This window comes from Streptomyces sp. NPDC048191, assembly GCF_040652655.1.
Taxonomy (GTDB): domain Bacteria; phylum Actinomycetota; class Actinomycetes; order Streptomycetales; family Streptomycetaceae; genus Streptomyces.
Genome location: NZ_JBEZMO010000005.1, coordinates 282,833 through 340,162, shown reverse-complemented (window position 1 = coordinate 340,162; position 57,330 = coordinate 282,833). Strand labels below are relative to the sequence as shown.

The 57,330-nt window shown below is 72.5% G+C and carries 48 protein-coding genes and 1 pseudogene (2 of these 49 only partly in view); 31 read left to right on the top strand and 18 right to left on the bottom strand.

The window, feature by feature from the left end; translation table 11 throughout:
* Positions 1-635, bottom strand: the 5' end (the start) of a protein-coding gene (locus tag AB0D93_RS12035; protein WP_362117133.1) for a glycoside hydrolase family 3 N-terminal domain-containing protein. Its footprint begins 1,675 nt before the window's first position; 635 of the gene's 2,310 nt are visible here — the first part of the coding sequence; the start codon lies at positions 633-635; the stop codon falls past the left edge of the window.
* A 120-nt stretch (positions 636-755) separates the two neighbouring features.
* Here AB0D93_RS12035 and AB0D93_RS12030 point away from each other — a divergent pair, with 120 nt between their 5' ends.
* From AB0D93_RS12030 to AB0D93_RS12015, 4 genes are all read left to right on the top strand, one after another.
* Positions 756-1,787: a LacI family DNA-binding transcriptional regulator gene (locus tag AB0D93_RS12030; protein ID WP_362117129.1), complete on the top strand. Its 1,032-nt coding sequence runs from the start codon at positions 756-758 to the stop codon at positions 1,785-1,787.
* Between the two features lie 175 nt (positions 1,788-1,962).
* The gene (locus AB0D93_RS12025) at positions 1,963-3,018 is read left to right on the top strand and encodes an LCP family protein (RefSeq protein WP_362117269.1); all 1,056 of its coding nucleotides are present in this window, start codon (positions 1,963-1,965) and stop codon (positions 3,016-3,018) included.
* A 491-nt stretch (positions 3,019-3,509) separates the two neighbouring features.
* Positions 3,510-3,866 carry a YciI family protein gene (locus AB0D93_RS12020; RefSeq protein WP_362117126.1) on the top strand — a complete coding sequence of 119 codons (357 nt, stop codon included), beginning with the start codon at positions 3,510-3,512 and terminating at the stop codon, positions 3,864-3,866.
* Positions 3,867-3,909: 43 nt separating this feature from the next.
* Positions 3,910-5,181: a sigma-70 family RNA polymerase sigma factor gene (locus AB0D93_RS12015; protein ID WP_362117123.1), complete on the top strand. Its 1,272-nt coding sequence runs from the start codon at positions 3,910-3,912 to the stop codon at positions 5,179-5,181.
* Here the strand turns inward: AB0D93_RS12015 and AB0D93_RS12010 are convergent.
* A complete protein-coding gene (locus tag AB0D93_RS12010) occupies positions 5,178-6,347 on the bottom strand; it encodes a class I SAM-dependent methyltransferase (RefSeq protein WP_362117120.1) in 1,170 nt (389 codons plus the stop codon). The genes AB0D93_RS12015 and AB0D93_RS12010 overlap by 4 nt on opposite strands.
* Positions 6,348-6,437: 90 nt before the next feature.
* Between AB0D93_RS12010 and AB0D93_RS12005 the strand changes: the two genes are divergently transcribed.
* From AB0D93_RS12005 to groL, 4 genes are all read left to right on the top strand, one after another.
* A complete protein-coding gene (locus tag AB0D93_RS12005; RefSeq protein ID WP_362117117.1) occupies positions 6,438-7,346 on the top strand; it encodes a polysaccharide deacetylase family protein in 909 nt (302 codons plus the stop codon).
* Positions 7,343-8,203 carry a polysaccharide deacetylase family protein gene (locus tag AB0D93_RS12000; RefSeq protein WP_362117114.1) on the top strand — a complete coding sequence of 287 codons (861 nt, stop codon included), beginning with the start codon at positions 7,343-7,345 and terminating at the stop codon, positions 8,201-8,203. Before AB0D93_RS12005 ends, AB0D93_RS12000 begins: the two co-directional genes overlap by 4 nt.
* Positions 8,204-8,548: 345 nt before the next feature.
* Positions 8,549-8,857, top strand: a complete 309-nt coding sequence (groES, locus tag AB0D93_RS11995; RefSeq protein ID WP_020132158.1) for a co-chaperone GroES — start codon at positions 8,549-8,551, stop codon at positions 8,855-8,857.
* A 120-nt stretch (positions 8,858-8,977) separates the two neighbouring features.
* The gene (groL, locus tag AB0D93_RS11990) at positions 8,978-10,603 is read left to right on the top strand and encodes a chaperonin GroEL (RefSeq protein ID WP_362117111.1); all 1,626 of its coding nucleotides are present in this window, start codon (positions 8,978-8,980) and stop codon (positions 10,601-10,603) included.
* Between the two features lie 54 nt (positions 10,604-10,657).
* On the opposite strand, the gene AB0D93_RS11985 is transcribed toward groL, so the two are convergent.
* The 3 genes from AB0D93_RS11985 to AB0D93_RS11975 all read right to left on the bottom strand — a co-directional run bounded on the left by AB0D93_RS11985 (position 10,658) and on the right by AB0D93_RS11975 (position 13,016).
* On the bottom strand, positions 10,658-11,365 hold the full coding sequence (locus tag AB0D93_RS11985) for an ester cyclase (RefSeq protein ID WP_362117108.1): 708 nt from the start codon (positions 11,363-11,365) through the stop codon (positions 10,658-10,660).
* 76 nt (positions 11,366-11,441) lie between these two features.
* Entirely contained in the window at positions 11,442-12,215 is a 774-nt protein-coding gene (locus AB0D93_RS11980) for an SDR family oxidoreductase (RefSeq protein ID WP_362117105.1), read from the bottom strand.
* 132 nt (positions 12,216-12,347) lie between these two features.
* Entirely contained in the window at positions 12,348-13,016 is a 669-nt protein-coding gene (locus tag AB0D93_RS11975; RefSeq protein WP_362117102.1) for an MOSC domain-containing protein, read from the bottom strand.
* A 79-nt stretch (positions 13,017-13,095) separates the two neighbouring features.
* On the opposite strand from AB0D93_RS11975, the gene AB0D93_RS11970 reads away from it, so the two are divergent.
* Positions 13,096-13,995 (top strand): LysR family transcriptional regulator, encoded by a 900-nt coding sequence (locus AB0D93_RS11970; protein WP_362117099.1) that lies wholly within the window; start codon positions 13,096-13,098, stop codon positions 13,993-13,995.
* A gap of 131 nt (positions 13,996-14,126) precedes the next feature.
* On the opposite strand, the gene AB0D93_RS11965 is transcribed toward AB0D93_RS11970, so the two are convergent.
* Complete coding sequence (locus AB0D93_RS11965; RefSeq protein WP_153539204.1) at positions 14,127-14,456, bottom strand: WhiB family transcriptional regulator; 330 nt, start codon at positions 14,454-14,456, stop codon at positions 14,127-14,129.
* A gap of 380 nt (positions 14,457-14,836) precedes the next feature.
* Here AB0D93_RS11965 and AB0D93_RS11960 point away from each other — a divergent pair, with 380 nt between their 5' ends.
* From AB0D93_RS11960 to AB0D93_RS11945, 4 genes are all read left to right on the top strand, one after another.
* Positions 14,837-15,448, top strand: a complete 612-nt coding sequence (locus AB0D93_RS11960; RefSeq protein ID WP_003948568.1) for a response regulator transcription factor — start codon at positions 14,837-14,839, stop codon at positions 15,446-15,448.
* An 836-nt stretch (positions 15,449-16,284) separates the two neighbouring features.
* A complete protein-coding gene (locus AB0D93_RS11955; RefSeq protein ID WP_228621181.1) occupies positions 16,285-16,872 on the top strand; it encodes a sigma-70 family RNA polymerase sigma factor in 588 nt (195 codons plus the stop codon).
* A gap of 164 nt (positions 16,873-17,036) precedes the next feature.
* On the top strand, positions 17,037-18,539 hold the full coding sequence (gene guaB, locus AB0D93_RS11950) for an IMP dehydrogenase (protein ID WP_362117093.1): 1,503 nt from the start codon (positions 17,037-17,039) through the stop codon (positions 18,537-18,539).
* Positions 18,540-18,643: 104 nt separating this feature from the next.
* Complete coding sequence (locus AB0D93_RS11945) at positions 18,644-19,768, top strand: GuaB3 family IMP dehydrogenase-related protein (RefSeq protein ID WP_362117090.1); 1,125 nt, start codon at positions 18,644-18,646, stop codon at positions 19,766-19,768.
* A 65-nt stretch (positions 19,769-19,833) separates the two neighbouring features.
* Here the strand turns inward: AB0D93_RS11945 and AB0D93_RS11940 are convergent, their stop codons facing one another.
* Together AB0D93_RS11940 and AB0D93_RS11935 are read right to left on the bottom strand one after the other, a co-directional pair.
* Positions 19,834-20,397 carry a hypothetical protein gene (locus tag AB0D93_RS11940; protein WP_362117087.1) on the bottom strand — a complete coding sequence of 188 codons (564 nt, stop codon included), beginning with the start codon at positions 20,395-20,397 and terminating at the stop codon, positions 19,834-19,836.
* A gap of 136 nt (positions 20,398-20,533) precedes the next feature.
* On the bottom strand, positions 20,534-21,742 hold the full coding sequence (locus AB0D93_RS11935) for a nucleotide sugar dehydrogenase (RefSeq protein WP_362117084.1): 1,209 nt from the start codon (positions 21,740-21,742) through the stop codon (positions 20,534-20,536).
* A 282-nt stretch (positions 21,743-22,024) separates the two neighbouring features.
* Between AB0D93_RS11935 and AB0D93_RS11930 the strand changes: the two genes are divergently transcribed.
* The 4 genes from AB0D93_RS11930 to AB0D93_RS11915 all read left to right on the top strand — a co-directional run bounded on the left by AB0D93_RS11930 (position 22,025) and on the right by AB0D93_RS11915 (position 31,126).
* On the top strand, positions 22,025-23,734 hold the full coding sequence (locus AB0D93_RS11930; protein ID WP_362117081.1) for a glycerol-3-phosphate dehydrogenase/oxidase: 1,710 nt from the start codon (positions 22,025-22,027) through the stop codon (positions 23,732-23,734).
* 225 nt (positions 23,735-23,959) lie between these two features.
* Entirely contained in the window at positions 23,960-26,038 is a 2,079-nt protein-coding gene (locus AB0D93_RS11925; protein ID WP_362117077.1) for a serine/threonine-protein kinase, read from the top strand.
* A 163-nt stretch (positions 26,039-26,201) separates the two neighbouring features.
* The gene (locus AB0D93_RS11920; RefSeq protein WP_362117074.1) at positions 26,202-29,297 is read left to right on the top strand and encodes a protein kinase; all 3,096 of its coding nucleotides are present in this window, start codon (positions 26,202-26,204) and stop codon (positions 29,295-29,297) included.
* Positions 29,298-29,446: 149 nt separating this feature from the next.
* Positions 29,447-31,126, top strand: coding sequence for a protein kinase (locus AB0D93_RS11915; RefSeq protein WP_362117070.1), 1,680 nt, complete (start codon positions 29,447-29,449; stop codon positions 31,124-31,126).
* A gap of 98 nt (positions 31,127-31,224) precedes the next feature.
* On the opposite strand, the gene AB0D93_RS11910 is transcribed toward AB0D93_RS11915, so the two are convergent.
* Positions 31,225-31,638 (bottom strand): hypothetical protein, encoded by a 414-nt coding sequence (locus tag AB0D93_RS11910; RefSeq protein ID WP_362117062.1) that lies wholly within the window; start codon positions 31,636-31,638, stop codon positions 31,225-31,227.
* Positions 31,639-31,877: 239 nt separating this feature from the next.
* Between AB0D93_RS11910 and AB0D93_RS11905 the strand changes: the two genes are divergently transcribed.
* Entirely contained in the window at positions 31,878-33,569 is a 1,692-nt protein-coding gene (locus AB0D93_RS11905) for a serine/threonine-protein kinase (RefSeq protein WP_362117059.1), read from the top strand.
* Positions 33,570-33,622: 53 nt separating this feature from the next.
* Entirely contained in the window at positions 33,623-35,338 is a 1,716-nt protein-coding gene (locus tag AB0D93_RS11900; protein WP_362117056.1) for a serine/threonine-protein kinase, read from the top strand.
* On the opposite strand, the gene AB0D93_RS11895 is transcribed toward AB0D93_RS11900, so the two are convergent.
* Positions 35,325-36,251 carry an AraC family transcriptional regulator gene (locus AB0D93_RS11895; protein WP_362117053.1) on the bottom strand — a complete coding sequence of 309 codons (927 nt, stop codon included), beginning with the start codon at positions 36,249-36,251 and terminating at the stop codon, positions 35,325-35,327. The genes AB0D93_RS11900 and AB0D93_RS11895 overlap by 14 nt on opposite strands.
* A 71-nt stretch (positions 36,252-36,322) precedes the next feature.
* Here AB0D93_RS11895 and AB0D93_RS11890 point away from each other — a divergent pair, with 71 nt between their 5' ends.
* From AB0D93_RS11890 to AB0D93_RS11870, 5 genes and pseudogenes are all read left to right on the top strand, one after another.
* Positions 36,323-37,222, top strand: a complete 900-nt coding sequence (locus tag AB0D93_RS11890) for an MBL fold metallo-hydrolase (protein ID WP_362117050.1) — start codon at positions 36,323-36,325, stop codon at positions 37,220-37,222.
* 32 nt (positions 37,223-37,254) lie between these two features.
* A pseudogene (locus AB0D93_RS11885) lies at positions 37,255-37,497 on the top strand (MBL fold metallo-hydrolase); the annotation flags it as partial.
* A gap of 79 nt (positions 37,498-37,576) precedes the next feature.
* Entirely contained in the window at positions 37,577-38,482 is a 906-nt protein-coding gene (locus tag AB0D93_RS11880) for a serine/threonine-protein kinase (RefSeq protein ID WP_362117047.1), read from the top strand.
* A gap of 136 nt (positions 38,483-38,618) precedes the next feature.
* Positions 38,619-40,232: a succinic semialdehyde dehydrogenase gene (locus AB0D93_RS11875; protein ID WP_362117044.1), complete on the top strand. Its 1,614-nt coding sequence runs from the start codon at positions 38,619-38,621 to the stop codon at positions 40,230-40,232.
* A gap of 51 nt (positions 40,233-40,283) precedes the next feature.
* Entirely contained in the window at positions 40,284-42,089 is a 1,806-nt protein-coding gene (locus AB0D93_RS11870) for a GMC family oxidoreductase (RefSeq protein ID WP_362117041.1), read from the top strand.
* A 64-nt stretch (positions 42,090-42,153) separates the two neighbouring features.
* Here the strand turns inward: AB0D93_RS11870 and AB0D93_RS11865 are convergent, their stop codons facing one another.
* Both AB0D93_RS11865 and AB0D93_RS11860 read right to left on the bottom strand, forming a co-directional pair.
* Positions 42,154-43,206: an LAETG motif-containing sortase-dependent surface protein gene (locus AB0D93_RS11865; protein WP_362117038.1), complete on the bottom strand. Its 1,053-nt coding sequence runs from the start codon at positions 43,204-43,206 to the stop codon at positions 42,154-42,156.
* Positions 43,207-43,906: 700 nt separating this feature from the next.
* The gene (locus AB0D93_RS11860) at positions 43,907-44,164 is read right to left on the bottom strand and encodes a chorismate mutase (RefSeq protein WP_362117035.1); all 258 of its coding nucleotides are present in this window, start codon (positions 44,162-44,164) and stop codon (positions 43,907-43,909) included.
* A 284-nt stretch (positions 44,165-44,448) separates the two neighbouring features.
* Here AB0D93_RS11860 and guaA point away from each other — a divergent pair, with 284 nt between their 5' ends.
* On the top strand, positions 44,449-46,029 hold the full coding sequence (guaA, locus tag AB0D93_RS11855) for a glutamine-hydrolyzing GMP synthase (RefSeq protein ID WP_362117032.1): 1,581 nt from the start codon (positions 44,449-44,451) through the stop codon (positions 46,027-46,029).
* Between the two features lie 10 nt (positions 46,030-46,039).
* Here guaA and AB0D93_RS11850 read toward each other — a convergent pair whose 3' ends face one another.
* A complete protein-coding gene (locus tag AB0D93_RS11850) occupies positions 46,040-46,516 on the bottom strand; it encodes a pyridoxamine 5'-phosphate oxidase family protein (protein ID WP_362117029.1) in 477 nt (158 codons plus the stop codon).
* A 140-nt stretch (positions 46,517-46,656) separates the two neighbouring features.
* Here AB0D93_RS11850 and AB0D93_RS11845 point away from each other — a divergent pair, with 140 nt between their 5' ends.
* Positions 46,657-47,451, top strand: coding sequence for a class II aldolase/adducin family protein (locus AB0D93_RS11845; protein ID WP_362117026.1), 795 nt, complete (start codon positions 46,657-46,659; stop codon positions 47,449-47,451).
* Between the two features lie 28 nt (positions 47,452-47,479).
* On the opposite strand, the gene AB0D93_RS11840 is transcribed toward AB0D93_RS11845, so the two are convergent.
* Positions 47,480-48,367, bottom strand: a complete 888-nt coding sequence (locus AB0D93_RS11840) for a DUF4429 domain-containing protein (RefSeq protein ID WP_362117023.1) — start codon at positions 48,365-48,367, stop codon at positions 47,480-47,482.
* 194 nt (positions 48,368-48,561) lie between these two features.
* Here AB0D93_RS11840 and AB0D93_RS11835 point away from each other — a divergent pair, with 194 nt between their 5' ends.
* Both AB0D93_RS11835 and AB0D93_RS11830 read left to right on the top strand, forming a co-directional pair.
* Positions 48,562-49,842 carry a hypothetical protein gene (locus AB0D93_RS11835; RefSeq protein WP_362117020.1) on the top strand — a complete coding sequence of 427 codons (1,281 nt, stop codon included), beginning with the start codon at positions 48,562-48,564 and terminating at the stop codon, positions 49,840-49,842.
* A 184-nt stretch (positions 49,843-50,026) separates the two neighbouring features.
* Positions 50,027-50,557, top strand: coding sequence for a DoxX family membrane protein (locus AB0D93_RS11830; protein WP_362117017.1), 531 nt, complete (start codon positions 50,027-50,029; stop codon positions 50,555-50,557).
* A gap of 131 nt (positions 50,558-50,688) precedes the next feature.
* Here the strand turns inward: AB0D93_RS11830 and AB0D93_RS11825 are convergent, their stop codons facing one another.
* Together AB0D93_RS11825 and AB0D93_RS11820 are read right to left on the bottom strand one after the other, a co-directional pair.
* Positions 50,689-50,907 (bottom strand): hypothetical protein, encoded by a 219-nt coding sequence (locus AB0D93_RS11825; RefSeq protein WP_362117014.1) that lies wholly within the window; start codon positions 50,905-50,907, stop codon positions 50,689-50,691.
* Positions 50,894-52,342, bottom strand: coding sequence for a PspC domain-containing protein (locus AB0D93_RS11820; protein ID WP_362117011.1), 1,449 nt, complete (start codon positions 52,340-52,342; stop codon positions 50,894-50,896). The genes AB0D93_RS11825 and AB0D93_RS11820 overlap by 14 nt, the downstream gene beginning before the upstream one ends.
* A gap of 211 nt (positions 52,343-52,553) precedes the next feature.
* Here AB0D93_RS11820 and AB0D93_RS11815 point away from each other — a divergent pair, with 211 nt between their 5' ends.
* Positions 52,554-53,840: a PspC domain-containing protein gene (locus AB0D93_RS11815; protein WP_362117003.1), complete on the top strand. Its 1,287-nt coding sequence runs from the start codon at positions 52,554-52,556 to the stop codon at positions 53,838-53,840.
* Positions 53,837-54,580 (top strand): response regulator transcription factor, encoded by a 744-nt coding sequence (locus AB0D93_RS11810; protein ID WP_362117000.1) that lies wholly within the window; start codon positions 53,837-53,839, stop codon positions 54,578-54,580. Before AB0D93_RS11815 ends, AB0D93_RS11810 begins: the two co-directional genes overlap by 4 nt.
* 16 nt (positions 54,581-54,596) lie before the next feature.
* Here AB0D93_RS11810 and AB0D93_RS11805 read toward each other — a convergent pair whose 3' ends face one another.
* Positions 54,597-55,658: an NlpC/P60 family protein gene (locus AB0D93_RS11805; protein ID WP_362117266.1), complete on the bottom strand. Its 1,062-nt coding sequence runs from the start codon at positions 55,656-55,658 to the stop codon at positions 54,597-54,599.
* Between the two features lie 457 nt (positions 55,659-56,115).
* Between AB0D93_RS11805 and AB0D93_RS11800 the strand changes: the two genes are divergently transcribed.
* On the top strand, positions 56,116-56,469 hold the full coding sequence (locus AB0D93_RS11800) for a hypothetical protein (RefSeq protein WP_362116997.1): 354 nt from the start codon (positions 56,116-56,118) through the stop codon (positions 56,467-56,469).
* A 3-nt stretch (positions 56,470-56,472) separates the two neighbouring features.
* On the opposite strand, the gene AB0D93_RS11795 is transcribed toward AB0D93_RS11800, so the two are convergent.
* Positions 56,473-57,330, bottom strand: partial view of a tellurite resistance/C4-dicarboxylate transporter family protein gene (locus AB0D93_RS11795; protein WP_362116994.1) — the 3' portion only. Its footprint extends 108 nt past the window's final position; only the last 858 of its 966 coding nucleotides appear in the window; the start codon falls outside the window, past its right edge; it ends in the stop codon at positions 56,473-56,475.

Sequence of the window (57,330 nt, the reverse complement as noted above, 5' to 3'; positions counted from 1 at the left end):
GCGTACCCGGCGAAGTGCTTGAGGGTGGCGACGACCCCGGCCGCCTCCAAGCCGCGGACGTAGGCCGTGCCGATGGTGCCGACCAGGTACGGGTCCTCGCCGATCGTCTCCTCGACCCGTCCCCAGCGCGGGTCGCGGACCACGTCCAGGACGGGGGCGAGGCCCTGGTGGACGCCGCAGGCGCGCAGGTCGTGGCCGATCCGCCGGCCCATCTCCGCCACCAGCGCCGGGTCGAAGGACGCGCCCCAGGCGAGCGGCACCGGATACGCCGTCGCCCGCCAGGCGGTGAAGCCGGCCAGGCACTCCTCGTGGGCGACGGCCGGGATGCCGAAGCGGCCGGCCGCGGCGATCCGGCGCTGCGCGCGGGCGAGGGCCCGCGCGCCGAGCGCCGGATCCACGGGTGCGGTGCCGAAGGAGCGGGTCAGCTGGCCGAGGCCGAGGGCGATCAGTTCGTCCCAGTCGAAGTCGGCGGTCATCTCGCGCTGCAGGGGGGCGACGCCGTCGCCGTCCGTGGCGGCGCCCACCCACACGCCGTACAGCTGGGCGGCCTTCTCCTCCAGGGTCATCCGGGAGAGCAGGTCGGCCACGCGGGCGTCGGCGGGCAGGGCGGGGTCGCGCCAAGGAGCGGTGGTCATGGAACTCCCGTCACTCTGACTGTCGCTCACGAATGTTTCGGAGAAAATACCGAATGTTCCGGGAACCTATGGCGCGCGAAGGCCTTCGTCAAGGGGTCCGGCGGGGATACGATCGCGGGCATGAAGCCTTCGAAGCCCGCAGAAACGCAGACGGCGACCCTCGCCGAAATCGCCCGTGAGGCCGGGGTGTCGGCTCCGACTGTTTCGAAGGTGCTCAACGGCCGCGCCGATGTCGCCCCCGCGACCCGCCACCGCGTGGAGGAACTGCTGCGCGCCTACGGCTACCGGCGCCGGCGCGCCGAGGCCTCCCGTTCCCCGCTGATCGACCTGGTCTTCCACGAGCTGGAGAGTGCCTGGGCGCTGGAGGTCATCCGGGGTGTGGAGAACGTGGCCCGCGACGCCGGGCTGAGCGTGGTGCTGTCGGAGTCGGCCGGCCGTCTCACCCCGGGCCGGTCCTGGGCCGACCAGGTGGCCGCGCGCCGTCCGCACGGCGTGGTGCTGGTGCTGTCCGGGCTCGACGAGTCCCAGCGGGCGCTGCTGACCAGCCGTTCCATCCCGTTCGTGGTGATGGACCCGGCCGGCGACCCGGGTCCGGACGTGCCCTCCATCGGCGCCACCAACTGGCAGGGCGGGCTCGCCGCCACCCGTCATCTGGTGGAACTCGGCCACACCCGGATCGGTGCGATCAGCGGCCCGTCCCGGATGATGTGCAGCCGGGCCCGCGTCGACGGTTACCGGGCCGCGCTGGAGACGGCCGGGCTGCCCGTCGACCCCTCGCTGATCGTGGCCGGCGACTTCCACCACGACTCCGGTTACCGCCTGGGCCTGGAGCTGCTGCGCCGCCCCGACCGGCCGACGGCCGTCTTCGCGGGCAACGACCTGCAGGCCCTCGGCCTGTACGAGGCCGCCCGTGAGCTGGGCCTGCGCGTCCCGGAGGACCTGAGCGTGGTCGGCTTCGACGATCTGCCGGTGGCCCGCTGGGTCGGCCCGCCGCTGACGACCGTGCGCCAGCCGCTGACCGAGATGGCCGAGGCGGCGGCCCGGCTGGTGCTGGAACTGGGCCGCGAGCGGGAGGAGCGGGCGGCGACCCGGGTGGAGCTGGCGACCAGCCTGGTCGTCCGCAGCAGCACGGCGGCGCCCGGGCCCGTGTGACGCGGCGGCGGCCCCATGCGCCCGAAGTCAATCGGCCAGCCGATCGAAACTTTCGGTGGGCGCCGCCGTGCACACGAGCCGGCGGATGAGAATTCCTGAAGAAAACCGAATCTCACCGCTTGCGCTAACAGTCCCCTAATAATTCGGACTTACGTTCCTGCCCGTGACGCGACACATGGAGCAGCAAGAGGAGCAGGGCGAAGCGGGCGGAAGAGCGGGCCGGCGGTCGGGAGCGCTGAGGATCGTCGGCCTCACCCTGGCAGGTGCCCTGGTGCTGGGCGCGGCCGCCGTGGGCTGGGCGTACTGGCATCTGGACCACAACATCAAGAGTGTCGACATCGACACCGCGCTCGGCGACGACCGGCCCGCCCCGGCGCGCAGCACCCCCTCCACGACCGCCTCGGCCGCCGCCTCCCCGCTGCCGACCGGCTCCCTGAACATCCTGGTCCTCGGCTCGGACTCGCGCAGCGGCAAGGCCAACAAGGAGCTCGGCGGCGGCGACAGCACCGGCGTACGCTCGGACACGGAGATGGTCGTGCACATCGACGCGGGCCGCACGAAGGCCACGGTCGTCAGCATCCCGCGCGACACCCTCCTCACCCGCCCCTCCTGCCCGCTGTCCTCGGGCGGCTCGACGGCGGTCGCCCACAACGTGATGGTCAACACCGCCTACGAACTGGGCGGGCCGGTGTGCGCGGTGAAGACCGTCGAGTCCCTCACGCACGTCCGCATGGACCACTACATCGAGATCGACTTCTCCGGCTTCGCCGGACTCGTCGACGCGCTCGGCGGGGTCGACGTCACCACCACGCAGACCATCGACGACGACAAGAGCCATCTGCACCTCAAGGCCGGCCCCCACCACCTCGACGGCAAGCAGGCCCTGGCGCTCGCCCGCACCCGGCACGGCATAGGCGACGGCAGCGACCTCGGCCGCATAGGTCTGCAACAGCAGCTGGTGAAGGCGCTGTTGGAGCAGATGTCCGGCACGAAGCTGCTCGCCGACCCGGCCAGGCTGTACCGGGTCGCCGACACGGTCACGGCCGGCCTCACCACCGACACCGGCCTGGACTCCCTGAGCGAGCTGATGCGGCTCGGCCAGAGCCTGAAGGGCCTGACCTCCGACCAAGTGAAGACGGTGATGATGCCAAACGTCCAGGCGCCCTCCGACCACAACCGGGTGATCGCGAAGGAGCCGGCGGCGAGCGAACTGTGGGCGTCCCTGCGCTGACCCGGTACAACCGTGCCGACGGCCGGCCAGCCTGACGACTGGCTGGTGCGGTGACGAAGCCGCTGTACCACAGGGAGCCTTCCGGCGTTCTCCTTGCGCTCGCACGCCCGTTGGCCGCTGCCGCTGGGCCTCAGCGCCCTCGGGCTCGCCGCGCCGCCGGCGTCCGCGTCGCGGACCGCCGCCCCGCTCCGCGACGACTTCGACGGCGACGGGTGCGCGGACCTGGCCGCCTCGGTCATCGGCGGGGACGGCGGCGACGGCGCGGTCCGGTGCTGTGCTGACGCCCGTCGGGCCTGGTCACGGACGCCGCCCCGGTCTTCGGCGGGAGGGCGGTCGGGGCGCCGTACACGAAGGCGGGATTCGGGTTCGAGCTGAAGTGATGCGGGACACCGGAAAGAATCTTCGGTGAGCGTGTCGATCCGGGGCCCCTCCCGTTCGACGCATGGGTGAGCGGCGAGGACAGGCCCCGCCGCCCGACCGAAGGAGTCACCATGCCCCGCTACCTGTCGATCGTGCGTGTCGACGAGTCCACCGCACCGGCCGAGGGCCCCAGCCCCGAGCTGATGGAGCGCATGGGCGCGCTGATCGAGGAGATCACCAAGGCCGGCGTCATGCTCGACACCGCCGGACTCACCCCGCACGGCCAGGGCCGGCGGGTGCGCTGGGAGGGCGGCGACATCACCGTCACGGACGGTCCGTTCACCGAGTCGAAGGAGGTCATCGGCGGCTACGCCCTCATGCAGTGCAAGGACATGGAGGAGGCCCTGGAGTGGACCAAGCGCTTCCTGAAGACCCACGAGGAGTACTGGACCGTGACCTGTGAGGTGCGGGAGATCGCCGAGGCCTGAGGCGCCTGGCGCTGTGGCGTACGGGGGTGTTGCATGGTGGGCTGTGGAACCACAGCCCACCGCGGCGCAGCCCGCCGCCCACGCGATCGAGACCGTCTTCCGCCTGGAGTCGCCCCGTGTGATCGCCGGCGTCGCCCGGATCGTCCGGGACGTCGGCATCGCCGAGGAACTCGCGCAGGACGCGCTGGTCGCCGCCCTGGAACGGTGGCCCCGCGACGGCGTGCCCGACAACCCCGGCGCCTGGCTCATGGCCACCGCCCGGCACCGCGCCGTCGACCTGGTCCGGCGCCGCGAGACCTACGCCCGCAAGCTCGCCGAGATCGGCCGGGACCTTCAGAGCGCGCCGCCCGCGTACGACGAGCCCGCCGACCCGGACGACATCGACGACGACCTGCTCCGGCTCGTGTTCACCGCCTGCCACCCGGTGCTGTCGCGTGAGGCCCGCACCGCGCTCACCCTGCGCCTGCTCGGCGGCCTGACCACGGCCGAGATCGCCCGCGCCTTCCTGGCGCCCGAGCCGACGATCGCCCAGCGCATCGTCCGCGCCAAACGCACCCTGGCGAAGCGGAACGTCGCCTTCGAGGTGCCTTACGGCCCCGACCGCGAGGCCCGTCTCGGCTCCGTCCTGGACGTCATCTACCTGATCTTCAACGAGGGGTACGCGGCGACCGCCGGCGACGACCTGCTGCGCCCCGGCCTGTGCGAGGACGCCCTGCGCCTGGCCCGCGTCCTGTGCGCGCTGATGCCCAAGGAGCCGGAGGTGCACGGCCTGACCGCGCTCCTGGAGTTCCAGGCCTCCCGCACCGCCGCCCGCACCGCTCCCGACGGCACCCCCGTCCTCCTGAAGGACCAGAACCGCCGCCGCTGGAACCGCATGCTCATCGCACGCGGCATCCGCGCCCTCGACCGCGCCGACGCCACAGCCGCGGGCGCCCCGGGCCGGTACGCCATCGAGGCGGCCATCGCCGCCTGCCACGCGCACGCGTACACGTACGAGGAGACGGACTGGCGCGCCATCGCCACCCTGTACGGCCTGCTGGCCGCCCGTGCCCCGTCCCCGGTGGTCGAACTGAACCGAGCCGTCGCCGTGTCCATGGCCGACGGCCCGGCCGAGGCCCTGGAACTGGTCGACGCCCTGGCCGCCGAGCCCGCCCTGCGCGACTACCACCTGCTGCCCAGCGTCCGCGGCGATCTGCTGGCCCGGCTCGGACGTACGGCGGAGGCCCGCACGGAGTTCGAGCGGGCGGCCGCCCTCGCCCGCAACGAGAAGGAACGGGAACTGCTGCTGCGCCGGGCGGCGGAGCAGCCGACCTAAGCGGGCCGCCCCACGAGCATCGTCGGTGCCCCGGCGACCCGGGTGAGGAACACGGTCGCCGCGTTCGGCCCCTGCGGCTTCACCTTCTTGCGCAGCTCCTCCGGTTCCACGGCCGACCCGCGCTTCTTCACGGTCAGCGTGCCGACCTCCCGCTCCCGCAGCAGGGCCTTCAACTTCTTGACGTTGAAGGGGAGTTGGTCGGTGATCTCGTAGGCGGAGGCGTACGGCGTCGGGTGCAGCTCGTCGGCGGTGACGTAGGCGATGGTCGGGTCGATCAGCCCGCCGTCCAGCCGCCGCGCCGCCTCGGCGACCAGGTGGGCGCGGATGACGGCGCCGTCGGGCTCGTACAGGTAGCGCCCCACCGGACGCACCCGGGGGTCGGGCAGTCCCTCGCCGAGGAGGGTGCGCGGGCCGGGCAGCAGGGTGGCCCGCACGGCGCCCGGCGCCCCGGTGCCGAACCAGACCACCGCCTCCTTCACGTCCCCGCCGTCCGAGATCCACTCGGCCTCGGCGTCGGCGGGCACGGCCTCGTGCGGGATGCCGGGCGCGACCTTCAGCGCCGCGCGGGGCGCCGCGCGGGCGGCCTCGATCGCCCAGGACAGGGGCGGGGAGTAGGCCTCGGGGTCGAAAATCCGCCCGCCCGACCGACCGCCCCGCCGGGCAGGGTCGACGAACACGGCGTCGTACCCGCCCGTGTCCACCTCGGTGACGTCCGCCTCCCGCACCTCGATCAGCTCGTCCAGCCCCAGCGCCCCGGCGTTCGCCCGGGCCACGGCGGCCGTCACCGGGTCCCGGTCCACCGCGAGCACCCGGATCCCCGCCCGGGCGAACGCGATCGCGTCCCCGCCGATCCCGCAGCACAGGTCGGCCACGCAGGTCACGCCGAGGTCCTTCAGGCGCTGTGCGCGGTACGTCGCCACGCTGGTCCGGGTCGACTGCTCGACGCCGTTCGGGGTGAAGAACATCCGCCCCGCGTCCGCCGGCCCGAACTTGGCCGCCGCGCGCTGCCGCAGCCGGGCCTGGCCGAGCGCCGCCGACACCAGCCCGGCGGGGTGGTCGCGGCGCAGCCGGGTGGCGACGGCGAGTTCGTCGGCCGGGGCGGTGTCGCGGACCTCGTCGAGGAGGGCCCGGCCTTCGGGGGTGAGGAGGAGAGCGAGGTCGTTCACCGGGTCATTGTGGGCCAGTCGGTGGATCGTGCGCCCCCGGCGGCGGTGTCGGCCGGGGCTCCGGGTACCGGCCTGGAAGGATCCGGCACCATGCGAGCGGTCGTACAAAACGATAAAAAACGGGCCCGCTGTGGGCGCGCGGTCCTGGCCTGCGCCGCCGCCGCGCTGACCTGCGCCCCCCTTCTCTCCGGTTGCGTGGCCCCCGAGGAGACCCGTCCCGCACCCGCTCACGGCGGCGCGGAGATCCTGAGTCCCCACTCCCGCCAGGCCGCCGAACACGCCCGACTGGTCGCCGCCGCCAGGCGCTGGGGGCTCGACGGGGTCCCGCTGACCCCACCCGCGCCGCCCAGGACGAAGCCGGAGATCACCGCCCGGCCCGGCTTCGAGGTGAGCCACCAGGAGGACTGGGACCTGCCCCCGGTCTTCACCACGATCCCCACCAAGCAGAAGATCGTCTTCCTCACCATCGACGACGGCTCGGAGAAGGACCCCAGGTTCCTGCGGATGATGCAGGACCTGAAGGTCCCGTACACCGCCTTCCTCAGCAACTACCTGGTCAAGGACGACTACGGGTACTTCCGGAAGATGCAGTCCTACGGCCACACCCTCAACAACCACACCCTGCACCACCCCTACCTGCCGGGCCTGTCCTACGCGGACCAGAAGGCCGAGATCTGCGGCATGCAGGACATCATGGAGAAGCAGTTCGGCAGGCGCCCGACGGTCTTCCGCCCGCCGTACGGCAACTACAACCGGGACACCCTCCGCGCCGCCAAGTCCTGCGGCATCAAGTACGCGCCGATCTGGAACGAGGAGGTCTACGTCGACCACTGGGAGTACCGCGAGGACGACCAGAGGATGCGCCGCGGCGACATCGTCCTCACCCACTTCCGCGGCCGCTCCGACTGGAACGGCACGATGGTCGACGACATGCGCCGCTTCCTGAACAGGATCACCCGCGAGGGTTACGCCGTGGCCCGCCTGGAGGACTACCTGTGAGGCGGGGGGCGGGGCGCGGCGGAGCGGGCTCCGGACGGCGCCCGGGCCGGTATGTCGCCGCGCTCCTCGTCCCGGCCCTCCTCCTCGGCGGCTGCGCCCAGTCCGTCCGCCCCATCGAACGCCTCGGCAAGAAGGCCGCCGAGGGGGTGCGCCCGCACGGCGCCGCCCACGACCAGGCCTACCGCCGCTGGGGACTGACCGAGCCCCTCGCCCGCCCCCCGCAGCCCGCCGCCCGCGCGCTCGTCCTCACCCCGCCGGACGCGGTCCACCGCCCCCTGCCCCTCCCCGTGGACCACGTCGCCACCCGCGACCGGGTGGTCTTCCTCACCTACGACGACGGCGCCGACAAGGACCCCCGCTTCGTGGACATGGTCCGCGAACTCCGGCTGCCGGTCAGCATGTTCCTCACCGACAGCATCGCCGGCCCCGGATACGGCCACTTCGCCCGCCTGCACCGGCAGGGCGCCGGCATCGAGAACCACGCCCTCGAGCACCACGCGCTGCCCGCACTGCCGTACGCCGGTCAGCGCGCCGAGATCTGCGGCCAGCAGGACAGGCTCAGGTCCCGCCTCGGCCTGCGTGCCCGCCTCTTCCGCCCGCCGTACGGCGCGTACGACACCACGACCCTGCGCGCGGCGGCCGACTGCGGCATCTCCGCGGTCGTCCTCTGGCGCGCCGCGATGACCCCGGACGGCCTCGTCTACACCCACGGCGAACACCACCTCCGCCCCGGCGACATCATCCTGGTCGGCCCGGACGGGGCGACGGGCCGGACCCTGCGGGAGCGCACGGCACGGGTGCTGCGCAGGGCGCAGCAGAGGGGGCTGACGGCGGGGCGGCTGGAGGACTACCTGTAGCGCGCTCTTCCGGTGCCGGTTTGCGGACATCGGCCTGTCCGGCGTCGGAGGACGAGGGCCGAAGGCCGGCAGCGGGGGTCTGGGGCGGCAGCCCCCGGGGGCGGCGGGGCCGACACCGGCCCGCAGAACAACCCGGCGCCGACCCGTCCGCAGCCGACGCGCGGCACGGCAATTGGCACTCCGCTTGACCGAGTGCTAATCCCGGTCATAGTCTCGGCTCTGGCACTCCCCACTGGAGAGTGCCAACAAAGCGACGGGCAGGTCCGGCACCCGCGACGACGGATCCACCTGGTCGCCACCTCAGACAGTTAACCCCGTGAGATCTCCGAAGGGGGAGGTCGGATCGTGACGACCACCAGCTCCAAGGTTGCCATCAAGCCGCTCGAGGACCGCATTGTGGTCCAGCCGCTGGATGCGGAGCAGACCACCGCCTCTGGCCTGGTCATCCCGGACACCGCGAAGGAGAAGCCCCAGGAGGGCGCCGTCCTCGCCGTGGGCCCGGGCCGCTTCGAGAACGGCGAGCGCCTTCCGCTCGACGTCAAGGTCGGCGACGTCGTCCTCTACAGCAAGTACGGCGGCACCGAGGTGAAGTACAACGGCGAGGAGTACCTCGTCCTCTCGGCCCGCGACGTGCTCGCGATCATCGAGAAGTAATCACCTCGAGCAAACCTTTGCTCTTGAGCTGCGCCCCTGGCCCCCGCGACCGATAACGAAGCCGGGCGCCCGGGGCGCAGTTGTCTTCACACCCTAGATTTCGAGAGGGCTCCCGCTGTCATGGCGAAGATCCTGAAGTTCGACGAGGACGCCCGTCGCGCCCTCGAGCGCGGCGTCAACAAGCTGGCCGACACGGTGAAGGTGACGATCGGCCCCCGGGGCCGCAACGTCGTCATCGACAAGAAGTTCGGCGCCCCCACCATCACCAACGACGGTGTCACCATCGCCCGTGAGGTCGAGATCGAGGACCCGTACGAGAACCTCGGCGCGCAGCTGGTGAAGGAGGTGGCGACCAAGACCAACGACATCGCGGGTGACGGCACCACCACCGCCACCGTGCTGGCCCAGGCGCTGGTGCGCGAGGGCCTGAAGAACGTCGCCGCCGGCGCCTCCCCGGCCGCCCTGAAGAAGGGCATCGACGCCGCCGTCAAGGCCGTCTCCGACGAGCTGCTCGCGTCGGCCCGCCCGATCGACGAGAAGTCCGACATCGCCGCCGTCGCCGCGCTGTCCGCCCAGGACCAGCAGGTCGGCGAGCTCATCGCCGAGGCGATGGACAAGGTCGGCAAGGACGGTGTCATCACCGTCGAGGAGTCCAACACCTTCGGTCTGGAGCTGGACTTCACCGAGGGCATGGCCTTCGACAAGGGCTACCTGTCGCCGTACTTCGTGACGGACCAGGAGCGCATGGAGGCCGTCCTCGACGACCCGTACATCCTCATCAACCAGGGCAAGATCAGCTCCATCCAGGACCTGCTGCCGCTGCTGGAGAAGGTCATCCAGGCCGGCGCCTCCAAGCCGCTGCTGATCATCGCCGAGGACGTCGAGGGCGAGGCCCTGTCGACCCTGGTCGTCAACAAGATCCGCGGCACCTTCAACGCCGTCGCGGTGAAGGCCCCCGGCTTCGGCGACCGCCGCAAGGCGATGCTGCAGGACATGGCCATCCTCACCGGTGCCACCGTCATCTCCGAGGAGGTCGGCCTCAAGCTCGACCAGGCCGGCCTGGACGTGCTGGGCTCCGCCCGCCGCGTGACGGTCACCAAGGACGACACCACGATCGTCGACGGCGCCGGCAAGTCCGAGGACGTGCACGGCCGCGTCGCGCAGATCAAGGCCGAGATCGAGAACACCGACTCCGACTGGGACCGCGAGAAGCTCCAGGAGCGCCTCGCGAAGCTGGCCGGCGGCGTGTGCGTGATCAAGGTCGGCGCCGCCACCGAGGTGGAGCTCAAGGAGAAGAAGCACCGCCTGGAGGACGCCATCTCCGCGACCCGCGCCGCGGTCGAGGAGGGCATCGTCTCCGGTGGTGGCTCCGCCCTGGTCCACGCCTCCAAGGTCCTCGAGGGCAACCTCGACAAGTCCGGCGACGAGGCCACCGGTGTCGCGGTCGTCCGCAACGCGGTCGTCGAGCCGCTGCGCTGGATCGGCGAGAACGCCGGCCAGGAGGGCTACGTCATCGTCTCCAAGGTCAAGGACCTGGAGAAGGGGCAGGGCTACAACGCCGCCACCGGCGAGTACGGCGACCTGGTCAAGGCCGGCGTCATCGACCCGGTGAAGGTCACCCGCTCCGCCCTGGAGAACGCCGCCTCCATCGCCTCCCTGCTGCTCACGACCGAGACCCTGGTCGTCGAGAAGAAGGAAGAGGAAGAGCCGGCCGCCGCGGGCCACGGCCACGGCCACGCGCACTGACGTACGTCGGTACCGAAGGCCCGGCACCACCACGGTGCCGGGCCTTCGCCCTGTCTACTGCTCCAACTCGTCCAGCGCCCCCAGCTGTTGCATCAGCCCCAACTGGTCGTCCTGCCACCACAGCTCGGCGATCTTGCCGTCGTCCGTGAACCGGAACAGCGTCATCCCGGTCATGCTCACCCGCCTCCCGGTCGGCTCGATACCGAGGAAGTCGCCGTGGTGCGTGGCGTTCCACGTCCACCGTGCGCAGGCCCGGTCGCCGTGGGTGAGGACGTCCTCGACCGTGATCGTGAAGTCGAAACCCCGGCGCCACATCCGGTAGTCGCTGCGGGCGTTGTCCAGCCCGATGGTGTCCTGGGGGTTCACCGGATCGTGGCTGTGGATGTCCTCGTCCAGCAGGTCGTTGAGCGGCGGCAGTTCGCCGGGGGTTTCCAGCGCCTCGAAGAACCGCCGTACGGTGTTCTCGGCCATCCGCTCGTCCCGCACGACGTCCAGATCGGTGAACGTCGGCGTCTCGTCGCACAGGGCGACCATCCGCTGGAAGATCTTGTCGGTCTCCGGGAGGTTCGAGTTCCGCATCGCCTCCTCGTACGACGCGAACTCCACCACTTCGACGAGGTGCGACGCGTCCGAGCGGTCCTTGCCGACCAGCGTGTGCGTCGCGGTCCGCTTTCCCCTGGTCTGCTCGACCCAGTCGTCCATGAGCCGGTTCATCTCGTCCAGCCGGCTCGTCCTGCACTCGATGAGCTGTACGAAGGTCATGACGCCGCCTCCCGGCCCCCCTGACCCGGTAGTGTCACGCTCATTTTCGCACCGGGACGGCAGCGCCACCCGTCCGCTACTGCGGCCCGTACTTGCGCCCGGTCCGTGAGGAGATGCCGCCCAGCAGCCCGCGCGGGGTGACCTTCGCTAGGCCCGTCAGGGCCTTGTAGCGGGGGTCGGGGATCGACAGGGACTTGCCGCGGGCCAGGTCGGCCAGGGCCGTCGCGACCAGTTTGTCGGCGTCCAGCCACATCCAGCCCGGGATGTTGTCCGTGCCCATCCCGGCCCGCTCGTGGAACTCGGTGCGCACGAAGCCCGGGCACAGGGCCATCAGGCGGACGCCGGTGCCGGCCAGGTCCCTGGCCGCGCCCTGGGTGAACTGAACGACCCACGCCTTGGAGGCGCCGTATGTGCCGCGCGGCACGAAGGCGGCCACGGAGGCCACGTTGACGACTCCGCCCCGCCCGCGCTCGCGCATCGCCTCGGAGGCCGCCGAGGTCAGCCGGAGCACCGCCTCGCAGTGCACCTTGAGCATCTTCAGCTCGTCGGCCATGGGGACGTCGAGATAGCGGCCCTTGTTGCCGAAGCCGGCGTTGTTGATCAGCAGGTCGACCGGGTTCTTCCGGTCGCCGAGGCGGTCGGCCACCGCCTCGATGCCCTTGTCCTCGGACAGGTCGGCGGTCAGCACCTCCACCTCGATGCCGTGCCGGTCGTGCAGTTCGGTCGCCTGTTCGCGCAGCCGTCTGGTTTCCCGGGCCACCAGGACCAGGTCGTGCCCGTCAGCCGCCAGCCGCCGCGTGAACGCGGCGCCGATCCCCGCGGTCGATCCCGTAATCAGAGCCGTTGTCATGGCCCAAGCGTAGTGACCCGGCGATGGCCCGGGAGCGAGCGCGGCCACTGCCGCGCGGGTCCGGACGGCGGTCGTCCCCACCTCGCGCGGGACCTCACGGGACGGCCGGCGCCCCCCTTGGCCGACGGCCGCTCAGCCCGCCTGCTCGGCCAGGTACTTGCGCGCCTTCTCCAGCGACTCCGGGTGCAGTGCCCCGCCCGCCGCGAGCAGCCGCGGCAGCAGCTGCCGCTCGGTGGTGACCGCGCGGAACTGCAGCGCCGCCGTCACCCCGTGGTCCGGCCGGTGCACGACCTCGATCGGATCGCCCGCCCGTATCTCGCCCGGTTCGATCACCCGGAGGTAGGCACCCGTTGCGCCCTTCCGTGTGAATCTCCTGACCCAGCCGCCTTCGCCCAGATGGCCCTGGAACGTACGACACGGGATCCTGCCCGAGGTCACTTCCAGCACCACCTCGGAACCGATCCGCCAGCGCTCGCCGATCAGCGCCTCGGAGACCTCCAGGCCGCCGGTCGTCAGGTTCTCTCCGAAGCAACCATTGGCCAACGGTCGGCCGAGTTCGCGCTCCCAGTCGTCGAGGTCCTCGCGCGCGTAGGCGTACACCGCCTGGTCGTCCCCGCCGTGGTGGCGCAGCTCGCACACCGCGTCACCGGCCAGGCCGCTCGCGCCGACGCCCTTGGGCCCCGGCGCCGCCACCCGCACCGGCCCGTCGGCCGGCTTCTTGTCGATGCCCGTGACACCGTCCGCCTGGTCCGTGTACGGCACCGGCCGCGGGCGGCCCAGATTGACCGAGAGAAGCTCCATGCCCTCACGGTACGGGCCGCACCTCAAAGCGTCGAGCGAATATCACGCACCACCCCCAAGCTGCCCTTATGCTCTAAGGGTGATCGAGGCCCGTCATCTCCGTGTCCTGCGCGCCGTCGCCACCACCGGATCATTCTCGGCGGCGGGGCGCGAACTGGGCTGCACCCAGCCCGCCGTCAGCCAGCAGATGAAGGCCCTGGAGTCCTCGGTCGGCACCCCGCTGCTGGTCCGCAGCGGCCGCGAGATGCGGCTCACGCAGGCCGGGGAAGCCCTGGTCAGGCACGCCTCCGGCATCCTCGCCGGGCTCACCGCCGCCGAGGAGGAGGTCGCCGCCATCGCGGGCCTGCGCGCGGGCCGGGTCCGGCTGGTCTCGTTCCCCAGTGGCAGCTCCACCCTGGTCCCCACCGCCCTGGCCGCCCTGCGCGCCGCCCACCCCGGCACCCGCGTCTCCCTGGAGGAGGCCGAGCCCCCGAGGTCGGTGGAGCTGCTCCGCGAGGGCGACTGCGACCTCGCGCTGGCCTTCCGCTACGAAGGGGCGGCGGTCGCCGAGGACTGGGACGACCTCGTCGTACGGCGCCTGCTGACGGACCGGCTGGTGGCGCTGGTGCCCGAGCGGCACCGGCTCGCGCGCGCGGAGAGCGTCGCCATCGGTGAGCTGGCCCAGGAGCCCTGGATCGCGGGCTGCCCGCGCTGCCGGGGCCAGCTGGTCGAGGTGTGCGAGGGGGCCGGCTTCACCCCGCGCATCGACTTCGCCACGGACGACTACCCGGCGGTGGTCGGCCTGGTCGGCGCGGGTCTGGGGGTCGCCGTGCTGCCCCAGCTGGCGGTGGAGTCGGTACGGCCCAGGGGTGTGCGCACGGTACGGCTGGAACCGGCGGTACGGCGCGAGATCGTCGCCCTCACCCTTCCCGACCTGGCACAGGTGCCGGCCGTGGCGGCGACGCTGGAGCAACTGGCCCGCGTGGCCGGGCGCGCCTAGCGGTACGGCCGGGGGCCGGGCGCCCGCGGGAGGGGCGGCGGCAGAATCATGGGCACGCGCGCGGCGACGTGGCGTGCCCAGGTGGAGAGGGATGAGTGCACCCGGTGGTCTGTGGGTGCAGAAACGTTCCTTCAATGGTTGGGTGCGGTGTCCGCGCCGGTGGCCGAGGCCGTCACCAGGCGGTTGCGCGCGCGCCCCATCAACTCCTCACGCTCGTCCTCGGTCAGGCCGCCCCACACGCCGTACGGCTCGCGCACCGCCAGTGCGTGCGCCGCGCACTCCGCGCGCACAGGGCACCTCATGCAGACTTCCTTGGCCGAGTTCTCGCGAGCGCTCCGAGCCGCCCCGCGCTCGCCCTCAGGGTGAAAGAAGAGCGAGCTGTCCACGCCGCGGCAGGCAGCCAGCAGCTGCCAGTCCCACAGGTCCGCGTTCGGTCCGGGAAGGCGGGAGAAATCTGCCATTACGTGACCCCTTGTAGCCGTTCTGAGCGGATACGGTGCCATCGACCGTACATCTCCGGTCTAAGGAGATGAAAATATGACTCATTGCGAATCTAGCCTCGGACACCGTGAAACGGGAAGAAAAGCGGCCAAATGGGGCATAGTTGTGATGAAAAGTTGAGGGTCTGAGGTCCATGTCTGCACCGTGTCGAGCCCCTCACGTAGAGTGCCGAAGACGGCATGTAGCCCCGTAACTCTTTCGAGTGACCGTCGTTGAGAGTGCGGAGGCGGTTGAGAACACAAGCGCTCGGGCAGGCGTCCGAGGCGGTCGACCGCACAGGTGACGATTCCGTACCAGCCTGGAGGCTCAAGGTGACGCGCATCAGCTGCGGAGGGCGGTCATGACTTCCGTCCTCGTCTGCGACGACTCCCCGCTTGCCCGAGAGGCGCTCCGCCGCGCGGTCGCGACCGTGCCCGGTGTCGAGCGCGTGACGACGGCGGCCAACGGCGAGGAAGTCCTCCGCCGCTGGGGCGCCGACCGCTCCGACCTCATCCTGATGGACGTGCGCATGCCCGGCCTGGGCGGCGTGGAAACCGTGCGCCGCCTGCTGTCCGCGGACCCCGGCGCGCGCATCATCATGCTCACCGTCGCCGAGGACCTCGACGGCGTGGCCCTCGCGGTCGCCGCCGGCGCCCGGGGCTACCTGCACAAGGACGCCTCGCGCGCCGAACTGCGGGCCACCGTGACCCAGGCCCTCGCCGACCCGACGTGGCGCCTCGCCCCCCGCCGGCTGCGCTCGGCCGAGATGGGCGCCGCGCCCACGCTCACCGCGCGCGAGATCCAGGTGCTGGAGGGCATGAGCCACGGCCGGTCCAACGCCGAGATCGGCCGCGAGCTGTTCCTCTCCGAGGACACCGTCAAGACGCACGCGCGGCGCCTGTTCAAGAAGCTCGGCGCGTCGGACCGGGCCCACGCCGTGGCGCTCGGCTTCCGCTGGGGACTGGTCCGGTAGGCGGTGCCCCAGCCCTGCGGGGCAGCCGGGGCCGACCGGCACCGGGCGCCCCTCCGGGAGCCCGCGGCGGATCCGCCCGGCCCCGCAGCGCCGTGCCCCCGGTCGCGTACGGTGCTGCACGAGCGCGTGTTCCGGTGCCCATGCCGGGGCGCCGGCATCCTTCGGCTGCGGGGGTGTGCCGCGCGTCCAGGTGGTGTGGGGGACGGTCGGTCGCGTCCCTCCCCGCTCCCCGGTCTCGGCGTGGACCGCTTTCCGGCTTCCGGGCCATGGGGCGTACCGCCGTCCCCGGGCCGTCGCGAGGCCGGGCGCGGGTGCCCTTCGGCGGCACCCCCGGCCGCGACGCCGTACCGCCGGGTCCCGGTGTGTCGCCGGGGCGGTGGACGAGCGGGTCGTTCCCTGACGGGGGTCCGCGGTGCCGGCGGAAGCGGCTGTGACGTGTCTTCGAGGGGTGGACCCGGTCACACCGAAGGAGCCGTGCGGCGGACCGCCGTGCGGGTGGACCGTGGTGCGCGGGAACGGAGATCCACTTCGGCAACACCCGTGGTCGACGCGGCCCGGTGGGCCCCGACGCGCACGCGGGAGGGGAGTTCGCGCCCCCGGCGTACGACTCCGCCGGACGTCTCGGCGGGCGCGGTGCAAGGCGGCCCGCCGGACGCGCGCTGCTCGTTTCGGCGCGGATGCCGCATCCTTGAGATGTGGAGTCTCTCGGGGACAAGTCGGTCGAGGTGAAGGGGAGGGCGCAGGGGATGAGTGCCGGCGCACCTGCTCATAACGCTTCGGTGCACAACCACGAGCACAATGCGACGGACCGGACGGCCGCAAGGCACGATGGACCGATGCGCGACGACGAGGCGGGCACGGCCCACGGGGCGATCGGTGCGCTCGTCCACCGCGCCGTCGACGGGGACCAGCAGGCCACGCACGATCTGCTCGCGCACGTCCACCCGCTGGCGCTGCGCTACTGCCGCACCCGGCTGTCCCGGCTCCCCGGCGACGCGCGTCACTTCGTCGAGGACCTCGCCCAGGAGGTCTGCGTCGCGGTCCTGCTCGCGCTGCCCCGCTATCGCGACACCGGCCGCCCCTTCGAGGCGTTCGTCTTCGCCATCGCCTCCCACAAGGTCGCCGACCTGCAGCGCGCCGCCATGCGCCACCCGGGTTCCACGGCGGTGCCCTCCGACGAGATGCCGGAACGGCCCGACGACTCCCTCGGCCCCGAGGAGCGCGCCCTGCTCAGCAGCGACGCCGAGTGGGCCAAGAAACTGCTGGCCAACCTCCCCGAGAACCAGCGCGAGCTGCTCCTGCTGCGCATCGCCGTGGGCTTGACCGCGGAGGAGACCGGGCAGATGTTGGGAATGTCACCCGGCGCGGTCCGGGTCGCCCAGCACCGGGCACTGAGCCGCCTCAGGGCGCTCGCCGAGCAGTAACACCCTTGAGCGGAGCCTTCGAAGCTCCGTCTGGTGAACAGGCGCGTATCCGTTTCCGTACGAACATACGAACCCTGGCGTCACCCCGTACCGTGGAATTTGCTAGCGATGCTTCCCGTTAGCATGGACATCCGCACCGATCAAGGCCATTTGGGGAAGGTGTCATGACTGCCAACGTCGACGGAGTGCCCGGTAAATTCGCGACACTCGGGCTGACCTACGACGACGTGCTGTTGCTGCCGGGCGCATCCGAGGTGCTGCCCAACGCGGTCGACACCTCGTCCCGCATCTCCCGCAACGTCCGGGTCAACATCCCGCTGCTGTCGGCGGCGATGGACAAGGTGACCGAGTCCCGCATGGCGATCGCGATGGCCCGGCTGGGCGGCGTCGGCGTGCTGCACCGCAACCTCTCCGTCGAGGACCAGGTCAACCAGGTCGACCTGGTGAAGCGGTCCGAGTCCGGCATGGTCACCGACCCGATCACGGTGCACCCGGAGGCGACCCTCGCCGAGGCCGACTCGCTGTGCGCCAAGTTCCGCATCAGCGGCGTGCCCGTCACCGACCCGGCCGGCAAGCTGCTCGGCATCGTCACCAACCGTGACATGGCCTTCGAGTCCGACCGCAGCCGCCAGGTGCGCGAGGTCATGACCCCCATGCCGCTGGTCACGGGCAAGGTCGGCATCTCCGGGCCCGAGGCCATGGAGCTGCTGCGCAAGCACAAGATCGAGAAGCTTCCACTGGTCGACGACGAGGGCGTCCTCAAGGGCCTGATCACGGTCAAGGACTTCGTCAAGGCCGAGAAGTACCCCAACGCCGCCAAGGACGCCGAGGGCCGCCTGCTCGTCGGTGCCGCCGTCGGCGCCAGCCCCGAGGCGCTGGAGCGCGCCCAGGCCCTCGCCGAGGCCGGTGTGGACTTCCTGGTCGTGGACACCTCGCACGGCCACAACAGCAACGCCCTCAGCTGGATGTCGAAGATCAAGTCCAGCGTGAACGTCGACGTGATCGGCGGCAACGTCGCCACCCGCGACGGCGCCCAGGCGCTCATCGACGCCGGTGTCGACGGCATCAAGGTGGGTGTCGGCCCGGGTTCGATCTGCACCACCCGCGTGGTGGCCGGCATCGGCGTCCCGCAGGTCACCGCCATCTACGAGGCCTCCCTTGCCGCCCGCCCGGCGGGCATCCCGCTGATCGGCGACGGCGGTCTGCAGTACTCCGGCGACATCGGCAAGGCGCTCGCCGCGGGTGCGGACACGGTCATGCTGGGCAGCCTCCTCGCCGGCTGCGAGGAGTCGCCGGGCGAGCTGCTGTTCATCAACGGCAAGCAGTTCAAGTCGTACCGCGGCATGGGCTCGCTGGGCGCCATGCAGTCCCGCGGCCAGGGCAGGTCGTACTCGAAGGACCGCTACTTCCAGGCCGAGGTGGCGTCCGACGACAAGCTCGTGCCCGAGGGCGTCGAGGGCCAGGTGCCCTACCGCGGCCCGCTGTCCAACGTGCTGCACCAGCTCGTCGGCGGTCTGCGCCAGACCATGGGGTACGTGGGCGCGGCCAGCATCGACGAGATGGAGTCCAAGGGCCGCTTCGTGCGGATCACCTCCGCGGGCCTCAAGGAGAGCCACCCGCACGACATCCAGATGACGGTCGAGGCGCCGAACTACAGCCGTAAGTAGTCGCCGCGGTCTTTCCAGGGCGGTCCCGGGTGCACCGGGGCCGCCCTTGTCGTGCCCGTCGGCGATACTGGAAGACGCTGAACGCATCAGGGAAAGGCCAAGACGTGACTGAGATCGAGATCGGGCGCGGCAAGCGCGGCCGCCGGGCGTACGCCTTCGACGACATCGCCGTCGTCCCCAGCCGCCGTACGCGGGACCCGAAGGAGGTCTCGATCGCCTGGCAGATCGACGCCTACCGCTTCGAGCTGCCCTTCCTGGCCGCTCCCATGGACTCGGTCGTCTCCCCGGCCACCGCGATCCGCATCGGTGAGCTGGGCGGCCTCGGCGTGCTCAACCTCGAGGGCCTGTGGACGCGGTACGAGGACCCGCAGCCGCTGCTGGACGAGATCGCCGAGCTGCCGGCCGAGCAGGCGACCCGCCGTCTCCAGGAGATCTACGCGGCGCCGATCAAGGAGGAGCTGATCGGCGCCCGGATCAAGGAGGTGCGCGACTCCGGCGTGGTCACGGCGGCCGCGCTCTCCCCGCAGCGCACCGCCCAGTTCTCCAAGGCGGTCGTGGACGCGGGCGTGGACATCTTCGTCATCCGCGGTACGACGGTCTCCGCGGAGCACGTCTCGTCCGCGCACGAGCCGCTGAACCTGAAGCAGTTCATCTACGAACTGGACGTCCCGGTGATCGTCGGCGGCTGTGCCACCTACACCGCCGCGCTGCACCTGATGCGCACCGGCGCGGCCGGCGTCCTGGTCGGCTTCGGCGGCGGCGCTGCCCACACCACGCGCAACGTGCTGGGCATCCAGGTCCCGATGGCCACGGCCGTCGCCGACGTGGCCGCGGCCCGCCGTGACTACATGGACGAGTCCGGCGGCCGGTACGTGCACGTGATCGCGGACGGCGGGGTCGGCTGGTCCGGCGACCTGCCCAAGGCGATCGCCTGCGGCGCCGACGCGGTGATGATGGGCTCTCCGCTGGCCCGCGGCACGGACGCGCCCGGCAAGGGCCACCACTGGGGCATGGAGGCGGTCAACGAGGAGCTGCCCCGCGGCAAGAAGGTCGACCTCGGCACGGTCGGCACGGTCGAGGAGATCCTCACCGGCCCGTCCCACACGCCGGACGGCTCGATGAACTTCTTCGGCGCCCTGCGCCGCGCGATGGCCACGACCGGCTACAGCGAGCTGAAGGAGTTCCAGCGGGTCGAGGTGACCGTCGCGGACAGCCAGCACAAGCGCTGACGCCTACGACGCGAAGGGCCCGGCCACCGACGAGGTGGCCGGGCCCTTCGGCGTGCGGGCAGGCGTTACGCGGCGGCCTTCTTGGCGCCGGAGAACGCGGCGAACGCGGCGATGGCGAAGAAGAGGAAGGTCAGCGGGTCGGCGTCTTCCTTCCACACCTTCTGGACGACGTCGAGGTGCTGGAAGAACAGTTCGTTGAAGCTCACGTGCAGCTGGTCGGCGCCGATCATGGCCTCGCCCACCAGCTGGCCGACGTAGACCGAGCCGAGCGCGAGGATCGCGCTCACGACGGGCAGGGCCGGGTTGCGGCCGCCCGCCTTGCCGGCGGCGAGACCGACGACGAAGCCGACGCCGACGGCGGCGTAGCCGATCTCGTGCTTGGTGGCGCCGATGACGAAGCCGTAGAGCGCGGCGGCGGCCACGGCGGCGACGACGGCGGCGACGATGCCGAGGACGACGTTGTTCCGGCCCGGCGCGGGCGGCGCCGGCGGGGCGAAGGCGCCCGGCTGGCCGACGGGGGCGCCCGGCTGCGGCGGGTACGGCGCGTCGGCCGGGCCCTGCTGCGCGTACGGGTTGGCCCCGACGGGACCGGGCTGCGGCGGCTGCGGCGGCGGAGCTGACTGGCTCATGACAGGAATCCCCCCGATATGGAGCACGACTGAAGGACGGAAACGGAAAACCCCCGCACGCGTGTGCGGCGAGTCCGGGGGAGATTAACAGCCGGGGACGACAACACCCCCGGCCGTTTTCCGTTCGTGACCGGGCTCAGAGCCGGTCGGCCGCCCCCGTGGGGGTGGCCCCGCGCGTGTCCAGCAGCAGTTGTGCCTTCACCGACAGCCCCTGCAGGTCGTACGTGCGGTGCTGCTGGAGCAGGATCGTCAGGTCGGCCTCCGCGGCGGTCTCGTAGAGCGAGTCCGCGCGCGGGACCGGGCGGTCCAGCACGTTCCAGGAGGCCACGAGGGGGTCGTGGAAGCTCACCGAGGCGCCGAGCTCCATCAGCCGGATCGCGATCTCCTGTGCCGGCGTGCCCTGCAGGTCGCCGAGGTCGGCCTTGTAGGTGACGCCGAGCAGCAGCACCCGCGCGCCACGGGCGGACTTGCCGTGCTCGTTGAGCAGGGCGGCGGCGCGCTGGACGACGTACCGGGGCATCCGGCTGTTGACCTGCTGGGCCAGCTCCACCATCCGCAGGGTGCGGGTGGCGTGGCCGGTCAGGTCCTGCGCAGCGGCGTGACCGCCGACGCCCGGGCCGGGCCGGAACGCCTGGAAGCCGAAGGGCTTGGTCTCGGCGCACCGGATCACGTCCCACAGATCGACGCCCAGCTCATGGCACAGGACCGCCATCTCGTTGACGAGCGCGATGTTGACGTGCCGGAAGTTGGTCTCCAGCAGCTGCACCGTCTCCGCCTCGCGCAGCCCGCGCGCGCGTACCACCTTGTCGGTGAGCCGGCCGTAGAAGGCGGCGGCCGACTCGGTGCAGGCGGGGGTGAGGCCGCCGATGACCTTGGGCGTGTTGGCGGGGGTGTGGTCACGGTTGCCGGGGTCGACGCGGCTGGGCGAGTAGGCGAGGTGGAAGTCGCGGCCGGCGCGCAGCCCCGAGCCCTTCTCCAGCAGGGGCCGCAGGAATTCCTCGGTCGTGCCGGGGAGCACCGGCGACTCCAGGATGACGGTGGTGTGCGGGCGCAGTCGCTCGGCGAGGGTACGGGTGGCCGCCTCCACCTGGGCGAGGTCGAGTCCGCCGTCGGCGCCGCGCGGGGTCGGCGCGCAGATCACCGCCGTGCGGACCCGGCCGAGCTGGGCCGGGTCGGTGCCGGGCCGGAAGCCGGCCGCGTGCATCCGGCGAAGCTCGGCGGCGCTGAGTGAGCCCGCCTCCGGACCGGTGGCGTATCCGATGGTGGGGATGCCTGCGGCGACGGCGGCCTGGGCGAGCGGCAAGCCGTAGGGGCCGAGTCCGATGACGGCGAGGTCTGCGGGCATGGCGTGGGCCGTCCTTCCCAGTAGCCGAAACGGAACAGGTGCGCAACCGCTGTGGACAGCGTGAGCAAGCGCGATGTCAGGCTAGATACATATATGACTGTTATGCGTGATTGTGTTCGTGTGTCTTCCAACGGTTGTGCGCAAGTTGTCCACAGCTTGGGAGCCCGTGGTGGCTGAAGTCGGGCAAGCCGGTCAGAATTTGGGCATGAGGAGGGGATGAAACCGGGCTTCGCCCACCGGGTGTGGCCGACGCGAGCGAGTCAGCGACAGCGGGAGGCAACGGTGAGGACAGCGACTCTGGGGCCGGCGCAGCGCGCCGAGGCACTGGCGGCGATGGCGGAGCGGGAGCTGGACGTGCTGGTGATCGGCGGCGGGGTCGTCGGCGCGGGCACCGCGCTGGACGCCGTCACGCGCGGTCTGTCCACCGGCCTGGTCGAGGCCCGCGACTGGGCTTCGGGCACCTCCAGCCGGTCCAGCAAGCTGATCCACGGCGGTCTGCGCTATCTGGAGATGCTCGACTTCGCCCTGGTGCGGGAAGCGCTGAAGGAGCGCGGGCTGCTGCTGGAGCGGCTCGCCCCGCACCTGGTCAAGCCGGTGCCGTTCCTGTACCCGCTGCAGCACAAGGGCTGGGAGCGGCTGTACGCGGGCTCGGGCGTGGCCCTGTACGACGCGATGTCCATGGCGCGCGGCCACGGCCGGGGCCTGCCCCTGCACCGCCACCTGAGCCACCGTCATGCCCTGCGCGTCGCCCCCTGTCTGAAGAAGGACGCCCTGGTCGGCGCCCTGCAGTACTACGACGCCCAGATGGACGACGCCCGTTTCGTGGCCACGCTGGTGCGCACGGCGGTGTCCTACGGCGCGAAGGCGGCCAACCGTGCGCGTGTGACCGGCTTCCTGCGCGAGGGCGAGCGGGTGGTCGGCGCCCGGGTGCAGGACGTGGAGGGCGGCGGGGAGTACGAGATCCGCGCCAAGCAGATCGTCAACGCCACTGGCGTGTGGACCGACGACACACAGGCGATGGTGGGGGAGCGCGGCCAGTTCCACGTCCGCGCGTCCAAGGGGATCCACCTGGTGGTGCCCAAGGACCGCATCCACTCCACGACCGGCCTGATCCTGCGCACCGAGAAGTCCGTCCTCTTCGTCATCCCCTGGGGCCGGCACTGGATCATCGGGACCACCGACACCGACTGGAACCTCGACAAGGCCCATCCGGCCGCGTCCAGCGCCGACATCGACTACCTGCTGGAGCACGTCAACTCGGTGCTGGCGGTGCCGCTCGGCCGGGACGACGTACAGGGTGTGTACGCCGGTCTGCGCCCGCTGCTCGCCGGCGAGTCCGACGCCACCAGCAAGCTGTCCCGCGAGCACACGGTGGCCCATCCGGCGCCGGGGCTCGTGGTCGTGGCGGGCGGCAAGTACACCACCTACCGGGTGATGGCGAAGGACGCGGTCGACGAGGCGGTGCACGGCCTGGACATGCGGGTCGCCGAGTGCGTGACGGAGGAGACCCCGCTGCTGGGCGCGGAGGGATACCAGGCGCTGTGGAACGCGCGCGCCCGGATCGCCGCCCGCACCGGACTGCACGTGGCCCGCGTGGAGCACCTGCTCAACCGGTACGGCTCCATGGCCGAGGAGCTTCTGGACCTCGTCACCGCCGACCCCGCCCTGGGCGAACCGCTGCAGGCCGCCGACGACTACCTGCGCGCCGAGGTGGTCTACGCCGCCTCCCACGAGGGTGCCCGGCACCTGGACGACGTCCTCACCCGGCGCACCCGCATCTCCATCGAGACCTTCGACCGGGGCACCCGCAGCGCCCGCGCGGCGGCCGAGCTGATGGCGCCGGTCCTCGGCTGGGACAAGGACCAGATAGAGCGCGAGGTCGAGCACTACGAGAAACGGGTGGAGGCCGAGCGGGAGTCCCAGCTCCAGCCCGACGACCTGACCGCGGACGCGGCGAGGCTGGGGGCGCCGGACATCGTGCCGCTCAGCTGAGGGGGGGGCGGCACAGGGGGAGGTGCGGCCGGTGCCTTCCGCGGAGGTCGGGCCGTGCGCGACCGTCGGCAGCCGAACGGCCGTCACCCCCGTGCGAAAACCGTGCACTTCGCCCGTCTTCCGGCATGTCGGCTCCGCCGGAGGCCATGGGCACCCTGGGCGCTCGGCACTTGTCGGGTGAGAGACAATGGAGGCTCTGTCAGGGCGGGTTGTATGAGGGGACGCATGTCGGAGGCGGAGCGGGCGGGTACATCTCGTCAGGGGACTCGTCAGGACAAGAGCGAGCGTCGTCTCCTCGCCGGGCGGTACCGGCTGGGAGACGTGCTGGGCCGGGGCGGTATGGGCACGGTCTGGCGCGCCGAGGACGAGACCCTGGGCCGGACGGTCGCCGTCAAGGAGCTGCGGTTCCCGTCGAACATCGACGAGGAGGAGAAGCGGCGCCTGATCACGCGCACCCTGCGTGAGGCCAAGGCGATCGCCCGGATCCGCAACAAGAGCGCGGTGACGGTCTTCGACGTGGTCGACGAGGACGACCGGCCGTGGATCGTGATGGAGTTGGTGGAGGGCAAGTCCCTCGCCGAGGTCATCCGCGAGGACGGCCTGCTGGAGCCGAAGCGTGCCGCCGAGGTGGGTCTCGCCGTCCTCGACGTGCTGCGCTCCGCGCACCGCGAGGGCATCCTGCACCGGGACGTGAAGCCGTCCAACGTGCTCATCGCCGAGGACGGCCGGGTCGTGCTCACCGACTTCGGCATCGCGCAGGTCGAGGGCGACCCGTCCATCACCTCCACCGGCATGCTCGTCGGCGCCCCGTCCTACATCTCCCCCGAGCGCGCCCGCGGCCACAAGCCGGGACCGGCGGCCGACCTGTGGTCGCTCGGCGGCCTGCTGTACGCGGCGGTCGAGGGGGTGCCGCCGTACGACAAGGGGTCGGCGATCGCCACGCTCACCGCGGTGATGACCGAGCCCCTGGAGGAGCCCAAGAACGCGGGCCCGCTCAGGGACGTCATCCACGGCCTGCTCAACAAGGATCCGGCCAAGCGGCTCGACGACGGCGGCGCCCGGGCCATGCTCGACGCGGTGATCCACCCGCCCGAGCCGGAGCCGTTGGACGCCACGCGGGTGGTTCCGCTGCCGCCGCAGCCCGGGTCGTCCGGGGGCAGGCGGGGCGAGGAGGCCGGGGAGAAGCTGCGCGGCGCGCTGCGTTCGGTCCGCAAGGCGGCCGGGTCGGCCACCGCCGCGGCCTCGGCGCGGACGAAGGGCGGCGGCGACACGGCCGCTCCGAGCGCCGGCCGGGCGGCGGGCGCGAGCGGTGCCGCCCCTGGTGGGACACGCCCGGCCACCCAGGGCCCCGGTCGGCCCGCCTCCTCCGGTGCGGCGGGCTCCGCGGCCGCGCAGGGCCCGGGCGCCGGGACCACCGGCAGACAGGCCGGTGCCGCCTCCGGTGCCGCGGGCGGGCCGAACTCCAGCGCCAACAAGCCGAGTTCGGGCTGGCCGGTGATGCCGCCACCGGACCTGGACCTGCCGCCGCGGCCCGTGCCGAGGGCACCGCTGACCGATGTGGTGCCCAAGCGCACGCTGATGATCATCGCGGTGCTGGTCGTCCTCGCCGTGCTCGGCACCATCCTGGCCATCGTCCTGAACGGCGACGACAAGGACAGCAGGAGCAGCGGCGCCAAGGCCGCGGCGAGTGCCAGTGCGTCCACCAAGCAGGACAAGGGCGGCAAGGGCACGGGCAGCGGGGCGGCGGACGGCACGAGCTCGTCGTCGGCCGGTGCCGGTTCCGCGTCGGGCGCCGCGGTCGACGCCGACGCCACCGCCGGCTCCGGGGCAGCCGGCTCGTCCGGCAAGTCCGGGGCGAAGGGCGGCGGGAGCGCGCCGGTGGTGTCGACCCACAAGGGCGGGCAGGGGTACTCGATCGGGCTGCCCAAGGGCTGGTCGTACAAGTCCACCGACAGCGCGGGCGACCGCTACGCCGGTCCCGACGGGCAGAAGCTGCTCATCGGCTGGACCGGCAGCCCCAAGGACGACCCGGTGGCGGACTGGGAGAACCAGGAGCACGCCATGGTGCGTGCCCAGTACCAGCGGATCCACATCGAGAAGGTGAACTACCGCGGTTGGAACACGGCCGACTGGGAGTTCACCTATGTCGACGGCGCCAAGTACCACACCATCGACCGCGGGTTCGTGGTCAACGGCCATCTCGGTTACGGCCTGATGTACACCGCCGAGGCCGCGAAATGGGACAGCGAGCTGTGCAAGGACACGTGGAAGACGCTCACGGCCTCCTTCGAGCCCAAGTCGTAGGCTTCAGGCGCCGGTTTGGCGCGTGAGAATCCGTCATCCACTCCGTGCGGGTTGCCTCCGGCACGTATCGTGAATGGTTGCGGACCGTACGCAGCCGGAAGTGTGTGCGAAACGGGTCGCGAGGCGAACGGATGTGACCGACCGGGCGGCCGGGGGAGGCAACGTGGACGACTACGCGGGTCGGGTGCTCGCCGACCGCTACCGCCTGCCGTTGCCGCCCTCCGACGAGTACGAACTCACCGAGTCCCGCGCCTTCGACACCTACAGCGGCCAGGAAGTCCTCGTCCGGCAGGTGCCGTTGCCGGAGGTCGTCGAGGCCGAGGTGCTCGACGCGGAGGGGCTGCCGGAGGGGTTCACCGCTCGGGAGCGGGGGGCCCGCCGGACGGCGGACGCGCGGACCGCCACCCGGCGGCCCGCGGACCCCGCGGTGCGGCGTGCCGTCGAGGCCGCGCAGGCGGCGGCTCGCATCCCCGATCATCCCCGCCTCGACCAGGTCTTCGACGTGTTCGCCGAGGGCGGGTCGCTGTGGGTGGTCAGCGAGTTGGTGGCCGCGCGTCCGCTGGCCGCGCTGCTCGCCGAGCAGCCGCTGTCGCCGTACCGGGCGGCGGAGGTGGCCGCCGACGTGGTCATGGCGCTCCGGGTGCTGCACGCGCACGGCTGGGTGCACCGCAACATCACCGCCCGCACGGTGCTGGTCTGCGACGACGGCCGTGTGATGCTGACCGGCCTCGCCGTCGGCGCCGCGGAGGAGGCGTTGTGCGGGTACGACCCGGTGCCGGTCCAGGAGGGCACGGAGGAGGGGGGCCCGGGAGCGGGAGCGACTCCGTTCACCGGGGGCCGGGGGGATCCCCCGGGTTCCGGTGGCCGCCCGGCTGACGGGTCCGGAGCGGGCGGAGTCCTGTCCGCCGAAGTCGATCCCGAGACCGCGCGCCGGGCCGCGATCCAGGCACGGGCGGCCGGAGGGCTGCCGGTGCCCGGGGCGAACGGGGCGTCCGGCGGGGGCGGGGTGCCCGGTCCGGCGGGGCAACGGCCCCTGGACACGGGCGCGGACATCCGCGCCGCCCGCGCCGGCGCCATCGCCGCGTACCGCGCGGGTGCCCGTGCCGCCGCCCGGGTGCAGGAGGCCCGGCAGACCGGGCGCGCCGCGCTGCCCGGGGCCCGGCCGCCCGCCGAGGCCGGCACCGGCGCCGACCGCGCCGACGGTACGGCGCGGTTGCCGTACCAGGGCGGGCCGGGCGGTACGACGCCGTCCGGCCGCATCGCCGACCCCTACGGAGTGCGGGGCGCCCCCTGGCACGGCGCCGAACCGCGCCCCGGCACCACCGCAGCGAGCGGCGGCCCCCAACGCCCCGGCCTCCCCGCGCCGACCCCCACCCCCACCGACGGCGACCCGGACCTGCTTCCGTACGGCACCGATCCGACCCACGGCGGCACGGACCTGCCCTGGGACGGTCGCGTCCCGGCCCCCGCCGACCCGGACCTGTCTCCGTACGGCCGCGCCCCGTCCGGCGCCGGCCCGGACCTGCCGTCCTACGGCACCGATCCCGTCCACGGCGGCACGGACCTGCCCTCGGACGGCCGCGTCCCGGCCCACGGCGGCACGGACCTGTCCCCGTACGGCCGCGCCCCGGCCGGCGCCGGCCCGGACCTGCCGTCCTACGGCACCGATCCGACCCACGGCGGCACGGACCTGCCCTCGGACGGTCGCGCTCCGGCCCCCGCCGACCCGGACCTGCCTCCCTACGGCACCGCCCCCGCCGTGTCCTACGGCACCGACCCCGTCCGCCAACGCCCCGCCCTGCCCTCCGCCCCAGGCCCAGCCGGTCGTGGTCCGGAGCTGCCGGCCCAGTCCACCGCTCCCGGCGACCGCGCCACGGACCCCGGCCTTCCCGCCGTCGGCGGCCCTCACCACGCTCCCGGCCCCACCCGTCGGCTCCTCCCCCCGCAAGACCCCGCCGGGCCCTGCTGGGACGACGGTCGTGTGGTGGGTGGTAGTCGGCGGGGGCCGGGGAACGCGCTGGCGGCCGAGCGGGCGCGGCAGGTGCGGATGACCGTCGTGGGGCCGGTGACCGAGCGCTGGGCGCCGGAGCAGGCCGGCCCCGTGCACGAGAACTGGCAGCTGGCGGCGCCGATCGGGCCCGCGACCGACCTGTGGGCCCTCGGGGCACTGCTGTTCCGGGCCGTGCAGGGACACGCGCCGTACCCGGAGGAGTCGACGGCCGAGCTGGTGCAGCTGGTGTGCGCGGAGCCGCCCGCCTTCGCCGAGGAGTGCGGTCCGCTCCGGCCGGTCGTGGAGTCGCTGCTGCGTCAGGACCCCACCGAGCGCCTGGACTTCGAGGAGCTGAGCGGCTGGCTGCGGTCGCTGGTGCGTTCCGCGCCCGAGCCCGACGCCGGCACCCATGTCGTACCGGTGCCGCCCGCCGACCCCAGCCGGCTGCCGGTCGTCCGGCGTCGCGGCGAGCTGGTGCGGCTGCGGCGGCGGCGCGCCGGGCTGTCCGAGGTCCACCCCCACGGTCGCCACAAGCGGGCCAGGGCCGCCCAGGAGCAGGCCCGTTCGCCGCGCAGACTCGGCCGGACCCTGCTTCTGCTGATCCTGCTCCTGCTGGCCGGCGCGATCGCGTACGCGATGCTGTTCATGCCGAAGCAGGGCGGGAGCGGGGCCGCGGGCAGCCCGGACCGCACGGGCAGCGCCGGTGAGGCGAGCCCGGCGCCCACGCACACCCGGCAGCAGCCGTCCCCCGGACAGGGCACCCCGCAGAGCAGCGCGCCCGCCACCGAGACCCAGACCGGCGGCGACCCGTCCGTCGCCGACGGCTTCACCCTGCGTAAGGACCCGGAAGGCTTCCAGGTCGCCGTGGCCAAGGGCTGGGACCGCACCCCGAAGAACGGCAGCGGCCAGGTCGTCTACACGCACGGGAACTTCGAGCTGATCGTCGTACCGGGCAGGGACAGCGCATCGGCGTACGGCAGTGACCCGATGGCCTACCAACGGGACAAGGAGAGCGAACTCCAGCCGTATCGCGACTCCAGCTGGGCCACGGCCACCGGACTGAGAACCATCGAGGTGGGCGGGCGGACGATGGCCGAGGGCCAGTTCACCTGGACCGACGGGCAGGGCCGCGACCTGTTCGTGCGCAACATGGCGATCCTGCTGAACGGTCACTACCACATCGTCCAGGTCCGCGGCCCGGAGGGGCAGCGGGACCAGGTGACGCGGCTGTACGAGCAGGCCACGGCGACGTACCGCTACACGGGTTGAGCGCCCCGTATACCGGCTGACCGGTACTGGCCGATTCCGGCGGCGACAACCGTCACAGTGCTGTCACCTTGGCACCCCGCTGGTTCCCTGTTGGTGGACCGGTCCTTAGTCTGACCCAGTCAAGAGCATTGCGGGGCAACGTGAATCAGATGCAGGGCCTGCTGATAGCGGGCCGCTACCGGCTCGCCGATTCCATCGGCAGCGGCGGCATGGGCCGGGTATGGCGCGCCCACGACGAGGTGCTGAACCGGACGGTCGCCGTCAAGGAGTTGACCGCCGCGCTCTACGTCTCCGACAGCGACCGGGCCGTGCTGCTCGCCCGCACCCGGGCCGAGGCCCGCGCCGCGGCGCGCATCAACCACTCCGCCGTCGTCACCGTGCACGACGTCCTCGAACACGACGGCCGTCCGTGGATCGTGATGGAGCTCGTCGAGGGCAACTCGCTGGCCGACGCGGTCAAGGAGCGCGGGCGGGTCGAGCCGCGGGAGGCCGCGCGCATCGGCCTGTGGGTGCTGCGGGCGCTGCGCGCCGCGCACTCCGCCGGCGTGCTGCACCGGGACGTCAAGCCCGGCAACGTGCTCCTCGGCCGGGACGGCCGGGTGCTGCTCACCGACTTCGGCATCGCCCAGATCGAGGGCGACTCCACCATCACCCGCACCGGAGAGGTCGTCGGCTCGGTCGACTACCTCGCGCCCGAGCGGGTGCGCGGCCACGACCCCGGCCCCTCCTCGGACCTGTGGGCGCTCGGCGCCACGCTGTACACGGCGGTCGAGGGCCGTTCGCCGTTCCGCCGCACCTCACCGCTGAGCACCATGCAGGCGGTCGTGGAGGAGGACGCCGACGAGACACGCCACGCCGGTCCGCTCGGCGCGGTCATATCCGCCCTGCTGCAGAAGGACCCGGCGCAACGGCCCGGCGCGGACGAGACGGAGCAGATGCTCGCCGAAGCGGCGGAGGGCCGACGGCCGAACGCGGCGCAGGCGTACGTGCCCACGCAGCACGGCCACTTCCCCTCGGAGGCGCGGACGGGGCCCACCCGCACCGGCGCGGAGAGAGCCACCGGAACGCCGTATCCACCGGTGACCGGGCCGACGCGGGTCGGCGGTCCGTACGACGCGGGTTCCGGGCCACACACGCCCGTCCCGCAGGGGCAGCCGGTACGGCCGCCCAAGCGCCGCAGGCTGCGCACGCTCGCCCTGGTGGTCGTCCTCGCCGCGATCGTCGGCGCAGCTGTCGCGTTCGCGTTGCAGCAGTTCGACTCGGGCAGCCCCGGCGACTCCGCCGCTGTGTCGTCGCCTCCGAGTACCGGTGCCCGTGCCACGCCGGGCCACGGGGGAGGTCAGAAGGCGGTTCCCGGCGGCTGGCAGCGGCGCAAGGACCCGGTGGGCTTCAGCATCTCCCTGCCCAAGGGGTGGAAGCGGTCCGTCTCCATCGACCAGGACGGCCTCCGGCAGGTCGACTACTCGCCCGACAAGGGCAAGCACCTCGTGCGGGTCGCCGTCGACACCGCGCCGGACTTCCGCACCGCGTACGACCACATGAGCTACCTGGAGCAGCAGCGGGTCGCGCCGCGGCTGCTGGGCTACAAGAAGCTGAGCCTCAAGGAGGAGCTCTTCCGCGACCTGCCGGGCGTCCGCTGGGAGTACACGTGGAACGCGCTGGCCAAGGATGCGCCGCACTACTTCCCTGGGCCCTACCATGCGATCGACGTCGCGTACATGGACAATGACGGCACCGAGTACGCCATCTACGAGGCCTCGCCGGCCGGCGACTGGGCCACCACCAAAAAGCAGTTCGACTGGATCCTGCGGGGCTTCCAGGAAGGTTGATCCGAGTGGGACAGCGGGTCCCACTGTCACCGTGCTCGCTCTTGTGTCGCGTATCGGCCCATCGGGGAGCCGCGTGGGCCGATACGTCGACGATGGGCTCAGGCGGCGTCCGAGCAGGAACGGACTATCGTGTTCCCTTCCATGACCGCCACTTCCGCGCCGATGTAGTCGAGAGCGTCGCCCGAGGGGGACGCGTAAGTGGTGAACGAGAGGCTCGATCCGTTTCCGTCGTAATCGGAATGCCAGGGCCAGTCCGTCACCCATCCGGTGCCATCGTCTATGGAATAGAGCCGAATGGCCACATGGTGACCGTCGGCGGCGTTGTCCTTGACCCAACCGCTGATGTCCACATGGTGGGACGTCCAGTTGGTGAACGTGAGGCTCCCCGAGGCGCCGGTCACCGAGCACGCGGCTGCGCCGCTCGCCGCGCTGGCATTGGTCACTGTGGTCGTGGCGAATATCGCCACCGCCGCGACACCTGTGACGGAAAGGCGCTTAAACGTGTTTCCCATAAGGGGAATGTAAGGGTTTCATGATTCACACGACAGCATGATTCAAGCCGCCCGTTCTGCCCGGTATGGCGTGTATTGCCTTATGATTTGCCGTCCTTTGTGGCTCTTTCAAAACAGGTTGTGGCTGAAAATGATCGACCCTGACCGTCCACTGGGGTGAAGTCCGGATGGGCCTCGGCGGCATACTTGGCCGATCGCCGCCCCGGAAGGCGTCCGTCCGATGCGGCATGATGGGGCGCATGGGGACCGAGGGGGACGTCTTCCGTGTGATCGCGGACCGTTACCGCCTGGAGGCGAGGATCGGGCGCGGCGGCATGGGCGTCGTGTGGCGGGCCCTCGACCTGACACTGGAACGCCGGGTCGCGGTCAAGGAACTCCTCCCGGACGACTCCTTGACCGAGGACGACGCGCGGCGCCGCCGGGACCGTACGTTCCGCGAGGCGCGGGCGGTCGGCCGGCTGCGGCACCCGCACATCATCGTCGTCCACGACGTGGTGGAGCAGGACGAACGGCCGTACCTGGTCATGGAGTTGATCGACGGCGGCTCGCTCGCCGACCGGCTCGCCCGGCAGGGCCCCGTGGACGCCGCGGAGGCCGCGCGGATCGGTGTCGCCCTGCTCAGCGCGGTGCGCACCGCGCACGAGGCGGGGGTACTGCACCGGGACATCAAGCCGGCGAACGTGCTGATCGAGTCCGGCACCGGCCGGGTCGTGCTGACCGACTTCGGTATCGCGCAGGTCGCGGGCGCCACCACGCTCACCGAGACCGGCTCCTTCGTCGGCTCGCCCGAATACACCGCGCCGGAGCGGATGTCGGGGCTGCGCACCGGGCCGGAGTCCGACCTGTGGTCGCTGGGCGCGCTGCTGTGCACGGTGCTCAGCGGCGAGTCGCCGTTCCGCCGCGACTCGCTGGGCGGCATCCTGCACGCCGTCGTCGCCGCCGAGATCCGGCCACCCGGCGAGGCCGGACCGCTGCTGCCGGTCGTACGGGGGCTGCTGGAACGCGATCCCGACCGGCGGCTCGGCGCGGCCGAGGCCGAACAGATGCTGCGGACGTTCCTGGAGACGGGCCGTACACCGGAGGCACCGGGGCCGTCGCCCGGAGCCACCACCGCCGCCGGGCTCATGCACCGCATCGGCGCCGCCCGGACCCCGAAGGCCGCCGCGTCGTACACACCGACCCAGCAGGACCTCCCGCACGGCGGATCACCCCCGGCCGCCGCCCCGGCACCGGCTGCCGAGCCCCGGACCCGGCCGTCGTCCACGCGCGGGGTACTGGTCGCGGCCCTGCTCATCGCCGCGCTGGCCGGGGCAGGCGTGTCGGCGGCGGTGCTGCTGCACCGGGACGGGCGCGGGGGCGGCGGCGGCCCCGGCGGTACGCCGAACTCCCCGGCCACCGCGACCGGCACGAGCCCGGGCTCACTCACGACACCCCCCGCCTCCGGCCCGGCGCCCACCGACCGGTCCACGGCCGGCTCGCACAGCGCGCCCTCCGGATACCGCACGGCCCGGGACCCGGCCGGCTTCTCCCTCGCCGTGCCACGGGACTTCACCCGCAGTCCGCAGGGCGAGCGCGTCTTCTACCTCTCCCCGGGCGAGACCTTCCGCCTCGGCATCAAGGTCGCTGGTCCCCAACCGGGCGGCCCCCGGGCCGTGATGGAACGGTCCGCTGCCAACGGCCCGTCCACCAACCCCGGTTACCACGACGGCCGGGTCACCCGCACCACGCACGACGGACACCCGGCCGCGCTGTGGGAGTTCACCTGGGACGGCTTCAGCGCGGCGGAGGGCCCGCGCCACACCTACGACCTGTGCTGGGAGCAGGCCGGGCGGATGTACGACGTGTGGGTGTCGGCGCCGGTCGGCAAGGTGCGGGAGGCGCGGGAGTACTTCGACGTGGCCGTGGACACCTTCTCGGTCACGGGTTCGTGACCGCTTGGCCTTCCCTGTGGCTGTGGGCGCGCACGGCGCGATATGGATGAAGCATGAGCAGTGACGGGGGAGTCGGTCACGGGACCGACGACACAACGAGTTTTGTTCTGCAACCGCCGCAACCGCAACCGCATCCGCACCCGCAAGCGGACGCGCAACCGCAGCCGAACGCGCACCCGCACGCGGACGCACAGCGGCAGCCGGACGCGCACCCGCAAGCGGACGCGCAGCCACAGCCGGACGCGCCCCCGCACCCCCTGCCGTCCCAGCAGCGGGAGGCGGGCGGCGGACGTCTCATCGCCGGCCGGTACCGGCTGCTCGGCAAGCTGGGCCACGGCGGGATGGGGACCGTGTGGCGGGCCAAGGACGAGACGGTGGACCGGGAGGTCGCCGTCAAGGAGCCCCGCGTACCGGACCACCTTCCCGAACGGGAACGCGCCAACGCCTTCGAGCGCATGCGCCGCGAGGCCCGCGCGGCGGCCCGGCTCGATCACCCGGCGGTGGTCGGTGTCCACGACGTCGCGGTCGTCGACGGCCGGCCCTGGATCGTGATGGAGCTGGTGCGCGGCCGCAGTCTCGGCGACGTCCTGAGCGAGGGCACGCTGGGCGCGCCCGAGGCGGCCCGGATCGGCCTCCAGGTGCTCGGCGCGCTCCAGGCGGCGCACGCGGCGGGCGTCCTGCACCGGGACGTCAAGCCCGACAACGTCCTGCTCGGCCGGTACGACCGGGTGGTCCTCACGGACTTCGGGATCGCCCGGATCGAGGGCGACACACGGCTCACGGACACCGGCGGTTTCGTCGGCTCGCCCGAGTACATCGCGCCCGAACGGGTGCTGGGGCAGCGGCCCGGCCCGGCGAGCGACCTGTGGTCCCTGGGCGTGCTGCTGTACACGGCCACCGAGGGCGTCTCCCCGTTCCGCCGCAGCAACACCCCGGCCACCCTCCAGTCCGTCCTCAACTCCACCCCGGCCGCGCCCGCGTCCGCCTCCGGCCCGCTGGCCGAGGTCATCGACGGCCTGCTGCGCAAGGACCCCGCTCACCGGCCGTCGGCGGACCGGGTCCGGGAGCTGCTGGAGGCGGCGGCCGAGCCCCCGGTGCCGCCGGTGCCCACCCAGCCCGGCCCGGTCACCGCCCCCGCCGCCCGCGTCCGGCGCTTCGGCCGTGCCGCGTGGCTCGGCGCGGGCGCGGCCCTGCTCGCGGTGGCGGTGACGGCGTACCTGGTGCTCGCCGACCCCTTCGCGGGCCCGCTGCCCGACGGCTGGACGAAGCACCCGACCCCGAAGCTCGGCGTCACCGTGGCCGCCCCGGCGGGCTACAAGGAGGTCGAACCGGGCAAGGACGACTCCGACCAGAACTGGGTGACGTACGAGGACTACAGCGGCGGCATCTGGATCACGCTGACGCTGGCCCGGAAGTCGCAGGACTCGCTGGGCGACATCAAGAACACCGCGCGGTCCCAGATGTACGCCGACGACGAGAAGTTCCGCGGCGGCGGCGACTACAGCCTCGACATGCCCAGCGGTGCGAGGACACACCCTGACGACACCGCGACCTACCGCGGCAGGGAGGCCGCGAAGAACACCGTCGTCTTCAAGAGCAACGACGGCGGGAACCCCAGCCCGCGCGAGCTCCAGATCTTCTACTACCGGACGAGCGGCGGGGACCTGTACAAGCTCACCGTCGGCTACCCGAACAAGGGCGACTTCACGGCCCGCGGCCGGGACGTGGCCGAGGCGGCGATCGCCGGCCTGGACATCAGGAAGCTCTGACGCCCGAGCCGCCCCGCTCCCGGTACCGGCCCGGTGTGATCCCGAACTCCCGGCTGAAGGCGTGCGAGAGGGCGTACGGGCTGCCGTACCCGGTCTCCCGTGCCACCGTCGCGAGCGGAGCGTCCGAGTCGCGCAGCCGGATGGCCGCCAGGGTCAGCCGCCACCAGGTCAGATAGGCCATCGGCGGGCGGCCGACCAGGGTGGTGAAGCGGCGCGCGAGGGTGGCGCGGGAGACGCCCGCCTCAGCGGCCAGCCGGTCGGCGGTCCACGGGGCCGCCGGGTCGGAGTGCAGGGCGCGCAGCGCGGCCGTGGTCACCGGGTCGGTCAGCACCGCCGGCCACGCGCCGGTCCGGGCGCGCGCCATCCAGGCGCGGATCATGTAGACCAGCAGCAGGTCCAGCAGACTCGGCAGGGCCAGGCAGCCGCCCGGACGGCGTTCGTCCAGCTCCCGGGCCAACAGGTCGAGGGCGGCGGCCAGTTCGGGCTGGCCGCCGACCCGGTGGGGCAGATGCACCACCTGCGGCAGCTCCGCCATCAACGGATGCGCCCGGCTGCGGTCGAGACGGTACTTGCCGCACAGAAGTTCGACATCGGGACCGGTCCTTGGCCCTCCTGCGCCGGTGTCCCGCACCCGCTCGAAGGGGACGGCTCGCCGTGCCTCGGCCGCCGTCGCCGTACGGTCCGCCAGCACGTGGCCCGCGCCGTGCGGCAGCAGCACCACGTCCCCCGGGCCCAGGTCGACCGGGTCGCCGCCGCCGTCCGGCAGGAGCCGGCACGCGCCGCGCAGCACGACGTGGAAGCCCGCCCCCTCGTACGGGGAGAGCCGCACGCACCAGGTGCCGCTCACCCGCAGCCGGTTCGACGAGGGCTCGCCCGCCCGGACAGCGGCTATCGCATCGCTCACCACATCCATGAGACACCAGCGTATTCGAACGAGCGGAACGAGCATTGGGGCGCTCACCTCATGGACCTAGGGTCGTCGGTATGGCTGATGACCAGGTACAGCGTTTCGTGATCGGCGATGTCGAGGTGCTCCGCGTCGTCGAGTGGCAGGGGCCGCACGTGCCCGTCGGCACCCTCGTGCCCGACTGCCCTCCCGGGGTGTGGAGCGAGCACGAGGAGCTGGTCCCCGACCACCGGGAGGCCGGCGGTGACCGGGCCGTGCTGGCGGTCCAGACCTGGGTGGTGCGCAGCGGCGGCCGCACGGTGCTGGTCGACACCGGTGTCGGCAACGGTCGGGAGCGGCCCGGCAATCCGCTCTTCCGCATGCGGCAGGGCAGGTTCCCGGAGCTCCTGGCGGAGGCCGGGGTCCGTCCGCAGGACGTCGACGTCGTCGTCAACACCCATGTGCACGGCGACCACGTCGGCTGGAACACCCACGCCGTGGACGACGCGTGGGTGCCCACGTTCCCGCACGCGCAATACCTCCTGCCGGCCGCCGACGACGCCCACTTCGGGCCGCGGGGCGGATACGCGGGCGGGGTCCGCGAGGTCGACCGGCTGGTCTACGAGGACAGCGTGGCGCCGGTGCACCGGGCCGGGCAGGCCGTGCTGTGGGAGGACGGCCACCGGATCGACGAGCACCTCGTGCTGGAGCCGGCCCCCGGTCACACCCCGGGCTCCTCCGTCCTGCGGGTCGAGTCCCGCGGTGAGCGGGCCGTGTTCGTCGGCGACCTCGTGCACAGCCCGGTGCAGATCCTGCGCCCCGAGTGCAGCAGCTGCTTCTGCCTGGATCCGCGTCAGGCGGCCGCGAGCCGGCGCCGGGTGCTGGAACGCGCGGCGGAGCAGCGGGAGTTGGTCGTCCCGGCGCACTTCTCCGGGGCGGGCGCGGTGGAGGTGCGCAAGGCGCGCGACGGCTTCACCCTGCACCGCTGGGCCGGCTGACCGCCCGCCTCGGCGACGGCCGGCTCGTCGAGTCCCGCGGTGAGCGGGCCGTGTTCGTCGGCGACCTCGTGCACAGCCCGGTGCAGATCCTGCGCCCCGAGTGCAGCAGCTGCTTCTGCCTGGATCCGCGTCAGGCGGCCGCGAGCCGGCGCCGGGTGCTGGAACGCGCGGCGGAGCAGCGGGAGTTGGTCGTCCCGGCGCACTTCTCCGGGGCGGGCGCGGTGGAGGTGCGCAAGGCGCGCGACGGCTTCACCCTGCACCGCTGGGCCGGCTGACCGCCCGCCTCGGCGACGGCCGGCCGCTCGGGTGTGCCCCGCTTCGACAAGCGCATGCCGCGCACGGTACTCATGTGACATGAGTGGAGACGGCGAACACCCGCCCGGCACACGTCTGATCGGTGGCCGCTACCGGCTGGCCGGGCGCCTCGGCTCCGGGCCCGCCGGCACCGTCTGGCGGGCCCGGGACGAGCAGGAGCGGGGCCGCCGGGTCGCCGTCAAGGAGCCGCTGCTGCCCGGCGATCCGGCCGACGACGAGGACAGCCGCCGGATCGCCCACCGGCTCTACCGGGAGGCCCGCGCCGCGGCCCGGGTGCGCCACCCTTCCGCGATCACGGTGTACGACGTCGTCACCGAGGACCAAGTCCCCTGGATCGTCATGGAGTTGGTGGAGGGCGTGTCGTTGCGGGAGGCGCTGCGGCGCGGCCCCGTCCCGCCCGAGGAGGTCGCGCGGATCGGGCTCGCCGTCCTCGGTGCCCTGCGCGCCGCCCACGCCGTCGGCATCGTGCACCGGGACGTCAAGCCGGCCAACGTCCTGCTGGAGTCCGGCACCGGACGGGTCGTCGTCACCGATTTCGGGACCGGCGACGGGCACCCCGCGGACACGCCCGCCGGTTTCCTCGCCCCGGAGCGTGCCGCGGGCCCCGGCGCCGGGCCGGCGTCCGACCTGTGGTCCCTGGGCGCGCTGCTCCGCGCGGCCCTCGGGGACGCGGATCCCGGCCCGCTGGGCCCCCTGCTGGACCGGCTGCACGCGGAGGCGCCTGAGGCCCGTCCGGGCGCGGAGGCGGTCGCGGCGGAGCTGCGGGAGTACCTCGGGCTCGCGCCCGAACCGGACGCCGTACCGGTGGCCGGCCGTCCGGTGACCGCCGGCGCGGAGCCGGAGCCCGCACCCGAGTCCGTGCCGCCCCCGTCCGCCGACCCGCGCCGCCGCACCCCGCGCACCGCGCTCGGACTGCTTCTGGCGAAAAAAGCCGGGCTCGGATGATCGTTCCGCTCATCACCGCGCCAACGCCCTGATCAGCACATTCACTGCCAGTGATCACTGGCAGTGTGTGAGCACTCGGTGAATCCCCGTTACCGACGGGTACACAAAGCCCCCGCTCCGGCATACCCTGCGCGTCATGACGGACACGCAGGCCCCGGACAGCACCGGCACCAACCCCCTCGCGCCCGCCCCCGAGGGCGCCCGCACCGCCGCCGACGTGGTCACCCCGGAACTGGTGGCCCAGCTCACCAAGGGCGTCGTCGGCTCCGGCCGTACCGCCAACCACAGCCCGTTCACCGGCGAGAAGCTGGCCGACCTGCCCGAGTCCACCCCCGAGGACGTCCGCAGCGCCTTCGAGGCCGCCCGCACCGCACAGGCCGTGTGGGAGAGGACCCCGGTACGACAGCGGGCCGCCGTCCTGCTGCGCTTCCACGACCTCGTGCTGCAGCGGCAGGCCGAGGTGCTCGACCTCATCCAGCTGGAGACCGGCAAGGCCCGCCTGCACGCGCACGAGGAGGTCCAGGCCGTCGCGGTCGCGGCCCGCCACTACGGCCGCAAGGCCCCCGCCTATCTGCGGGCCAAGCGGCACACCGGCGCCGTCCCCACGCTCACGAAGGTCACCGAACTGCGCCACCCGCGCGGCGTCGTGGGCCAGATCGCCCCCTGGAACTACCCCCTGGAGCTGTCCGTCGGCGACGCGCTGCCCGCCTTCGTCGCAGGCAACGCGGTCGTGATGAAGCCGGACACCGAGACCTGCCTCACCGCCCTGTGGGCGCGCGACCTGCTGATCGAGGCCGGCCTGCCCGAAGGCGTCTTCCAAGTCGTCCTCGGCGAGGGCCCGGTCGTCGGCCCCGAGCTCGTCCGGCACGCCGACTACGTCTCCTTCACCGGCTCCACCCGCACCGGCCGCGAGGTCGCCCAGGGCGCCGCCTCCCGCCTGGTCGGCGTCTCCCTCGAACTCGGCGGCAAGAACGCCATGCTGGTCCTCGACGACGCCGACATCGAGAAGGCCGCCGCCGGTGCCGTACGCGCCTGCTTCTCCTCCGCCGGACAGCTCTGCATCTCCATCGAGCGGCTGTACGTGCACGAGTCGGTCGCCGACGCCTTCCTGGAGCGTTTCGCCGCCCGCACGAAGGCCATGCGACTCGGCAACTCCCTCGCCTACGGCGCCGACATGGGCTCGCTGGTCGGCGAGCGCCAGCTGAAGACCGTAGAACGGCATGTGGAGGAGGCCGTCGCCAAGGGAGCCAAGGTGATCGCGGGCGGCACGGCACGCCCCGACATCGGCCCCTACTTCTTCGAGCCGACCATCCTGGACGGCGTCGAGGACTCCATGGCCGTGTGCGAGGAGGAGACCTTCGGCCCGGTCGTCTCGATCTACCGCTTCAAGAACGACGACGAGGCGATCGAGCGCGCCAACGCCACTCCGTACGGGCTCAACGCCTCCGTCTGGACCACGAGCGCCCGGCGCGGCAGCGAGGTCGCCGCCCGCCTGCGCACCGGCACGGTCAACGTCAACGAGGGCTACGCCCCCGCCTACGGCAGCGTCCAGTCCCCGATGGGCGGCATGAAGGACTCCGGCCTCGGCCGCCGCCACGGCTCCGAGGGCATCCTCAAGTACACGGAGGCCCAGACCGTCGCCCAGCAGCGCCTGCTGCCGATGGCGCCCTCCCTGGGCATGACCGACGAGGGTTACGCCCGCTTCATGAGCACGAGTCTGCGCCTGATGAAGGCGTTCCGTTTCCGCTAGAAGCCCCGGACCAGCGCGTCCAGTACCACCCGTTCTCGACGAGGAGAGCACGTGTCGCAGGAGAAGTCTGTCCAGACCCGGGACGAGGACGGGTACGACTACGACGTCATAGTCGTCGGATCGGGATTCGGCGGCTCGGTGTCCGCCCTCCGCCTGACCGAGAAGGGATACCGGGTCGCCGTCCTGGAAGCCGGCCGCCGCTTCACCCGCGACACCCTCCCCAAGAACTCCTGGGACCTGAAGAACTACCTCTGGGCCCCGAAACTCGGCATGTTCGGCATCCAGCGGATCCACCTGCTGGGCAACGTCATGGTGCTGGCGGGCGCGGGTGTGGGCGGCGGCTCGCTCAACTACGCCAACACCCTCTACGTACCGCCGAAGGCGTTCTTCGACGACCCCCAGTGGCGCGGCATCACCGACTGGCAGGAGGAGTTGAAGCCGTACTACGACCAGGCCCGGCGCATGCTCGGCGTACGGCTCAACCCGACCATGACACCCTCCGACGTGCACCTGAAGGCGGCGGCCCAGCGGATGGGCGTGGGCGACACCTTCCACCTCGCCCCGGTCGGCGTGTTCTTCGGCGACGGCAAGGACGCCGACGGGACGGCGAAGGCGACGCCGGGGCAGCAGGTCGCGGACCCGTACTTCGGCGGAGCCGGCCCGTCCCGCAACGCCTGTACCGAGTGCGGCGAGTGCATGACCGGCTGCCGCCACGGCGCGAAGAACACCCTGAACGAGAACTACCTCCACCTCGCCGAGAAGGCGGGCGCCGTGGTCCACCCCATGACCACGGTCGTGTCCGTCACGGACGACTCACGCGGCGGGTACGCGGTGGCGACCCTGCCGACGGACCGGAAGAAGAAGGGCGAGGGCCGCCTGTTCACCGCCCGCAGGGTCGTCCTCGCGGCCGGCACCTACGGCACGCAGACCCTGCTGCACCGGATGCGGGCCGGCGGCCAGTTGCCGTACCTGTCGAAGCGGCTGGGCGACCTGACCCGCACCAACTCCGAGGCACTGGTGGGCGCGCAGACCGACAACCGCCGCTACCGGAAGGCGACCGGCGAGCCGAGGGCCGACTTCACGCGAGGCGTCGCGATCACGTCCTCCATCCACCCGGACGAGAACACCCACATCGAGCCGGTCCGCTACGGCAAGGGCTCCAACTCGATGGGCGGCCTGTCCATCCTCCAGGTGCCCTACGCCGAGGGTTCCTCCCGGGCCCTGGCCTGGCTGGCGAACGCGGCCAGGCACCCGCTCCTCGTGCTGCGCTCCCTGTCCAACCGGCGCTGGTCCGAGCGGACCATCATCGGCCTGGTCATGCAGTCGCTGGACAACTCCCTGACGACGTACCTGAAGCCGGACGGGGTCGGCAAGGGCCTGCTCACCGCCCGCCAGGGCCACGGCGCCCCCAACCCCAAGCAGATCAAGGCCGCGACGGAGGCCGCCTCCGCACTGGCCGCAGAGATCAACGGCTTCGCCGGCAGCAACGTGGGCGAGCTGATGGGCACCCCGCTGACCGCGCACTTCCTCGGCGGCTGCCCCATCGGCGACTCGGCGGAGACCGGCGTCATCGACCCGTACCACCGCCTCTACGGCCACCCCGGCATCTCGGTCGTGGACGGCGCCGCCGTCTCGGCGAACCTGGGCGTGAACCCCTCGCTGACGATCACCGCGCAGGCCGAGCGCGCGATGTCCTTCTGGCCGAACAAGGGTGAGCAGGACCCGCGTCCGGCGCCGGGCGCGGCGTACGAGCGGCTGAAGCCGGTGGAGCCGCAGGCCCCGGCGGTCCCGGCGGAGGCGTTCGGCGCCCTGCGCCTGCCGTTCCTGGGGATGCCGGCGGTCCCGCCGAAGCAGTAGCGCGGGCATGCCGAAGGGGCCTGCACCCCCCTCCTGGTGCAGGCCCCTCGGTGTGCGACCGCGCTTACGCGGCTGCGTTCGAACCGGCGCCCTTGCGGCGGCGGACGGCGAACACCGCTCCGGCGCCGACGACGACGGCGGCACCGCCGACGAGACCGATGGTCGGCAGCATGGAGCTGGAACCGGTCTCGGCGAGCGAGCCGGTGACGTCCTGGGTGTTGGTCTTGCTCGGCTTCTGGGTGGGAACCGGGACCTTGCCGCCCTCCTGGGGCTTCGTCCCGCCCGTGTCGGTGCCGGCCTTGACGATCTTGATCAGGTAGCTGGCCTGGTCCGAGCCGATGCAGTTCTCGTCGTCGTCGAAGTACATCCCGCCGCCGATGGTCAGACCCTCACCGACCGGCGCGTTGGCCTTCACGTTCAGCCGGAGCTGGTAGTTGACCGTCTGGCCGGCCTTGATGTCGGCGAGGTCGAGGTAGCCGTTGGAGTGACCGGCGCCGTCCTCGACGTCGTACCAGGTTCCGTCGTACTTCACCTGGAGCTGGACCTGGCTGGTCTTGAAGGCGTACTGGGCGTTCGGGTCGCTCGGCCCGACACCCGCGTAGAAGATGACGTCCTTGAGGTTGGTCGACGTCGGGTTCTTCACGGCGAGCGTGAAGGGGTGCCAGCCGCTGCCCACGGCTATCTCGCCGGGCAGACCGCTGAGCGAGGCGTGGATCTTGGACTTGTACTGGGCGTCGTCCTCCTCGCAGATCCCGGTCGGCGTGCTCGGCTCGTCGCTGGGCTCGGCGCTCTCGCTGGGCCCGGTGGACGTGGACGCGGACGCGGACGGCGACGTGCTCGCGCTCGCCGAGTCGGAGGCGGACGGGCTGTCCGACGCCGGAGCGTCGGAGGTGCTCGCGTCGTCGGCCGGGGTGCTGCTCTGGTCGGTCGCGGGGGTGCTCGCGTCGTCGGCCGGGCTGCTGCTCTGGTCGGTCGCGGGCGTGCTCTCGTCGGCGGCCGGGCTGCTGACCGCCGCGCTCGGCGACTCGTCGGCGAACGCGGCGGGCGCGGAAGCCAGGGCGAGCGGGGCGAGCGCAGCCGTCGCGGCCGCGGTGATCATGGCGCGGCGAAGCTTCATCGAGGACCTCTCGTGGGGCTCGCGTGCTGCGTCGCGGCAGCACGTGTGCGGAGGCCTCCGTGTGTGGGGCACGGGCATGGCCGTTGGTTGCGTAGGTGAGACCCGTGGCCTGTGGGGAAAGTTGTGCGCCGCCCGGCGAGAAGTGGCGTGAGGTAGCTCACATTCCACTGGGATGTGACGAAGGGCCCCGCGGGACGGAGAGGCCGCGGGGCCCTTCTTGGTCAGCACCGACGTCAGGGCGGCGTCGGTGCCTGGGGCGGCGCCGGGGGGTTGCGCCGCTGGTTCTTGGTGCCGGCCTCGTGTCGTGCTTTCGCGAGCCGAGGCGGACGGTGTGCAGCGGTGCCGTCGTCTGCGCGGGGACTCGGGGCTCGTGCGCACCGGGCTGGATGGGCAAGGCATCCGCACCTGGTTCGACCGGCACTGGTGTCCATGTGGAGTTTTCCGCCGGTCGGCCCCGGGCGTCCCCGGAGCCGACCGTTCTCTTGGGTGACCGGGCTGCTGTCCCCTGCCGTCCGGTCACTTACCTGGAGCGAGGTCCCACGGCGTACGGCACGACCCGTACGCCTCATCACTCCAGCGAGCCACGCGTGGTTCTGTCGGGCCCGCCCCTGGCTGGCACGGACATCCCGCTCAACGAAGCGCCGCGCGACCCGGTCACGCGCCGTACGGGTGAGACGGCGTCCGAACTGGGGTGCGACGCTCAGATGCGGCCCCGGCACAGCTCGAGCAGGGTCATGGCGAGGCCGGTGCCCGGCTTGCCGAGGGCCTCGCGGTAGCGGCCGAGGATCTCCATCTCGCGGGAGAGGTTCACCCGCCGCCCACCGGAGGCGATGCGGGTCTGCTGGACGACGGCGGAGACGGCCATCCGCTCCTGGATGAGACCGATGATCCGGTCGTCGAGCACGTCGATGCGCTCACGGGCGCCGGCGATGGTCTCTTCCGGGGTGGTGGTGGTCATGTCGGGGCTCCTGGTGAAGGTGGCGGGGACGCCCCGGAACGGCAGGACCCGGAAAACGACAGGCGCCCCGGGCCTTGTCGGCCCGGGGCGCCTGGGAAGTCGCTTGGCGTTGCGCTCAAGCAGCACGACCATGGCAGCCGGCGGGCCGGTTGCCATAGGTAAAGAGGAAGGTCGAGTGCGCGAGCATGGCGCCAGTATGCCATGGCCGAGTCCAGGGGAAGCGTCCCCGTCCACCCCGTTAGACTCGTTAGCACAGACCCCGCCCGACCACCAGAAGGCACCCCGTGTCATCAGCGACTTCCACTGCCGCCACCCCCGACACCGTCCTGGTCGTCGACTTCGGCGCGCAGTACGCCCAGCTCATCGCCCGACGCGTCCGCGAGGCGCGGGTCTACAGCGAGATCGTGCCGAGCACCATGCCGGTCCAGGAGATGCTCGCCAAGAACCCCGCGGCGATCATCCTGTCCGGAGGCCCCTCCTCGGTGTACGAGGAAGGCGCCCCCCGCCTCGACCGCGAGATCTTCGAGGCCGGCGTCCCCGTCTTCGGCATGTGCTACGGCTTCCAGCTGATGGCGCAGGCCCTCGGTGGCACCGTCGACAACACCGGAGCCCGCGAGTACGGCCGTACCGACCTGCACGTCTCCAGGACGTCCTCCACCCTCTTCGAGGGCACCCCGGGCGAGCAGCACGTGTGGATGTCGCACGGCGACGCCTGCTCCGCCGCCCCCGAGGGCTTCACGGTCACCGCGTCCACGGACGTCGTACCGGTCGCCGCCTTCGAGAACGACGACAAGCAGCTCTACGGCGTCCAGTACCACCCCGAGGTCATGCACTCCACGCACGGCCAGCAGGTCCTGGAGCACTTCCTGTACCGCGGCGCGGGCCTCAAGCCGGACTGGACGACCGGCAACGTGATCGAGGAGCAGGTCGCCGCGATCCGTGAGCAGGTCGGCGACAAGCGCGCGATCTGCGGCCTGTCCGGCGGCGTGGACTCCGCCGTCGCCGCCGCCCTGGTCGCGCGCGCCATCGGCGACCAGCTGACCTGCGTGTACGTCGACCACGGCCTGATGCGCAAGGGCGAGACCGAGCAGGTCGAGAAGGACTTCGTGGCCGCGACCGGCGTCAAGCTGGTCGTCGTGGACGCCGAGGAGCGCTTCCTGACCGCGCTCAAGGGCGTCAGCGACCCCGAGGAGAAGCGCAAGATCATCGGTCGTGAGTTCATCCGCGTCTTCGAGCAGGCGCAGGCGGACATCATCGCGGACGAGGGCCCGGCCGTGGAGTTCCTGGTCCAGGGCACCCTCTACCCGGACGTGGTCGAGTCCGGCGGCGGCACCGGCACCGCCAACATCAAGTCGCACCACAACGTCGGCGGTCTGCCCGAGGACCTCGAGTTCCAGCTGATCGAGCCGCTGCGCAAGCTGTTCAAGGACGAGGTCCGCATGGTCGGCCAGGAGCTGGGCCTGCCGGAGGAGATCGTCCAGCGCCAGCCGTTCCCCGGCCCCGGCCTCGGCATCCGCATCGTCGGCGAGGTCACCAAGGAGCGGCTGGACCTCCTGCGCGACGCCGACGCGATCGCCCGCGAGGAGCTGACCGCGGCCGGCCTCGACCGCGACATCTGGCAGTGCCCGGTCGTCCTGCTCGCGGACGTCCGCTCCGTCGGTGTCCAGGGCGACGGCCGTACCTACGGCCACCCGATCGTGCTGCGCCCCGTGTCCTCCGAGGACGCCATGACCGCCGACTGGTCCCGGCTGCCGTACGACGTCCTCGCCCGCATCTCGACCCGCATCACCAACGAGGTCCGGGACGTCAACCGCGTCGTCCTGGACGTGACCTCGAAGCCGCCGGGCACCATCGAGTGGGAGTAGCCGGTGAAGGTCACGTCCGCCTGAGAGTGCGCACCGGCTCTCCGGGCTTCCAGACCTGGACGACGAGGTAGGTGTCGTCCTCGACGCAGGTCCGCACGACCTCCGTCAGCTCGGTGCGGAAGAGGTGGAACGGCTGCGGCGGTTCCACCTCTTTCACGTACCCGGCCTTGGTCTCCCCTTCCCCCACCTCGTACGCCCGCCCGCTGATCCGCACGTCCCCGCCGGCCATGTCCGTGCCGGCGCCGGGATTCGCCTGGAGCGAGAAGCGCGGGTCGCGGCGCAGGTCGAGGGCCTTGAGGGAACCGTCCATCATCCCGAGCCACAGCTCACCCCCGCGGAAGTCGGCCTCCAGGCCCGAGGTGCGCGGCGAGCCGTCCGTGCGGAGGGTGGCGAGGACATGGTGCCGGAAGGCGCGGAAGCGGTCCTCGGCGAGCCGCGCCAGGCCGGGTGCGGCGGAGGTGAAAGCCGCCCAGTTCACAGGTGTCATACGCGCCAGTCTCACCGGCAATCCGGACAACCTCTGTCGTGTATTCGTCGCGTACGTCATCTTTACAAAACAGCTCTGCCCTTTTGCGCTGACCGAGGGTAACTTCCGGCGCGTAGAGCAATCACAGCGCTGGAGGACCTATGCACGGGCCCACCCCGCCCCTGCCGCTGCCCACGGACCAGCTGCGGTTCGCCATGCCGCCGATGCACGACTCGGTGGAGGACGAACGCCGGCACCGCAAGGAGCGGCTGGCGGGCGCGCTGCGGATCTTCGGCCGCGCCGGACTCGAGGACGGGGTGTCGGGCCACATCACCGCACGCGACCCGGAGTACAGCGACTGCTTCTGGGTCAACCCGTTCGGGATGCCGTTCAAGCACGTCACCGTCAGCGATCTCGTCCTCGTCAACCAGGACGGGCAGGTCGTCGAGGGCCGCTACCACGTCAACCAGGCCGCGTTCACCGTGCACGCCCAGGTCCACGCCGCCCGCCCGGACGTCGTCGCCGTCGCCCACTGCCACTCCGTGCACGGCCGCGCCCTCTCCGCGCTCGGCGAGCTGATCGACCCCATCACCCAGGAGAGCTGCGCCTTCTACGAGGACGTCGCGCTCTACGACGCCTACACCGGCGTCACCGTCGACATCGAGGAAGGCCGGCGGATCGCCGGGGCCCTCGGCTCCCGCAAGGCGCTCGTGCTGCGCAACCACGGACTGCTCACCGTCGGCGACTCGGTGGACGCGGCGGCCTGGTGGTTCCTGTCCATGGAGCGCTCCTGCCAGGTCCAGCTGATGGCGAAGGCGGCCGGGCGCCCGGTGCTCATCGACCACAAGCTGGCCGTGGCCACCCGCGAACAGCTCGGCGGCGACCTGGTGGCCTGGATCAACTACCAGCCGTTGTGGCAGGACATCAGCCGCAGCGAACCGGACCTGCTGAGCTGACCCGGGGCGGGGAGCCGGCCGGACCTGCTCAGCCGAACCCCTTGAGCACCGCCGCCTTCGTCAGCGCGAACTCCTCGTCCGTGAGCACGCCGTCCCGGTGCAGCTCACCCAGTTCCCGCAGCCGGCGCAGCAGCACGTCATGGTGGTCGGCCTGCCCGGGTACGGCCGACCGCTGCCGGTCCGCGCTGCCCTGGGCGCCCGCGGTGCGGGTGGAGGGATGCGGCAGGCGGGCGGTGACGGCCGTCGCGACCAGCGCGGTCAGCAGATCGCGGCGGACACTGCCCCACAGGTCCAGGGTGTAGGGGTCCCGCTCGGGCGGCAGCTTGGAGAACACCGTCTCCGGGGTGACGAACCGCAGAAAGCCGTCCTCGTACCCGGAGTTGGGCAGCCACTCCACCTGCACCAGGTCGCCGAGGGCGATGATCCGCGGGCCGGTCGCGCGTTTGACCCGGTCGGCGGTGTCGGCCCAGTCGATGCGCACCTGCGTGCCGTCGAAGGAGACCGTGCCGTCGGAGGACCGCACCGACACCGGCACCGGCGGGCCCGGCAGCAGATAGCCGGTGGTGGGCTCCTTGGGGATCCGGTCGAGGAGCAGGGCGTGCCGGATCTCCTCGGCGACGTACTCCGCGACACCGCCGCGGTCCGCGTCCACCGACAGCCGGTAGGGGTCGGCCGGGTCCGGCAGCCGCCCGCCCGTCGCCTGCAGCAGCGGGTCGGCGCCCTCGCGCAGCCGCATCCGCAGCCGGCCGCGCTTGCGCTCGGGTTCGTAGACGACCTCCGAGACCGCCTCCAAAGGCACGGAGATCTCCCCGTACGTCTGCCGGAACAGCGGCACGCAGCGGTGCAGTCCGGGGGTGATCCGGATCGTGCTGCCGTCGAAGGCCCAGGTCCCGTCCCGCTGGATGATCTCGGCCATACGGAAATTCTCGCAGCCGGGTCAACACAGCGGCCCGTACTTCACCCGCCGTGACCCGGCCCGGCGGCCCGGTGCGGCTTGCAGTAGGGCACAATTCGCTGTCAGCACAGGGGAGTTGTTTTGCGCGGCGACGAGGTCCTCCTCCGGGGATCGCCGGCCGCGCCGGAAGGTCGTGCGGAAGGCGGGCGCCGGTCGTGGCGGTGCAGGAGGCGAGACAGGGCACGGGTGCCGAGGCGATCCACGAGGGTGGCTGCGCCTGCGGGGACTGCCCGCACGGCGTCCGGGAGGGGCACCGGCGGGCCGTCGCCGCGTTCCTGCGGCGGCGGGACGAGTTCGCGGCCGGGCAGGGTCTGCCGGCGGCCGTGGCGCACTCGGCCTCGGCGTCCCGCCAGTGGGTTTCCGAGCAACTGACCCAGCGGGCGGAGTCCGTCGCCGAGCGCGGCCGCGCCGAGGGCGAGGTCCGGCTCGCCCGGCTGTGGCTGCGCACGGTGTGCGCGGTGTGGGGCGTGGTCCTCGCGCTGCTGCTCGGCGAGGCGCTCACCGCGATCGGCGCGGGCTGGAGCGACGCCCGCACCGCGGCCCTGACCGCCGCGCTCGTCATCGCCCTCACCCTCAGCGCCGCCTCCTGGCTCCACCGGGCGCGTGGCGGGGTACTGGCCCCGGTGATCGGTGAGGACAACCGGATGTCCACCTCCCGTACCGTGGCCGCCTGTTGGGTCCTGTTCGTCGGCTACGCCGTCCTGCTGCTGGCCGCCCGGCTGGCCACCGCCTCCGACCCCGCCGAACGCGACGCGCTGATCTCGGGCCTCGACCTCGCGCGCGGCGCGGGCGTGGTGACCGTCCTCGCCGTGGTGTGCGGCATCGCCGTCCTGGTCCGCCGCGTGGTGGGCGTGCGCATCCTCGCGCAGCGGCTGCAGAAGGTTCCGGCGCACCGGCCGCGCGCCGCCGACCTGCTCACCGACGACTCCGGCCGGGGCGCCTTCACCGACATCCAGTACGTCGCCGTCAGCGCCGTCGCCCTGCTGTTCGCCGCCGTACGACTGGCCCGCCGCCCCGACCAGCTGCCCGACCTGCCCTGGGGCCTGGGCGTGATCGTGCTGATCTCGGCCGCGACCTATCTGGCCGGCAAGTACGCCGAGGGCGGCCGCCCGGTCGTCCTCTCCGTGGTCCGTGCGCGCGAACCCGGCGACCTGGACGGGCCGATCCGCACCGGCGACGACATCGAGATCCGCGGTGCCGGATTCGTGCCGCCCGGTGCCCGCGGTGCCGACCGGCTCTCCAAGATGGTGGTCCGCATCGGCACCGTCGATGTGCATGTGCCGCTGGTCCCCGTCGCCGGCGGCTTCAGCAACCCCACCGACACCGTCCTGACCGTGCCCGTGCCGGCCGACGTCGAGCCCGGAGCGGTGGAGGTGCAGGTGGTCACCGCGGCCGGCGTGGCGACCAACCGGTGCATCGTCCAGGTGACGGAGTGAACGGCGCCGGCGACCGCCGGCCTCCCCGCACCCGACGGACCGTGCCCGCCCCCAGTTCGCACGCGGGGTAGTACGTCGGGCCGAAATCCGAAAAAGCGTCCGGGACGGGATTGAACTGTGCCCCCTTGTCATACGTATGGTCGGATGAGGGTGGGACGGCGGGCGAGAGGCGGCTGGCGAAACGATGACTCACGGCATGCGGACCGACACGCACCTGGACCGGCTGAACGGCCCACGCGGCTGGCGGGACGCCGCCGCCCACTACGCCCTGCTGCCGCTGCGGGTCTTCCTCGGCGTCACCTTCATCTACGCCAGTCTGGACAAGCTCACCAGCAGCTCCTTCCTGAAGTCCGGCGGGGCCGGGTCGATCGGCGACACCATGCGCGCCGCCCGCGACTCCGCCGGCATCCCCGCTCTGGTCGACCTGGCCCTGAAGGCCCCGGTCGGCTTCGGCTACGGCATCGCCCTCGGCGAGCTGGCCGTCGGCATCGGCACCCTGCTCGGTCTGCTCGCCCGGCTGGCCGCGCTCGGCGGCGCGCTGATCTCGTTCAGCCTGTGGATGACGGTGAGCTGGGCGACGACCCCCTACTACTACGGCAACGACCTCGCCTACCTGATGGCCTGGATCCCCCTGATCCTCGCAGGAGCCCCCTATCTCTCCGTCGACGCGGCCTGGCGAGCCCGACGCCGGCAGCGGTCGGGCGGCTACAGCTGACCGCCGCCTACTTCACTGATGCGCGCCGGTGCCCGCCGGCCGTCGGCTGACCGCGCGGCCGGTCCTTCACTGATGCGCGCCGGTGCCCGCCGGCCGCCGGCTGACCGCGCGGCCGGTCTGTCCGATCCGGGTCACACCGCCTGGCCGCCCTCCGCGCGGCCCCGTCTGCGTATGCCCCGTGCCACGACCGCCGTGGCACCGGCCAGGAACAGACCGCCCACGATCAGCGGGACGACCGCGAACCACGGCGTCTCCCACAGCCCGCCCGCGTCTCCCGCGAAGACCACGCCGGTGACGGTGAGGAAGAGCCCGGCGACCAGCCTCCCGGGCTGGAACTCATGACGCAGCACGACTGACCTCCACCTCTCCCACACCGACCCCGAGCCTGAGCTCCAGCGTGCCGGCCTCCTTGGCGCCCTTGGCCGGAGCCAGCGTCACGTTCCTGACCCTGCGCGGCTGCACGTCCACGTCCTTCCCGCTGTCCCCGGGCAACCGGATGTCGCCCACGCCCACTGCGATGCTCATCCGCGCGGTCACGTCCGCCGGCACGATCACCTTCAGCTGCCCCGCGCCCACGTGGGCGTCCGTCGCGACCGTCCGTCCCCTGCCCGGATGCACCCGGCTCAGGTCCAGGGTGCCGCGCCCGGTGCCGAGGTCGTATGCCGGCCGCACCCCGGCCGTCGCGGCGGGCGCCCAGGAGGTGTCCCTCCAGTGGGTGGTGATGTCCCTGGGCATGGCCGACGCCCCGGCGAGCAGCGCCGCCGTGACGATCGCCAGGAACACCGTCCCAGCCCCTGTGCGGCCGAGGAAGGAGCTGACCGCGAGGCCCAGACCGAGGACGGCCAGCGCGCCTGCCAGTCCCGTCTGCAGACTCGTGCCCAGCGGATGCGTGTCCCACGTCAGCCCGGTGCCCAGGCCGCCCGCCACGAGGGCGAGCAGGAACACCCAGCCGCCGATCCAGCGCGGGCCGCGCGGTCTCGGGGGAGCGGTGGGCTGCGGCCGTATGGAGCCGTGGTGGGTCCAGGGGGTGGCGATGCCGACGTCCACCACGGAGGTGACGTCCCGGTCGCGGGCGTCGTTCGGGCCCCACAGATAGCCGGTGCCGCCGACATGGGTGCCGTCCTTGACGATCGGGTCCCGCCACCAGGACGGATAGATGGCGACGACCGGCGGTGCCTGGGCCTCCGGCGGGGCGTCGGCGGCGGCCTGGGCGGCGAGCGGGTCGGGGTCTGGGGCACCACGGCGCCGCGACCAGTACCCGGCCCCCGCCAGCAGCAGGGAGAGCACCACGGCGAAGGCCAGCACCCCGCCGTTCCGCAGCATGGTCAGGAAGATCCCGCAGCCGACCAGCGCGAACAGCACCGCTGCGAGCGCCTGGCCGTCGACCCGGCCCGTGAGCAGCTTGCGCAGCTCGTTCTCCTCCTCGTCCTCGTACGGCACGAGGAGCCAGGCGAAGCCGTAGAAGATGAGGCCGATACCGCCGGTCGCGGCCAGCACGGCCAGGGTGATCCGGAAGACCACCGGGTCGATGTCGGTGTGCCGGCCGAGGCCCGCGCACACGCCCGCGATCATCTTGTGCCGGCGGTCGCGCCGGAACCGCTCGGGGGCCACGGCGGCGGACCGCTCCTGATGCTGCTGTGCGTCGGCGTGCGGGTCGCTGCCGGCGCCGGCCGCTTCCGTCCTGTCCGTCGCGGCGGGCGCGGCATCCGTCGGCCCGGTGCCCGGGGCCGGGCGCGGGCCGGGGCCGGGTCCCGGACCCGTCGCGGCGTGCTCGTGATCCGTCATGCGTCCATGGTGACGGCCCGGCCGTCGCCGCGGCAGTCGGGACAACCCTGGGCGAACCCTGAAATCGGCCCTGAGACGAGACGGGGAACCGTTCGAGGGGCCGCGACCAACCTCTGCGCGGCACTCCCCGAGCCGGCCCCGAGGAAGATCAGGGGCGTCTCGGGGGCCGACCCTGATGCCCTGCCCCGCCCGCCGTGTGACCATCGTTGGCATGCCGGAAGCCGCAAGCCTGCCAGTCGACGACCCGCGGCCGCCGCGCAAGCTCTACCGCAGCAGCGACGGACGCTGGCTCGGCGGAGTGGCGCGAGGCCTCGCCGGGCACCTCGGCCTGCCCGTCATCTGGGTCCGGCTGGCGTTCGTCGGCCTGTTCATGGCCAACGGCCTCGGCGCGCTGCTGTACGCGGCCTTCTGGTTCTTCGTCCCGCTCGGCGTCGGTGGCGTCGGAGGGCACAAGCCGCCGCCCGCCACGGAGACCGTGCCCGGCGGCCGCCGCAGACTCATGGCCCGCAAGCCGGACCGCGGACAGATCGTCGCGCTGCTCCTCATGGTCATCGTCTCCATGGTGTTCGTGGGCAGCGTGAACCTGACCAGTGCGGCCAAGGCCTATCTGCTGCCCGCCGTCCTCGTCGCGGCCGGTGTCGCCCTCGTCTGGCGGCAGGCGGACAATGCCCGCCGGGCCCGCTGGGTCGAGGTCGGGCGCCGGCGCCGCACCCTCACCCTGCTGCGCGCGGCCGGCGGTGTCCTGCTCGTCACGGCCGGTGTCTCCGCCGTCTTCGTGCTGCAGGGCTCGGCCGCCCATCTCGGCGCGGTCCTCCAGGCGGCGCTCGCCGTGCTCGTCGGCATCACGCTGCTCGCCGGCCCCTATCTGGTCCGTATGACCCAGGACCTGTCCGAGGAACGCCTGATGCGCATCCGCGCCCAGGAGCGCGCGGAGGTCGCCGCCCATGTCCACGACTCCGTGCTGCACACCCTGACCCTGATCCAGCGCAACGCCGACAACGCCGGCGAGGTGCGCCGCCTGGCCCGCGCCCAGGAGCGCGACCTGCGTACCTGGCTGTACAAGCCGGAGGGCACCGGCAAGGACGAGGCGGACGAGCCGGACACGGTCGCCGAGGCGGTACGGCGCAGCGCCGCCGAGGTGGAGGACAAGCACGGCGTGCCCATTGAGGTCGTCGTCGTCGGCGACTGCCCGCTGGACGAGAGGACGGGAGCGCAGATGCAGGCCGCGCGCGAGGCGATGGTGAACGCCGCCAAGTACGGTGGCGAGGGCGGCGCCGTACAGGTCTATGCCGAAGTCGAGGGCAGGACGGTCTTCGTGTCCGTGCGGGACCGCGGCCCCGGCTTCGACATGGACTCGATACCCGCCGACCGCATGGGCGTCAGAGAATCGATCATCGGCCGCATGGAGCGGCACGGCGGCACGGCCCGGCTGCGGCCGGTGCCGGGTGGCGGCACGGAGGTCGAGCTGGAGATGGAGAGGGCGGAGAAGACGTCATGAGCGACGCGACCGAGGCGAACGGCACGGCGGGAGGCCCCGAGGCGGCCGGGACCGGGGCCGCCGACGGCGGCGTGCCCGGACGGCACGTACGGGTGGTGCTCGTGGACGACCACCGGATGTTCCGCACCGGCGTCCAGGCCGAGATCGGGCAGACCGCCGAGACCGGTGTCGAGGTGGTCGGCGAGGCGGCGGACGTCGACCAGGCCGTCACGGTCATCACCGCGACCCGGCCCGAGGTGGTCCTCCTCGACGTCCATCTGCCGGGCGGCGGCGGTGTCGAGGTGCTGCGCCGGTGCGCGGCGTTGATGGCCGACTCCGCACAGCCCGTCCGCTTTCTCGCGCTGTCCGTCTCGGACGCGGCGGAGGACGTGATCGGTGTGATCCGCGGCGGCGCCCGCGGCTACGTCACCAAGACCATCACCGGTACCGACCTGGTCGACTCCATCTTCCGCGTCCAGGAGGGCGACGCCGTCTTCTCCCCGCGGCTGGCCGGGTTCGTCCTGGACGCCTTCGCCTCCACCGACGCCCCGCCCGTGGACGAGGACCTGGACCGCCTCACCCAGCGCGAGCGCGAGGTGCTGCGCCTGATCGCCCGCGGCTACGCCTACAAGGAGATCGCCAAGCAGCTGTTCATCTCGGTGAAGACGGTCGAGTCCCATGTCTCGGCGGTCCTGCGCAAGCTGCAGCTGTCCAACCGTCATGAGCTGACCCGCTGGGCGACGGCCCGCCGGCTGGTGTGACCCCTGCGGCCCGCCCCTACGCCACCCTGGTCGCCCCCGCGAACGGCATGAGGTCGACCGGGGCCAGCCGGACGGGTGCCGAGGGGTTGGGGGCGTGGATCATCTGCCCGTTGCCCACGTAGATGCCGACATGGCTGACGCCGGAGTAGAAGAACACCAGGTCCCCGGGCCGGAGTTCGGAGCGGGAGACGCGTCGGCCCGCGTTGATCTGGGCGTAGGTGGTGCGGGGCAGGGAGATGCCGGCGGAGCGGTAGGCGGCCTGGACCAGGCCCGAGCAGTCGAAGGCGTTCGGGCCGGTCGCCCCCCACACGTAGGGGCTGCCGAGCTTGGCGTAGGCGTAGGAGACGGCCATCGCGGCGCGCGCGTTCGTGGCCGACGCCGCCTGCTCCAGCGCGTCCCGGGTGTCCGAGGCCGACCGGGAGGCACGGCCCGGTGCGCCGGTGCCGTCACCGGTGACCTCGCTCTGCTGCTGCGCGGTGAGCCGCGCCAGCAGCCGCCTGGCCTCGTCCAGCTTGCCGGTGATGGTCTGCTTCTGGCGTCGCAGCTGCGCCTGCCGGGACCGCAGCGACGTCAGCTCGACGCGTGCCGCGCCGCGCAACTGCTCGATCTCCCGCAGCTGTTCACGCACCTGTGAGACGGCGGCGGCCTGCCGGTGACCGGCCCGCTCCGCGAACGCGGCGTCGTCCAGATACTGGTCGGGATCGCCGGACAGGGCCAGTTGCAGGGCCGGGGCGAAGCCGCCGTCGCGGTACTGCGCCGCCGCGAACGAACCGAGCGCGTCGCGGGCCGTGTTGAGCTTGTCCTGCTTGCGGGCGGTCTCGTCCCGCAGCGTGTTCAGCCGCCGCTGCGCGGTGGCCGCCTCGTCCTTCGCGCCGTCGTACTTCTCGGTCGCGGCCTCGGCCTCCTGGTACAGCTTGTCCACCTTGGCCTTCACCTGTGCCGGCGTCAGCTGTGGCTCGGCGTGCCCCGTCCCGTCGAACGCCGTGGCGGTGGCCGCGCCCGCCAGGGCGAGTGTGGCGGCCGTCCGGGCCGCGGGGCCGCCCATCGGGTGTTGCCGGGGCTTGCGGTGCGCTGCCACCTGGACCGTCACGTCCTTCCGTACGACTCGTACGACCGAGGTCCGACCGGGCGGATCGAGCGACTGGTCCGGTACGTCGCGTCCGGCGGCGGCCCGCACAGGGGAAGCGGGCCACCGCCGGACCTTTCTCGGCGGTGGTGGCCGACTGCCGCCCCTGGCCCGGGCGGCGGTGGGGAGTCGGTCACCTGGGGCAGGACGCTAGGCCGCGCTGTGACGGCTTGGTAACGCGGTGTACGGAACTGGTCCGGACGGATCGGGTTGTGACCGTATGTGACCAGACCTCCGTTCTGGAGTCGTCGCCTTCACACAGCGTGGTGACCGAAGTGCGGAATGCGGGACGAGCGGGAGGCGGGAGTGCTATGGGCCGCATATATGCAAGATCGCCGACGGGGTCGTCGAGCGCTGCGGCAGGGCCGGTGACAGGCGGCCCACCCGCCCCTGGTTAGGCTCCGGCCCCATGGACGCACTCATCCATCTCTTCGTCGGCCTGCACATCATCGGCATCGCCGCGCTCCTCGGCGGTTTCCTCACTCAGATGAAGGCGATGGGCCAGGGCACGGCCCGGTTCGTGCCCGGGATGCTGCACGGCGCGCTGACCATGCTGGTCACCGGCGTGGTCCTGGTCGGCCTCAACCAGGCCGACGACCACCACGTCAACACCATCAAGATCGGCATCAAGCTGGCCCTGCTGATCGTGATCCTCGGACTCGTCTATGTGAAGCGTGACGAGGAGAAGATCGACAAGAACGTGTTCGGGCTGGTCGGCGCGCTGACCATGGCGAACGTCTTCATCGCCGTGCTGTGGACCTGACGGTCACGCGTCGCCGCCGTCGGCGCGGACCGCGAGCACCGCACCGGCGGCGACCGCGAGCCACACCGCCACGGCCACCCACAGCAGCACCTGCCCCGGCGGAGTGAGCCACGGGATGCCGAGGGCGGTCGCGACGGACAGCATCGCCACCGCCGTCATCCCCATCGGGAACGCGGTCGACCACCGGCGCATGTCGTAGCCGCGCCGGGGCCGCGCCGCCTCGGCCACCAGCAGCGTGAGGTACCAGGCCAGATCCAGGACGAGCAGCACGACCGTCACCGTGCGCAGCACGTCACGGTCGTCCCCGTCCCACAGATACAGGCCGCCGTCCCCGGCGACGAGGAGTCTCGCCCCGGCCAGCGCCGAGATCGCGAGCGCCCCGCCAGCGATCCAGTGGTCGCCCCCGCCCTCCAGCACCTCCCGGACGTCGAAACGGGCCAGGGCGAGGCCGTAGAGCGCCAGACCCAGCCAGAACAGCACCAGCGCGGTGTGCGCGAGCCACGCCGTGCGCTCGGCCGCGGCCAGCGTGGCGGCCAGCACGGCGAGCCCCTGTGTGGCCACACAACACAGGAACACCGAGCCCGGCATGCGCCGCCTCCAGTGCCATACGACCAGGACCAGCAATGCCGGCCAGAGCAGTGCCGCGAGTGCCAGCAGCGCCGCGGCCAGGGTCCGCCCGCCCAGCGTCGCGAACCCGGTGCCGAGCACCGCGGTCGCGGCGACGGCGGTGAGCGCGCCGGGGCTGCCCGCATCGGCCGCCCAGCGCCGCCGGTCGCCGAGCAGCCGCAGGACGAAGTCGGCGGCCAGCGCGGCCCAGGCGACACAGGTCAACGCCAGCGCCACCCGGGAGAGCGTCTCCGC

Coding starts and splice junctions, on each gene's coding strand:
- AB0D93_RS12020 (WP_362117126.1), top strand. CDS start 3,510: ATGCCCCGCTACCTGTCGATCGTGCGTGTCGACGAGTCCACCGCACCG.
- AB0D93_RS11905 (WP_362117059.1), top strand. CDS start 31,878: ATGGGGACCGAGGGGGACGTCTTCCGTGTGATCGCGGACCGTTACCGC.
- AB0D93_RS11910 (WP_362117062.1), bottom strand. CDS start 31,638: ATGGGAAACACGTTTAAGCGCCTTTCCGTCACAGGTGTCGCGGCGGTG.
- AB0D93_RS11830 (WP_362117017.1), top strand. CDS start 50,027: ATGACTCACGGCATGCGGACCGACACGCACCTGGACCGGCTGAACGGC.
- AB0D93_RS11810 (WP_362117000.1), top strand. CDS start 53,837: ATGAGCGACGCGACCGAGGCGAACGGCACGGCGGGAGGCCCCGAGGCG.
- AB0D93_RS11915 (WP_362117070.1), top strand. CDS start 29,447: ATGCAGGGCCTGCTGATAGCGGGCCGCTACCGGCTCGCCGATTCCATC.
- AB0D93_RS12005 (WP_362117117.1), top strand. CDS start 6,438: ATGCGAGCGGTCGTACAAAACGATAAAAAACGGGCCCGCTGTGGGCGC.
- AB0D93_RS11975 (WP_362117102.1), bottom strand. CDS start 13,016: ATGGAGCTTCTCTCGGTCAATCTGGGCCGCCCGCGGCCGGTGCCGTAC.
- AB0D93_RS11960 (WP_003948568.1), top strand. CDS start 14,837: ATGACTTCCGTCCTCGTCTGCGACGACTCCCCGCTTGCCCGAGAGGCG.
- AB0D93_RS11900 (WP_362117056.1), top strand. CDS start 33,623: ATGAGCAGTGACGGGGGAGTCGGTCACGGGACCGACGACACAACGAGT.
- AB0D93_RS11875 (WP_362117044.1), top strand. CDS start 38,619: ATGACGGACACGCAGGCCCCGGACAGCACCGGCACCAACCCCCTCGCG.
- AB0D93_RS11940 (WP_362117087.1), bottom strand. CDS start 20,397: ATGAGCCAGTCAGCTCCGCCGCCGCAGCCGCCGCAGCCCGGTCCCGTC.
- AB0D93_RS11895 (WP_362117053.1), bottom strand. CDS start 36,251: ATGGATGTGGTGAGCGATGCGATAGCCGCTGTCCGGGCGGGCGAGCCC.
- AB0D93_RS11840 (WP_362117023.1), bottom strand. CDS start 48,367: ATGGCCGAGATCATCCAGCGGGACGGGACCTGGGCCTTCGACGGCAGC.
- AB0D93_RS11890 (WP_362117050.1), top strand. CDS start 36,323: ATGGCTGATGACCAGGTACAGCGTTTCGTGATCGGCGATGTCGAGGTG.
- groL (WP_362117111.1), top strand. CDS start 8,978: ATGGCGAAGATCCTGAAGTTCGACGAGGACGCCCGTCGCGCCCTCGAG.
- AB0D93_RS11925 (WP_362117077.1), top strand. CDS start 23,960: ATGTCGGAGGCGGAGCGGGCGGGTACATCTCGTCAGGGGACTCGTCAG.
- AB0D93_RS12025 (WP_362117269.1), top strand. CDS start 1,963: ATGGAGCAGCAAGAGGAGCAGGGCGAAGCGGGCGGAAGAGCGGGCCGG.
- AB0D93_RS11850 (WP_362117029.1), bottom strand. CDS start 46,516: ATGACACCTGTGAACTGGGCGGCTTTCACCTCCGCCGCACCCGGCCTG.
- AB0D93_RS11985 (WP_362117108.1), bottom strand. CDS start 11,365: ATGACCTTCGTACAGCTCATCGAGTGCAGGACGAGCCGGCTGGACGAG.
- AB0D93_RS11860 (WP_362117035.1), bottom strand. CDS start 44,164: ATGACCACCACCACCCCGGAAGAGACCATCGCCGGCGCCCGTGAGCGC.
- AB0D93_RS11865 (WP_362117038.1), bottom strand. CDS start 43,206: ATGAAGCTTCGCCGCGCCATGATCACCGCGGCCGCGACGGCTGCGCTC.
- guaB (WP_362117093.1), top strand. CDS start 17,037: ATGACTGCCAACGTCGACGGAGTGCCCGGTAAATTCGCGACACTCGGG.
- AB0D93_RS11980 (WP_362117105.1), bottom strand. CDS start 12,215: ATGACAACGGCTCTGATTACGGGATCGACCGCGGGGATCGGCGCCGCG.
- AB0D93_RS11955 (WP_228621181.1), top strand. CDS start 16,285: ATGCGCGACGACGAGGCGGGCACGGCCCACGGGGCGATCGGTGCGCTC.
- AB0D93_RS12030 (WP_362117129.1), top strand. CDS start 756: ATGAAGCCTTCGAAGCCCGCAGAAACGCAGACGGCGACCCTCGCCGAA.
- AB0D93_RS11845 (WP_362117026.1), top strand. CDS start 46,657: ATGCACGGGCCCACCCCGCCCCTGCCGCTGCCCACGGACCAGCTGCGG.
- AB0D93_RS11935 (WP_362117084.1), bottom strand. CDS start 21,742: ATGCCCGCAGACCTCGCCGTCATCGGACTCGGCCCCTACGGCTTGCCG.
- AB0D93_RS11800 (WP_362116997.1), top strand. CDS start 56,116: ATGGACGCACTCATCCATCTCTTCGTCGGCCTGCACATCATCGGCATC.
- AB0D93_RS11820 (WP_362117011.1), bottom strand. CDS start 52,342: ATGACGGATCACGAGCACGCCGCGACGGGTCCGGGACCCGGCCCCGGC.
- AB0D93_RS11965 (WP_153539204.1), bottom strand. CDS start 14,456: ATGGCAGATTTCTCCCGCCTTCCCGGACCGAACGCGGACCTGTGGGAC.
- AB0D93_RS11880 (WP_362117047.1), top strand. CDS start 37,577: ATGAGTGGAGACGGCGAACACCCGCCCGGCACACGTCTGATCGGTGGC.
- AB0D93_RS11815 (WP_362117003.1), top strand. CDS start 52,554: ATGCCGGAAGCCGCAAGCCTGCCAGTCGACGACCCGCGGCCGCCGCGC.